This window comes from Brevundimonas diminuta, assembly GCF_039673845.1.
Taxonomy (GTDB): Bacteria; Pseudomonadota; Alphaproteobacteria; order Caulobacterales; family Caulobacteraceae; genus Brevundimonas; species Brevundimonas diminuta_E.
The window spans coordinates 1-57671 of the sequence record NZ_JBDJMK010000008.1 but is presented as its reverse complement, the minus strand read 5'-3'; the positions used below and the strand labels follow the sequence as shown (position 1 = coordinate 57671).

Here is a 57671-nt window from a genome sequence, read left to right as displayed (position 1 = left end):
GAGGCGCCGATAGTTCTCGACAACCATTTTCAAAATCCAGTTCGGGCGTCATGTCTTCCCCCCTGTGAGGCGACAGTCGCAGACGATAGGCTGCGAAAGCTGTCGTCACAGGGAGGCTGTATATAAAAGCGAGTCCTGTCCAGTACCGGCGTTACGATTTTGTGTTTTGGTCGAACCCGGTGAAAAAGATGGATGCAGACACCTTCATTTCCCGTGCCATTTGCCAAAGCATTTCGGCGCTTGCGCGGTGGGTGCCTGCCTCAATACGTGCAACTTGATCGGTGCTGGAGCCAATCTTGGCTGCAAGGACGTCCACGCTGAGGTTCGCATTCTCACGTGCAGATTTTACGTTTGCGCCTATCTGCGCATTAATCGACAATGAATCCAAGGTTCTGTCTCCCAATCTTCTCGGAAGTCGCCAAGTTGTGCGCAATAGGATGCGGCACTATTTTTTATAATCCGAGAGATGGGCGGCTTATAGATCAGGAAATTAGGTTATCATCAATTCAGATTTTTGGATGAATTGTGAATTTTCGTCATTATTATGTTTTGATTGGCTATTTCGGTTAATATTTCTGGCCCTCTATTTGGATGTTGGGCTTGTTTCTGGGGTGGCGAGCTTTCATGTGCTCAAAAGCCGCCAGCACCTTTTCGACAGCGTTCGGCGCGATCCCGTTTAGTGTGGCGGTCTGGAGCGCGAGGATGTTGATCGGCGCCAAATCATGTTTCACGCCCTGGCTCTCGAGCCGACATACGATGCCAAAAGTAAGAATCTTCGTCGACTTCATGACCGCGGAATTGAAGTTGAACGCATAAGGGGTCTGAGGAGCATGTGATGCTCAGAGCCTCTTGGCGCTGAAGGCCTGCCTGGAAGAAAGTCGTTTTTCTGGCGGGCCGCCAATGAACGCTCCCTGGCGCTTAGTGGAAGTCCCGCGATCCTGGCAAGATGCGCACGTCGCGCGGATGTCGATGCGGCGGCTGACGCGGCGGTTGCGGATGGGCGATGATGTCGGCGCGGGCCAGTTGGATGTCGGTTTCGTGGTCTTCGGATAGGCGGGACAACTCAGAGCTGCGGTCGATGACGCGACGGGCGACGACGTGGACTACGCCCTCGGAGCTTTTCTCGACCACGCCATCGACTTGCATCAGGCGGGCGCCCATGACCTCGCGCCGGAACTGGTCCAGCATCCGCGCCCAGAGGACGACGTTGGTGATGCCGGTTTCGTCCTCCAGGGTGACGAAGACGGCGTTGCCCTTGCCCGGCCGCTGACGCACCAGCACCACGCCGGCGACTCGCACGACGGAGCCGCCGCGCTTCGCCTCGGTGGCGGCGCAGGTCAGCACGTGGTCAGCGGCGAAGACAGGACGCAGGATGGCCATGGGGTGGGCCTTCAGCGACAGGCGCGCGGTCTGATAGTCGGCGGCGACGTGCTCGCCCAGCGGCATCAGGGGCAGGTGGGCGTCGGGCTCGGTCCCCAGTTCGCGGGCGCCGCGTTCGCGCGCCTCGGCGGCGGCGAACAGGGGCAGGGGATCGTCGTCGGGCAGGCGTCGCACCGCCCACAGGGCCTCGCGCCGATCCTGTCCCAGGGAGCGGAAGGCGTCGGCGTCGGCCAGCTTGCGCATGGCGGCGGCGGGCAGTTCGGCGCGACGAGCCAGGGTTTCGACATCGACGAAGGGCGCCTCGGCCCGCGCCGTCGACAGGGCCTTGGCCCAATCCTCCTTGAAGCCGTCGATCTGGCGCAGGCCCAGACGCAGGATGGGCGCTTTCTCAGGCCCCTCCAGACTGTTGTCCCAGTCGCTGTGAGAGACATCGATGGGGCGCACCTCGACCCCGCCGACCTCCTGCGCCTCGCGCACGATCTGGGCGGGCGCGTAGAAGCCCATGGGCTGGCTGTTGAGCAGGGCGCAGGCGAAGGCCGCCGGATGGCGGTGCTTGATCCAGGAAGAGACATAGACCAGCCGGGCGAAACTGGCGGCGTGGCTCTCGGGAAAGCCATAGGAGCCGAAGCCCTTGATCTGCTCGAAGCAACGCCGTGCGAAGTCTGGATCATAGCCGCGCGCGATCATCCGCCCGACCATGCGGTCTTCATAGGTGTGCAGGGTGCCGTCGCCGCGGAACGTGCCCATGGCCTTGCGCAGGCCGTTAGCCTCGGCGTCTGAGAAACGGGCGGCGACCATGGCGACCTTCATCGCCTGTTCCTGGAACAGGGGGACGCCCAGGGTCCGGTGCAGCACCTGCTTCAGTTCGTCAGGCGGACCATAGAGGCGACCGGGCGGAGGGTAGAGAACCTCCTCAACGCCGTTGCGGCGGCGCAGATAAGGATGAACCATGTCCCCCTGGATCGGGCCGGGGCGGACGATGGCGACCTGGATCACCAGATCATAGAACTCTCGCGGCTTCAGCCTCGGCAGCATGTTGATCTGGGCGCGGCTCTCGACCTGGAAGACGCCGATGGACTGGCCCCGACACAGCATGTCGTAGACCTCGGACTCCTCCGGCGGGACGGAGGCGAGGTCGTGTTCGACGCCTGAATGGGCCTTCATCAGGTCGAACGCCTTACGGATGCAGGTCAGCATCCCCAGGGCCAGGACGTCGACCTTCATCAGGCCGAGGGCGTCGATGTCGTCCTTGTCCCATTCGATGAAGGTGCGGTCCGGCATGGCGGCGTTGCCGATGGGGACGGTCTCGTCCAGCCGCCCCTGGGTCAGGACGAAGCCGCCGACGTGCTGGGACAGGTGTCGCGGAAAGCCGAGCAGGCGTGTCGCCATGCGCACGGCGCGATCGACCATGGGATTGGCGGCGTCCAGCCCGGCCTGTTCGATCTGGCGGCCGCTGATCTCGGAGCCCCAGCTGCCCCACTGGGTCGAGGCCAGGCGCGCGGTGACGTCCTCGGTCAGGCCCAGGACCTTGCCAACCTCGCGAATGGCGCTGCGGGGGCGATAGCGGATGACGGTGGCGGCGATGCCGGCGCGATGGCGGCCATAGCGATCATAGACGTACTGGATGATCTCCTCGCGCCGCTCATGCTCGAAGTCGACGTCAATGTCGGGCGGCTCGTCGCGGTTGGAGGACAGGAAGCGCTCGAACAACAGGTCGTGACAGGCCGGATCGACGCTGGTGATCCCCAGGACGTAGCAGACGGCCGAGTTGGCGGCCGATCCGCGCCCCTGGCACAGGATGCCCTTGTCCTCGGCCGTGCGGACGATGTCGTGGATGGTCAGGAAATAGGGGGCCAGGCTGCGCTCGGCGATGAAGGCCAACTCCTTCTCAAGCAGGGCCGTGACCTTGGGCGGCGCGCCGTCCGGATAACGGACCAGGGTGCGGCGTTGCACCAGTTTCTCCAGCCAGCCATGAGGCGTTTCGCCCGGCGGTACGGGCTCCTCGGGGTATTCATACTTCAGATCGCTCAGATCGAAGGTCGCGCGTGACAGGAAGGCGGCCGTCTCGGCCACCGCCTCGGGCGCGTCTTTGAACAGGCGGGCCATTTCGTCCACGGGCTTCAGCCAGCGTTCGGCGTTGGCTTCCAGCCGGCGGCCGGCGGTCTCGATGGTCACGCCTTCGCGGATGCAGATCAGGACGTCCTGCAGGTCGCGGTCTTCGGGAGCGGCGTAGAGGACGTCGTTGAGCGCCAGCAGGGGAACCTCCACCCGCTCCGCCATGGCCTTGAGCCGGGCCAGCCGGCGCCGGTCGTCGCCGCGCCTGTGCAGGGCGGCGCCCAGCCAGACCGCGCCCGGCGCCGCCGCGTTCATGCGGGCCAGCACCTCTTCCAGCCCTGTCAGCCGATCGGGCGGGACGAGGATCAGCAGCAGGCCTTCCGGATCGGCCAGCAGGTCGCGCAGGCCGATCTCGCATTCGCCCTTTTTCGCGCGGCGATTGCCCAGGGTCAGCAGACGCGTCAGCCGACCCCAGCCCGCCCGCGTTTCGGGATAGGCGATGATGTCCGGCGTCGCGTCGTTGAAGACCAGCCGCGCGCCTGTCAGCAGGCGGAAGTCCGCCGCGCGCCGCTTTACCTCTTCGGACAGGGCCGGATCGTTCAGCGGATTCTCGATGAAGGCGATCTCGCCGGGGCTGCCGCCGTCGCGCATCCTGTCCGGCGGAGCCAAGCCTTCTGCCCGCAGTTCCTTCAGGGCGCTCCAGGCCCGCACCACGCCAGCCACGGTGTTGCGGTCGGCCAGCCCCAGTCCGGCGTGACCGCGCAGGATCGCCGTCAGCACCAGGTCCTTGGGATGCGAGGCGCCGCGCAGGAAGGAGAAGTTGCTGGCCGTCGCCAGTTCCGCGTAGTCGCCGCAAGGATCGGGCGCGCTCATGCGAACAGGCCGTGGATGAACCAGCGTGGCTCGGGCGTCTCGCCATAGAGGCCCTGGCGAAACAGCCAGAAGCGACGGCCGTCCCGGTCTTCGACCCGGTAGTAGTCGCGGGTGCGCTGGCCCGGGGCGCGCCACCATTCGCCGCTGATCCGCTCGGGCCCTTCGGCGCGGGTCACCTCGTGCAGGACGCGGCGCCAGCGGAACTTCAGAGGATAGCCGTCAGGGACCTCGGCCAGGGTTTCGACCGGTTGGGGCGGGTCGAACATCTGCAGCGGCCGCAAGGGCGGATCGTCGGGATCAAGGTCGGGCCAGGTCTCGTCGCCATGAGGGGCGGCGGCCGGGACCAGCCGCGCCGCGCGTTCGGGAATGTGCGAGGCGAAGGGTTCGAACCGCAGCACCGCCTCAGGTCCCAGACGCGCGGTCAACCGGTCCACCAGACGGCTGAAGGCTTCCTCGCCGGGCGTCTCGCGTTCCAGTCCCTGCTGGGGCGGCGCCAAAGCCTGGGTCCAGGGCACGGACATTCGCATCTGGTCGAAGCCGAAGCCGGGGTCCAGCGGGGCGGCCAGGGCCGCCATCCGCTCGCGGAACAGCCGCAGGATTGCAGCAGCGTCGCGGGTCGGACGGCCGGTGCGGACGACGATCCGGCGCGTCTCCCCGTCCACGCGATAGAAGCCGGCCTCGAAGGCGCGGCCGCCCAGGCCGGTCTGATCCAGCCGATCCATGGTCTCGACCAGCAGGTCGGACAGGACCCGCTCCACGTCCTCGGGCGCCGAGATCGGCTCGAAGAAGACGCGGTCGACGATCACGGGCGCGGGCGGACGATGCGGGGTGATGCGCATGTCCTCGTCGCCCAGAACCCGCGCCAGTCGGGTCGGGAAGTCAGCGCCGAAGCGGGCGGCCAGGGGCGCGCGAGGCCGGTCGTCCAGATCGCCCAGCCGCTTCAGGCCCAGACGGCGCAGAGCCTGCTCTTCCTTGTCCGAAAGCTCCAGGGCGGCGACCGGCAGGCGGCGCGCGGCGGGGCGGTCCTGCCCGGGCTCGAACCGGCCGCCGGGGCCGAAGCGGGCCAGGGCGCGAGCGACCTGGGGCGTGCCGGCCAGGGCGCACCGGATTTTGAATCCGGCGCGTTCGGCCCGTACCTGGACCTTGCGCATCAAGCCTGCCTCTCCGTTGAACAGGTGGGCGCAGCCGGTGACGTCCAGCATCAGACCGTGCGGCGGGTCCAGCGCGATCATGGGGGTGAAACGGCCGAAATCCTCCAGCACCCGCGTCAGCAGGGCGTCGTCAAGGTTGGGACGATGGGCGACGACGCGCAGGGCGGGCGTCCGAGCCCGCGCATCGGCCAGAGCCAGGCCGGGGGTCAGCCCCGCTCGCGCTGCGGCCGGATCGACGGCGGCCAGCCGCAGCGCGCCCTTGATCTTTTCGGCCAGGACGACGGGCGGCGCATCCTCAGGCGGCGCGTCGTCCCGCTGCTCCTGACGCCGCAGCCGGTCGCTGGGCAGCCAGGGGAACCAGACCGCCAGATAGCGGCGCGGGCGAGCGGAAGGTTCGCTGTTCACGATCCCACTCCATGATCCAGGTCCCGGTCGCCCCGCCACCGCGCCGCCGCAGCAGGGTCACGGAAAAAGACGGCCGCCCCGGCGCCTCGCCTTCCAGGGGGTCTGAAGCACAGGACGCCACCGACCAGCGGGTCTCGGCCGCGCTGGGACAGGGCAGGGCGCCTGCTCGCGCCAGGAACAGGGTCGCGCCGCCCGTCTCGGCCGCCAGGGCCAGTCGGCGGCTGGCCGTCAGGCTGAAGGCCTTGGCCTCGCCCCAGGCGCTCAACAACACCGCGCCCACGGCAGGACTGCGCAGGGCCTCTTCGCCGACGGCCAACAGGGTCTGCACGTCGCGCGTCCGCACCAGCAGCAGGTCGCGCGGCGACAGCCCCATCTCATGCAGGCCCGGACCGTGCGGCCGCCCTGCCTCCTGGACCATCATTTCATGCAGGCCCCAGACGATGGGACGTCCTCCCGCCGCCCGCAGCGCCATGCCCAGCCCGAAGGCGCTGACCGCCACCGCGTCGGCGGGCGCGGAGGCATAGAGATCGTGCAGCACGCCTGTGGCAAGCGGAGCGAAGGCGTCGTCGCTTCCCGCGCGCACGTTTGCGTCGACGCGACGACCGCCGACCCGATGCAGGGTTGCCAGCTGTATCTTCAGCGCTGTCAAAGCGTCAGGCTGCGAACAAATGTTCCTCATTTGTTCTATATGCGCTCGGCGCCCCGGGGGGAGTCAAGCGGGGCTTTCAGGAAGGCCTGCTGTCTTCATGCTCGGTCGCATGATCACATCGATAGTTAGGGGGAACCGCCTCTGAAGCGTCTCTCCACCGTCGTCCTAAAGACGATGTTTCCAGTGGAGTTTTTGTGCGCAGTTCAAAGCTTGTCGTGCCTTCGCCGATTGATGCGTCCGTTCCGAGAAAAAGAGGGCGTACGCCGCTCCCAATCGTCACTCATCCAACTGCCTTGTGGGAAGTTCATGATGACCCCCGGGACTTCCATGCCGCTCTGGATCTCCAGATCCGCCGACATGGCGAGAACTCTCATCGCCTGCACCGGGCCATCGTAGTCGCCGGCGGGCTGACGGACAGGACGACCCTCGCGGCCTGGCGCCGCGGGCTGAAGGTCCCGCAGACGCCTGCCAGCCTGAAGGTTCTCGATATCATCGAGCATCGCTATCGGCTGGAGCAGGGCTATCTGCACTCACGGCTGAGCAGATGTCGCGCCTTGAGGGGGCTTCTCCCTCCGGAGGTGCGACATGCGGAATCCCGGCGTCTGGCATGGCATTTGCCCGATGATTTCGATGAAAGACCTGCCACGGAGCAGGAAGAAATCCTGGCTTGGGTGCGGTCGACCATCCTGTCGGGCGGCACGGCTTACCATCGCTATCATTCAACCGTGTCAAAGCATCGGTTCGCGCTTCGATTCGATGGAAACGGTCCTGTGGAACTGGCGGCTCCGGGACACCTGCGGGCCGAGATGGATGCTCTCCTGCGGTTCAAATCAGCTACCCTGACGGACATCGGCTACCACCGCTCTGGTGTCTGGGGGCCCGAAACCGCCTCCCTGCGCGAGGAGCATCTGGCCCTCCTGTTTGGAGCCCTGGCGGCCATGCCGGACGATGAAGTCAGTGGGCTGGGCGTGCCGCGTGACCATCTGACCTTCGGGCTCCTGGTCCTGCCCTCCATCTGGGACTGGTACGTGCAGTGGCGCGAGCGTCGCCGTGGCTTTTTCACAGGCTGGGAGCGTGAGATGCTCCTGCTTGGCGCGGCATTCTCCCGCAATCAGACGGGGTGGGTGCGGCAAAGCCCATGGCTGGCCGAGCGGCTGTATCCTGTTCCTGGCATCGTGACGCAGCAGGACATCGACCGCGTCCGGCGGGACTGGGATGGAGCCTGTGAGCAAGTGCATCGTCATGTCTTGGCCCGTTCCAAGGAAATCGAGCGGGTCGCTAGGATCCATAGGGATCCGTTCGAGCCCATCCTGCCCATCCTTGAAGCGGCCAGCCCCGTCGGCGAGTACCGCAGGATCACGGAAGAGATTCTCAACCGCATGCCGGACGAGAAGCGCTATCCCCGTGCTGCTGCAGAGGCGGTCCGGTCGTTCCTGATGCTGCGGCTAGGGCTGCACCTTGGGGTCAGGCAAAAGAACCTTCGCCAGCTCCTCGTATGCCGCAGAGGGAGTCCGGTCACGCCTGAAAGGGAGCTCGAGAGCAGGCGTTGCGGAGAGTTGCGATGGAGCGAGAGGGAGGGAGGATGGGAGGTTTTCATTCCCTGTGTCGCCTTCAAGAACTCAGGCTCAGCCTACTTCTCTAAGCGCCCGTTCCGGCTTCTGCTGCCGGACCTTGGCGGATTGTATGGCTGGATCGACGCCTATATCGGGCGGCATCGATCTGCATTGCTGAACGGCTCTCGGGACCCCGGCACCTTTTTCGTCAAGACCGTGAAGGTCTCGAGCCGTGATGCATCCTATAACCAGAACACCTTCTATGACGCCTGGCGTCAGGTGATCCAGCGCTACGGGATCTTCAATCCCTATACGGGGAAAGGCGCCATTCAAGGGCTGCTTCCTCACGGGCCGCACAGCGTGCGGGACGTTCTTGCGACCCACGTACTGAAGCAGACGGGTTCCTATGAACAGGCCAGCTACGCGATTCAGGACACGCCAGCGACGGTCGCCGACCACTACGGCCGCTTCCTTCCGCAGGACAAGGCGGCGCTGGCGGCCCAGGTTCTGAATCGGGTCTGGGAAGAGGCTGCCTGACCTCATAGCGACGCATAAATTGAAGGCGTTCATGTGCGCGAACATGAGTGTTCCTATTTTGTTCAAGTCTTGCTAGGCGTTGTCCATGGACGTCGTCGACCCCCGTAAGATCATCCACGTGGACATGGACGCCTTCTTCTCCTCGGTGGAACAGAGGGATGATCCCGCCCTGCGCGGGCGTCCCGTCGCCGTAGGCCACGCCGCTTCGCGCGGCGTGGTCGCCGCAGCCAGCTATGAGGCGCGTCGCTTCGGGGTGCGCTCGGCCATGCCCTCGAGCACGGCCTTGCGGAAGTGCCCGGAGCTGATCTTCGCGCCGCCGCGGTTCGAGGTCTATCGCGCCGTCTCAGCGCAGATCCACACCATTTTCGCCGACTATACGAGCCTGATCGAACCCTTGTCCCTGGACGAGGCCTATCTCGATGTCACCGCCAATATTCGGGGGCTGCCGACGGCGTCTGTGACGGCCGAGGAGATTCGCGCGCGCATTCTTGAGGAGACCGGCCTGACAGCGTCGGCCGGGATCTCCTACAACAAGTTCCTGGCCAAGCTGGCCTCTGACCAGCGCAAGCCCAATGGTCAGTTCGTGGTCCCGCCGGGGAGAGGGGAGGCCTTCGTCGAGGGCTTGCCAGTCAAGTGTTTCCATGGCGTCGGGCCGGTGACCGCGGAGAAGATGAACCGCCTGGGCATCGAAACGGGCGCGGACCTGAAGCGTCAGTCCCTGGCCTTCATGCAGCATCACTTCGGCAAGTCCGGCGCTTGGTATCATGGCGTGGCCCGGGGAGAGGATCATCGCCCGGTCAATCCGGATCGCGAGCGCAAGTCGAGCGGCTCGGAAACCACTTTCGCCAGCGACCTGGTCGATCCGGCGGCGATCGAAGCCGGGCTGGATGAGATGGCGGACGATGTCTGGGCATGGTGCGAAAAGGCCGGGTCGCTTGGCCGGACCGTGACGGTGAAGGTCAAGTGGGCGGACTTCCAGCAATCGACCCGGAGCCGGTCCTTCAATGAGCCAGTCGCCTCGAAGGAACGGCTGCGCGAGATCGCCCGGCTTCTGGTGCGATCCCTCTATCCGCCGACAAAGGGCGTGCGGCTTGTCGGCGTGACCCTGTCCAATCTGGAGAAGGCATCGGCGGGAATGCCTTCAAGGGCTTTTCCGGGCGAACTGGCGCTGTGACATCCATCCTTCAGGCGGACCTGTTCGGGCACGCGCCCCAGCCTGCCTTGCCTTCGGGCTTCGACTATTGGCCGGGGGTCCTGACCGGGGCGGAGCAGGCGGAGGTGGTCAAGCAATTGCAGGGGCTGGATTTCAGGCCTTATGAGCACATGGGCTACCAAGGCTTCCGACAGATCGCCGCTTTCGGACGCCGCTATGATCATGAACGACGTCGACTGGCGATGGCGGAGCGCTGGCCGGATTTCCTTAAGGCGCTCCTGAGGCGGCTGACTAGACAGCTCGACCTTGGCGAAGAGGCTTTCGTCCAGGCTCTGGTCAATGAGTACGCCCCCGGAGCCGGTATCGGCTGGCACCGCGACAGGCCGGTCTACGGGGAGATCCTCGGCGTCTCCTTTCTCGCGCCCTGCGTCATGCGCCTGCGCCGGAAGGACGGGCCGGGATGGCGTCGGTCAGCTGCGCCGCTGGCGTGTGGATCGGCCTATCGGCTGTCAGGCGAGGCGCGGAGAGACTGGGAGCATTCGATCTCGCCGATGACGGCCCTGCGCTATTCCATCACCTTCAGGACACTGGCCTGAGCGGAGAGGCTAGCTCGCCAGGATGTCGGCGGCTTCGGGATAACGCTGCGCCAGACGAGAAGCCCAGTCCGCAGACATCGGGCGAGCCTGCCGGGCTTCCCGGGGCCGAGCCAAGACGAGGGCGGCGGCTTCCCTGTGAGCGGGCCAGTCTATTAGGAGCTGCATGGCGGCCGCGAAGTCCGGGTGGCTGGACGCATGGGCGAAGGCCCGATCCAGGGCCTCGACGTCGTCGAAGTCAGGCAGGCGCGAGACGTAGTCCCGAAGGACCGGCGCCGACAGGTCGCGTTCGAACAGGCTCCAGCGCAGGTCTTGGGCCTCCTGACTGCCGCCTTCCGCCTCGAGGACGTCGATGGAGGCGGCTTCCCAGGTCGGGGTCAGGCGGGGGGAGCCGTCCTTCGGGTTGTGACCAAAGGTCCAGCGGCGGTTGAGGGAGGAGGGGCTCAGGGCGGCCTCGAGCGCGGCACGGGCTTCCGCGACGCGTCCGGCTATCAGGAGACGGCGGGCGATTTCTGCGGCGATGTCGGGCGATCCCGCCTGTTCGGGGGTGACAAGCGACAGCCAGAGGTCGAGGTCTTCCGCCCTGTCCGCCAGGCGGCGCAGCAGGTTGCGGCCTGCCGGGGTCTTTCTGGCTGATGCGTCCAGGCTGTCGAGCAGCCGGCGCGCCGTGCGCGGGCCCAGGGTCTCGCCGGCGGCAGAGATCCAGCGAGCGTAATCCTGCGGATGCCGGCGCAGGGCGTCGACTAGGTCGCGCAAGGCCGAGTCGTCGGCGGTCTCGGCGATGGTGAAGAGATCGGGCGCGGCAGCCTCGAAGACGACCAGTAGTTCGCCCTTGGTGTCTTTCACACGGACGGCCAGTCCGGAATAGAGGTCGAACCAGCGGATGAGGACGGCGAGCGCCTGGTCGGGAGCCTCGTGCGCCAGACGATCGATGATCATCTTGCGGTGGGTGTTCAGGTCGTCGAGAAGGTCGCCGCGCCGGCGCCAGGAGACACGGGTGCGCGCTGCGGCGAGCGCGGTGATACGCTTGTCGATCTCCAGGGCCAAGATCTCGGGGCTGATCTCGGCGGCGAGCTCGAGGCGAAGGCGGCGCTTGAGATTGGCATTTCCCGCGCCCGCCTCGATCAGCAGGTCCGCCAGACGCGGCGCGCCGAGGTGGATCAGGCTGGCTGCTGATAGCCGGGTCGAAATCCGAGTTTGTCGCGCCATGAGGTCCTTGGGACAGGAAGAGTGTTCGCTACCCGGTCGTCTATAGCATGCTCGTCCCGACTCCGGCCCAGGGCTGGCGGGAGGCGCCGTTCGTCTGGCCGTGTAAAAGGCGGCGCAGGGATGAGGGCGCTTTTGGCAGACCAACGCCACGGTAACGGCCAGCGGCACGTCACTCTCCTGGACGGGCTGGACCGTTAGGTATCTGCGCGGCTTCAGAACTCAAGCCGCCGGGGCATCAAACAACCAGAGGGTGCTAACGTCGTTGGTGCTGCTGCGTGCGCTGGCGCGGCGTGAGATCGGCCTGTTCGAGCACGGGTTGGCCGAACTGACGGCCACGCCACATCACCGGACCTGTCTGATGAGGCGGCCGATGGTCTCTGATAATCAGGCAGGGAGCCGCCCAGCTTGTTTCAGGCCTTCCGCGCCGCGGTGCTCCGCCGAGAGCTGGAAGCGCTGGGACAGAAATGCAGCTGAGCTGAGAGACCCCCGCTGGGCCTTCGACGTCATCTAACATGCTCAGGGCTGTCGGCTGCAGTCCGCGTTTCGCCGCTGTTCGGCCTGGGTCTTGATGTGAAGGCCTGCATTCCAAGATCTGGCTCACCAGGAACTTCAGGTTGTCCGCTGCATTCTGACATTCGGAGACGCTTCCGGGGCGATTGCAGAGAGTAGTCCTCTGAAGCCTCTCTGTTACATGCAGGGAGAGATACGGACATGGCCCGACAGACCAAGGGCGCGGGAAAGCGCGTTCATACGGGCGGCGCCGACTATCGCGGCGCTGCAGGCGAGCTTCACCAGACAGCGGCCGGCGCGACGGAGACGCTGACCACGGCCCAGGGCGCTCCGGTGGCCGATAATCAGAACACCCTACGGCACGGGGCGCGAGGTCCGGCCCTGATGGAAGACTTCCACTTCCGTGAGAAGATCTTTCATTTCGACCATGAGCGTATCCCCGAACGGGTGGTTCACGCGCGCGGCTACGGCGCCCACGGCTATTTCGAGCTGACCAAATCCCTGTCGGACGTCACGCGCGCGGACGTATTCCAGCGGGTGGGCGAACGCACCCCGGCTTTCGTACGCTTCTCTACCGTCGCGGGCGCCAAGGGATCATTCGATCTGGCCCGTGACGTGCGCGGCTTCGCGGTCAAGATCTACACCCAGGAAGGCAACTGGGACCTTGTCGGCAACAACATCCCCGTCTTTTTCATTCAGGACGCCATCAAGTTTCCCGATTTGGTCCATTCGGTGAAGCCGGCGCCGGATCGGGCGTTCCCCCAGGCCCAGTCGGCGCACGATAATTTCTGGGACTTCATCTCCCTGACGCCGGAGAGCTTCCACATGATCATGTGGACCATGTCGGACAGGGCAATCCCACGCTCTTTCCGCTTTATGGAGGGCTTTGGCGTTCACACGTTCCGCTTTCTGGATGAGGATGATCGCTCCACCTTCGTGAAGTTCCACTGGAAGCCCAAGCTGGGACTGCAATCGGTAGTCTGGAACGAGGCGGTGAAGATCAACGGCGCCGATCCCGACTTCCACCGCCGCGACCTGTGGGACGCCATCTCCCAGGGAGACTTCCCGGAATGGGAACTGGGCGTCCAGCTATTCGACGAGGACTTCGCCGAAAAGTTCGCCTTCGATGTGCTGGATCCGACCAAGATCATTCCTGAGGAAGAGGTTCCGGTTCAGATCGTTGGCCGTCTGGTGCTGGACCGGGTCGTCGAAAACTTCTTCGCCGAGACCGAGCAGGTCGCATTTATGACCCAGAACGTCCCCCCAGGCATCGATTTCTCCAACGACCCGCTGCTGCAGGGCCGCAACTTCTCGTACCTAGACACGCAACTGAAGCGGCTGGGCAGCCCGAACTTCACGCACATCCCGATAAACGCCCCCAAATGCCCGATGGCCCATTTCCAGCAGGACGGGCACATGGCCATGCGCAACCCTCGAGGCCGCGCCAACTATGAACCGAACAGTTGGGGCGCCGAGGGCGGCCCGCGCGAGGACCCCGTGCGCGGCTTCCGCAGCTTCGCCGGTTCCGACGAGGGGCCCAAAGTCAGACTGCGGCCCGAAAGCTTCGCCGATCACTACAGCCAGGCGCGACAGTTTTACATCAGCCAGACGCCGATCGAGCAGAAGCATATCGGCGACGCCCTGGTGTTCGAGCTGTCAAAGTGCGAGCGCGAGGATATCCGCACCCGGGTGGTGTCGCACCTGATCCACATCGACAGGGATCTGGCGAAGACGGTCGCCGACGGCCTAGGTCTGGACATGCCTAAGCCTGCCAAGCCCGCCGCCGAGGGGGTGGATGGTCTGCCGGCCTCGGACGCCCTGAGCATCCTGAAAAACAGTCCTGACAGCTTCCAGGGCCGCAAGCTGGGCGTTCTGGTGACCGATGGTGCGGACGCGGGTCTCTTCAACGCCCTCGTGGCGGCGGTCGAAAAAGAGAAGGCCGTATACGAGGTGATCGCGCCCAAGATCGGCGGCGTCACCCTGTCGGACGGAACCCATGTGCCGGCGCAGCAGAAGATCGATGGCGGTCCCTCGGTGCTTTACGACGCGGTGGCCGTGGTCGCTCCGGACGACGGGGCGGCTCTGCTTGCCATGGATGCGGCGGCCAAGGATTTCGTCACCGACGCTTTTGCTCACTGCAAATTCATCGGCTACTCGCCCGAGGCGGCGGTCCTGTTCGACAAGACCGGTCTGGCCGAAGATCTGGACGAGGCCTGTGTGGAGCTGAAGTCCAAGGGCGACGCGGCCGGGTTCATCGCTGCGTGCCGCGCCCTGCGCCACTGGTCCCGCGAAGCCGACGTCGACCTTGACGCCAAGGCGTGAGTCCATGTCTGCCAGCCAAGCGCCGCGTTATGCCATCGCCATTCCCGCGCGCAACGAAGAACGGCGCATCGTCAGCTGTCTGGCGGCATGCGCCCAGACGATGGCGCGCCAGCCGGGTTCGGGCGTCATCGTCCTGCTGGTCAACAACAGCGACGACCGCACGGCGGCGCGAGCCCGCGCCTGGGCCGCCGCTTCCGGCGTGGCGACTAAGGTGGTGGAAACCTGCTTTCCATCGGAGTGCGCCCACGCCGGCATGGCCCGGCGCATGGTTCTGGATGTGGCTCAGGATGCGGCGGGCAGTGGAGGCTTTCTCCTGACCACGGACGCCGACAGCCGCCCGGAGCCGGACTGGGTGAGGGCCTGCATCAAGCCGCTGGCGTCGGGCCGGGCGGCGATGGTCTGCGGAACCATCAGCCTGAATCCACGCGAATACGCCCGCTTGCCGCGGGACATCGTCCAGCGAGGAGAGACGGAGGCGCGCTATCGGTCCCTGGCGCGCGAACTGACTAGCCTGCTGGACCCCGATCCGCTGAACCCTTGGCCGTTCCACGGCGAACAGTCAGGCGCCAGCCTGGCCATGACGGCGGCGGCCTATGGACGTGTCGGGGGCGCGCCTCTGACGCCCTGCGGGGAGGACCGGGCCCTGGTGAAGCGGTTCATGGATCACGACCTGCCGGTGCTCTATTCGGACGCCGCGCGGGTCGTCACCTCCTGTCGTCTGAAGGGGCGCGCGTCGGGCGGGATGGCCGACACCATCGCCGCCCGTATCGCCGGCGAAGTCCATCTCTGCGACGAGGCGGTTGAACCCGCCGAGACCGTCTGGTTTCGCGCCGCCCTCAAGGCGCGGTTGCGGGGCGCGCTGTCCGGCCCGGCCAAGCAGGCCGTCCTCATGGGCGAAGCCGGAATGTCGCCCGACCAGATTGAGGCGGCGCCGGTCTTCACAGGTCTCGGCGCGCTCTGGGCCTGCATTGAGGCGGTTGGCCCCCGGCTGGCGCGGCGCCGGATGACGTGGGACGAGATGGCGGCTGAACTGCCGCGGCTGGAAGCGCTGCGGGACCAGGCGCTCGCGGGGAGCGGAGCCGAGGATCTGCGCGCATGAGCCTGGCCCTGGACCTTTCCGATGCGTCGCCGGACCGGCGCGAGGGCGGGCTTGCGGACCTGATGACGATGATCGCCGCTCGCGCCGCTGAAGCCGAGATCGAGCCCGGCGGGGTGGGCCCTGAGATCACCGCCATGGCGCGGGCCGGACTGCTGTCGGCCTGCCTGCCGCGCCCCACGGGCGGCTCCGGTTTGGCTCAGGACGCTGATCAGGCGGAGGTGCTGTTCGATGTCCTTCGGCGGCTGGGCCGGGCCAATCTGTCGGCCGCCCGTCTGTTCGAGGGACATGTCAATGCGATCCGGCTGGTGGGCCTGTACGGTGGCGCAGCAATCCAGACCCAGGTGTACGATGCGGTGCGGGTCGGCGGCCTGCTGGGCGTCTGGGGTGCGGACGGCGCCAGGCCCCTGACCTACGTTCGCGCCGGAGGGCGATGGATTCTGCACGGCGAAAAGCTGTTTGCTTCGGGGCTTGGCCAGGTCCGCTACGCCGTGGCGACGGTGCGAGAAAAGGGCGCCGGCGCGGGACCCGCCGAGCTGGTTCTGGTTGACGTGTCCGATCCGGCTCGCCAGGAGCTCGAGCAGTGGACGGCCAGCGGCATGCGGGCCACCGCATCCGGCCGCTTCCGCTTCGATGGCCTGGAGGTGGACGCCGAACACCGGCTGGGCGCGCCGGGCGACTATCAGCGCGAGCCGCATTTCGAGGGCGGCGTGTGGCGCTACTGCGCCGCCCATCTGGGCGGGGCCGAGGCGCTGGTCGACCTGTGGCGGGGGGCGTTGTCCTCTCGCGGGCGGCTGGACGAGCCCCTGCAGCTGACGCGGCTGGGCCGCGCCGCCGCCCTGTGCCGGGCCATGTACGCCTGCATCCACGCCGCCGCGGTGCGGGTGGAGACGTGCGATCCGGACGACCAACACGCCGTGCCTCTGGCCGTCGCCGATGTCCTGCTGGCGCGCCAGTTCACCGAGGAGGCCTGTGTCGAGGTGCTGGTCCTTGCCGAAAAGAGCCTGGGCACGATGGCGTATGGCATCGGGTCCCCCATCGAGCGGGTGCGACGCGACATGTCCCTGTTCATCCGGCAGGCTGCCCCGGACGCCAAGCTGATCCGCGCCGTCCAATCGCTGGATGCCCGCTGGAGCGACGCATGGTGACGCCTCTGGCCGATGGGGTCCTGTTGCGCTTGGCCCGAGCCGCGCCCTCGGTTGGGCTGGCGGCACTGACGGGATCAGGCGCCGTGCTGGTGCTGAGCCCGCATCCCGATGACGAGACCCTGGGCTGCGGGACGGCGATCGCGGCGGCGGCCGACGCGGGCGTTCGGGTCGTAGTGGTCGTGCTGACCGACGGGGCCGGATCGCACCCGGGCTCAACGGCCTATCCTCCGAAACGGCTGGCGGCGTTGCGGCGCGCCGAGGTGGCCGAGGCGGTGGAGCGGCTGACACGTGGAACGGGCCGGGTGCTGACCCTGGACCATCCAGATCAGGGGCGATTGAGCGCCGCCCGGCGGCGGGTTTACTGCGACCGGCTTGTGCGCCTGATTGATGAGGAGGGCGTCAGCGCCCTTTGGACCACATGGGACGGCGATCCCCACGTGGACCACCGCCGGGCGGCGAGGCTCGCGGCCGAGGCGGCCGCCCGGCGGCCGGCAGTCACGCTTTGGCGTTTTCCGGTCTGGGGCCGGTTCGTTCAGTGCGGGCTGCGCCGCGGGGAACGGCTCTACAGCTTCCAGTCCGGTCCTTATGCGAAGCGCAAACGTGACGCGCTGGCGGCGCACAGATCGCAGATGACCGGACTTATCGCGGACGATCCGGACGGTTTTGTCATGGACGCCGCCACCCAGCGTCATTTCCTGGAGACGAGGGAGATGTTCATCTCAAACGAGGCACATGTCTGAGCGCCGCGACCGGTTCGACGCCCTCTATGCCGGGAACATCGACCCGTGGAATTTCACCACCTCCGCCTATGAGCGCGACAAGTATCAGGCCACCCTGGCCGCCCTGCCGCGCGCCCGCTACCAGAGCGCCTTGGAGGTGGGTTGTTCCATCGGAGAACTGACCCGGCTTTTGTCCGACCGATGCGACCGCTTGCTGGCGGTGGATGTGTCGGAGGTGGCGCTGGCCGAAGCGCGCCGCCGCAACGCGGACCGATCGACCATCGCCTATGTGAGGGGCGAACTTCCGCAGGACTGGCCGGAAGGAGAGTTCGATCTGATCGTCGTGTCGGAAGTTCTCTATTTTCTCACGCGCCGTGAGATCGTGGAGTTGGCGGGCAGGGTAGGTCGCGCTCTCACGCCCGGTGGGGATTGCGTTGTCGTCAACTACGCCGGTCTGATCGAGGATGGTCTTCAGGGGGAAGCGGCCGCGGGCATCTTCGCCGACCAGTGTCGTGCGCTGGGTTGTTCCGCGATGCGGCTCCCCACACCGAAGCAATATCGTCTGGATCTAATCAGAAAGGACGCTTGAACAACGCCCACCAGTTCGGGCGTAGTCCCGCCGCTCGCAATGCTATGGTTCGTGTGGTTGTTTGAGTGAGAGAGGATTTAAGTCTGAGATTGCTGGGCTATGGCCTTCGCGACGTTGTCAATACATCTCAAAATATGTCGACATCACGCGATTTTTATACAGATGTATTTTATCGTTATTTTCAATACACTAGTATTTCGTCGGCTTTATGATCGGCGTAATCTGGCAGATTATGAATAAAGTTATTCTAAAACAATTATTTATGGTAACTTTAAGTAATGAGTGGGAATAATTGAGGCTGTCGCTTTTGGAGCGTGGTCTGGTTTCAAAAGCCCTTCGGAATTTTCCGGAGGGCTTTTTTGTGTGCTGGACGCATGATGCAGACCGTCCGTTCGGGGATCTTTTGGCGCAGGACTGTCGTCCAAGCTTGGCTGGACTGTAGCCCGGATGTGAGGCGAGCATCATAAATTTGGCCTAGACGCCGGTCCGTCGCAGACGGGGGCCGACAGGGATGAAATTCAGTATTTCACAGTGGGCGGGCGTGCCTTTGGCGGTGGCGGCTCTGGTCATCGGGGCTGGAATTTTCGGCTTTGGCGGCGCCGCTGATGCGGATGCCGGGACAGTCGAGACAGCGCAGGTTCAGGGCATGGAGGCCCTGATGCGCCTGCCGCTGAGCCAGAACGGCGGGACGTGGGATTCCGGCCATGTGCAGGGGATCGCCGTCGATGTCGAAGGCGGCTTCATCTATTATTCCTTCACCAACCTGCTGGCCAAATATGACCTTGAGGGTCGGCTGGTGGGGACGCTGGTCGGGTGGACCGGCCATCTGGGCGATCTGACGTTCAATCCGGCCGACGGCAGGCTGTACGGCTCGCTGGAGTATAAGGCGGATGAGGCCTTCTACATCGCAGTGATCGACGTCGCGGGCCTTGATCGGGTCGGGGTCGAGGCCAACCGCAGCGACCTGTTCAAGACGGTCCATCTGGCCGAAGTCTGGCATGACTATGCCGCCGATATGGACGGCGACGGGCGGTTTGACGGCGATACGGCGGACACGCGCGATCATCGCTATGGCGCGTCCGGCATCGACGGCGTGGCGTTCGGCCCACGCTTCGGACGCAGGGACGGACCGGTGCTGCTGACCGTGGCCTATGGCGTCTATGGCGATGTGACGCGGACCGACAACGACCATCAGGTTCTGCTGCAATACGATATCGCCGACTGGGACCGTTACGCCCGCCCGCTGTCAGAGGCCGCGCCGCACCGCGAAGGCCCCGCCGCCCTCGACGGCAAGTATTTCGTTCGCACCGGCAATACGACCTACGGCGTGCAGAACCTCGCCTATGGCGCCGAGACGGGACGCTGGTTCATGGGCGTCTATCAGGGCCGCAAGCCCGAGTTTCCCAACTATCTGCTGTTCGCCGTCGATGCGCAGGCCCAGCCCGCGCGCGGCGATCTGATCGGCGTGCCCGCCGCGTCTGGCGGGGGATGGGAACAGGGTCTGCTGTTGCCGCTGGCGTCGGATGGTCTGGAAGACCCGGCCACGGGTCTGCGCGGCTGGCGCTGGAAGGCGGATGTCGGGTTTCAGCCGCTGGGACGCAGCCTCTTCTATGTGGCGGCGAACTCCGGCGGCAAGGGCGCCCAGACGGCCGACATCACCCTGATGCGCTGGACCGGCGACGCACAGGCGCCGTTCGCTCCTGTCGACGCTGAAGAGCGCCTGCAACTGATCTCCGCTCGCTGAGCCGCGCCTGACGGCTGCGTCGGTTCCATCGGGCTGCTGTCACGGCGGCCTGCGACCCCTCGCTTTTTCCTCTCCTCCCCAGTTGTTCGAGTAGATTTCCATGAAGATCCGTTCCCGCCATCTCGCCAGCGCCAGCCCGCGAGCCCTGTTGCTGTATCCGCTGATGGCTGCGGCCTTTGCAGCCGTCGCGCCGCAGGCCGCAGCAGCGCAGACCGCAGGCGAGGCGGCGGTTCAGTCGCCCGCGGCGTCCGGCGCCCTGCGCGGCCGAGTGTTCGACACCGCCAGCGGCGAATATCTCCGCAACGCCGAGGTGCGGATCGAGGGGACCAGCCTGGTCGCCTATTCGGGCGACGGCGGCGTCTTCCGCCTGAGCGGCGTGCCGAGCGGCGAGGTCGTGGTGGTGGTGCGCTACGCCGGTCTGCAGGAAGCGCGCGTGGTCGCCAGCGTCAGCGCGGGCCAGACGGCGGTCGTCGATGTCGAACTGCAGGCGCCGTCCTATGGCGTGGCCAATGACGTCGCCTCTGTCTCGGATGTCGTGGTGACGGCTGCGCGCGGCGGTGAGGCCAAGGCGCTGATGGAGCGTCGGGTGGCGATGAACGCCAAGAACGTGGTCCCGGCCGACAACTTCGGCGCCCTGACCATGGGCGACGTGGGCGAGTTCATGAAGTCCATGCCGGGCCTGTCGATCGACTACACCGAGGTCGACGCCACGGCGGTGCGGATCGGCGGCCTGCCGCCCAAATATTCGACCTTCACCATGGACGGGGCCCGCATGGCCACGGCCACCTCGAACAACAACTCGGGCCGTCAGAACTCTTTCGAGCAGATGTCGATCACCGGCATCGAGACGATCGAGCTGAACCACACCCTGCTGGCCAGCATGGATGCGGACTCGCCGGGCGGCAGCATCAACCTGCGCAGCAAATACGCCTTCCAACTGCCTGAGCGTCAGCTGCGCTTCCAGCTGGGCGGGGTGGCGACCTCGGACTCGGCCCTGTCGCGCCACTACATGCCCGACGACAAGAAGCACGCCAGCCTCTACCCTTCGGCCCAGTTCTCCTACGCCGACGTCTTCATGGACGGCCGTCTGGGCGTTGCCTTCAGCGCCAGCCACAACGCCAACTATGTGCAGCAGGATCGCATCCAGACCGACTGGTCCTATCTGGCCGACGGTCGGGTGCTGCCCTATCAGGTCATGTGGCGTCCGGGGCCCAAGCTGACCAGCCGCACGGCCGCGAACCTGTCTGTCGACTACAAGATCACCGAAGACCTGATCTTCTCGCTGCGCAGCAACTACTCCTTCTATGACGTGGAGTATTTCAATCAGTACACCTATCTGACCTTCGGCACGGCGACCCAGTCCTATGCTGCGCCGGGGTCGACCGGCACGCACATCGTGGTCAATCCGGACGGTAAGAACACCCGTCTGCACACCGGCTATTCGCACCGCTACGCCGGGACGCCGACCTATCTGATCGCACCCAAGCTGGAATATAAGGGCGAGACCTGGGAAGCGGCGCTGCGCGCCAGCTATTCCTCGGCGGAGTTCAACTTCCGCGACACCAGCAAGGGCTTCTTCCAGCGCACCGACAACCACCTGACGGGGATCGGTTTCGAGATGGAGCGCGACTCCACGGACTCCAACGCCTGGTATCTGCGCCAGACGGCGGGCCGTTCGTGGAGCGACCCGATGAACTTCAACCGCGACATCTCCATCGGCAACAACATCCGCACGGCGGAGTCGGACGCCATCAACGACATGTATTCGTTGAACCTGGACGTGAAGAAGCGGCTGAGCCTGGGCGACGTCCACTTCACCCTGATGGGCGGGCTGGGCGCGCGCAGCAACGACTGGCGCACGGACGAGGGTTCGTTCCAACAGTTCAAATACGTCGGCTCCACCGGCGACCTGACCCAGACGTCGGCCGAGGCGGTCATCCCATGGACCCAGAAGTATCGCTTCGAGATGATCGGCTTCGACGCGGGCAATATGAACGCACAGGGCTGGCGGGCCGACAGCCACTACGGGATGTACGACATCTATCGCGAGCACCCTGAGTATTTCGTGGCGGATGAGGTCGGCAACCTGAAGCGCCGCCTCGACAACAACAAACGCGTCAAGGAAGACATCACCTCGGCCTATTTCGAGGCTCAGGCCGATGCCGGTCGCGCCCGTTTCGATCTGGGCCTGCGCTATGAGAAGACCGAGACGGCCTCGCGCGTGGCGATGATCCGCCCGCTGAAGGAAGTCACCGACGCGGGCTATTCGGTGAACACGATCGAAGGTCTGCTCTATCAGTACAACGATGGGACCTATCAGGACCGTAAGGGCGACTACGACGACTGGTTCTGGAGCGGCGGGGTCAAGTACGACTTCACCGACAAGCTGGTCGGCCAGCTGTCCTTCAGCCAGGCGATCCTGCGTCCCGACTACGGCAATCTGGGCGGGGTGGTGTCGGTCAACGACGACACCATGATCGTGACCGTGCCGAACCCGGCGCTGCGTCCCGAGCATTCGACGAAGTATTACGCCAGCCTGCAATATTATCTGGCGCCGGCGGGCATCATCGGCCTGTCGGCCTATCAACTGGACATGGACGACATGCAGGTCACCGGCATGACGGTGAACCCTGAAGACGTCGGCTTCGATCCGGCCGAATACGCGGGCTACACCTTCCGCAGCGCCCAGAACCTGGACGGGACCAGCACCAATCGCGGCGTGGTGCTGGAATATAACCAGCAGCTGACCTTCCTACCGGGCGCGTGGCGCGGGCTGGGCCTGCACGGCTCTGTCACCTATCTGGACCCGGATGGCGAGCGTCAGGGCACGCCGAAGCAGGCGGCCAACTGGGGCGTCCGCTACAACATCGGCCGTTTCGACTTCCAGCTGAACGGCAACTGGCAGTCGAAATACCGGATCAGCGGCCTGAACAACACATCGACCACGCCGAACAACGGCATCCTGTATCATTCGCCGCGCGAGCTGTGGAACGTCAGCGTCAACTACAAGATCAACGACCGCTTTGATCTGATGCTGGCGGGCCGCAACATCTTCAATGCGCCGGACATCATCTACTCCAACGAGCGCGACCGGGTGCAGCAGTACACGGTCTACGGCTCGATGTGGAACATCGGCGTCAAGGGCGTCTTCTGATCCGCCTGCGCGTCTGAAGACCGGGCGGCCGCATCGTCCTGCGACGGTGCGGCCGCCACGGATTGTATTTCCAGGGGATAATCGATGGCTTTGAGGCTTGACCGGCGGCGGCTGGTGATGGGCGGCGGACTGGGGCTGGCGGCTCTGGCCCTGCCGGGCGGGGCGGCGCTGGCGCAACAACTGCTGGCCGCGTCCGGGTTCACGCATGGGGTGGCCAGCGGCGAACCGGGGCCGGATTCCATGCTGTTGTGGAGCCGCTATGCGCCTTCGGGCGGCGGCGATGAAGTGCGGCTGGACGCCGAGATCGCCCTTGATCCGGACTTCCGTCAGGTGGCGGCCCGCGGGGTGGTGCGCACCGGCGCTTATCGCGACTGGACCGCCAAGATCACCCTGGACGGGCTGACCCCCGGCACGACCTATTGGTATCGCTTCATCGGCCCGGATGGATCGATGTCGCAGACGGGCAGGGCGCGAACCCTGCCGGTGGGCCGGACCGAGCGGTTTCGCATCGGCCTGTTCTCCTGCTCCAATCTGCCGATGGGGTGGTTCAACGCCTATGCCCATGCGGCGGCGCGCGATGACGTCGACCTGTGGCTGCACGTCGGCGACTATGTCTATGAATACGGCATTGGCTCCTACGCCGTGGACGACCGCATCGCCGAGCGCGCCGTTCTGCCGGCCCACGACCATGAGATGGTGGCGCTGGCCGACTACCGCCTTCGCTTCGCCTGCTACCGCGCTGATCCCGACCTGCAGGCCCTGCATGCGGCGGCGCCGATGGTCTGCGTCTGGGACGACCACGAGTCCGCCAACGATAGCTGGGAGGGCGGCGCCCAGAACCATCAGCCCGCAACCGAAGGCGACTGGAGCACGCGCCGCGCCGCCGCCGTTCAGGCCTATCTGGAATGGATGCCGATTTCCGAGGAACCGTGGAAATCCTATCCGGTCGGCGATCTGGCGACCCTCTACCGCACGGAATCACGCCTGACCGGACGCACGCGTCAGGCCGACATCGGCGCCGCCTATCGCGAGGGGACCGAAGCCGCCCTGACCGCCTTCCGGGACGGCGTATGGCAGGACGCCTCCGCCTCCATGCTCGGCTCGACGCAGGAGGCGTGGCTCGCGCGCGAACTGCGGATCAACGCGCGGAACACCAGCTGGCAGGTCGTGGGCATGGGCACCATCATGGGCCGCACCGTCATGCCGCAGGACGCCGTCAGCTGGTTGCGCCCGGACCTGAACGAAGGCGCCGTCCGCTCCTTCACCGACGCTGCGCGCGCGGGCCGGGTCGGTCTGCCCATGTGGATGGATCGCTGGGACGGCTATCCGGCGGCGCGCTCACGCTTTCTGAAGGCGGCGCAGGCGGCGGACGCGGATCTGGTCATGCTGTCCGGCGACAGCCATAACGCCTGGGCCTACTCCCTGTCCGAGGACGGCCGCCCGGCCGGGGTCGAGTTCGCCGGTCAGGCGGTGACCTCCAACGGCATCGAGAAACAGCTGGGCGTCGCGCCTTCGGTCGCGGCCCGTTCCTTCATCGCCGCCAACCCCGAGATGGCGTGGGCTCAGCCCAGCGGGCGCGGCTACATGATGATCGACATCACGCCAGAGCGCGTCAGCGGCGAGTGGGTCTTCATGGACACGATCAAGGCGCGCAGCACCGCCGTGGCGGGTTTCCATCGCATGACTGTGCAGAAGGGGCGCAGGCGGTTCGCGGCATGATCAGCCCGGCTGAAACAGACCGTGGAGATAGTTTCTCTGACGCGTGAATAAGGAAAACTGCGTTGCGCCGATATGACCTGATCTTATGTGGTTCCAGCTGTTTCAGGGGATGATGCGCTGCGAGGCGGCATATCCGGATCGGCTGTTTATCGCCCCTGTCGGTTCTGTAGCAGGGGACACCATGACGAAAACACGAGACACGCATTCCTTCGCACAGGCGGATCAGGACTGGGCGGATCTGCTGTCGCCGGGACGGCGCAATCTGCTGGTCGGCTCAGGCCTGGCCGCGGCGGCTGGACTGGTCGGCGGCGCCGGGACGGCGCAGGCTCAGAATGCAACCGGAAGAGGCGCTGCGGCTGCACCCTTGCGGGCGGCTGCGCCTGCTCATTCGGGGCGCAGCCCGTGGGGCTACGAAACCTATAAAGAGCCTGCCGCACAGCCGGTCAGCCTGCGTCCGGGCGAGCAGACCCTGCCGGCGTTGCCGCGCGCCTATACGGACATCAAGAGCTATCACGCCCACATCTATTTCGACGAAGACACCTATGAGAAGGCGGCCCTGCTAAGGAAGTGGGCGATCGAGCGGTTCCCTGTCGAACTGGGCAACTGGAACCTGGAGCCGCGCGGCCCGCACGTCACGCCGTCCTTCTATTTCGGCTTCAGCAATGAGCTGTTGCCGACCCTGGTGCCGTGGCTGCAACTGAACAGTCTGGGGCTGACGATCCTGCTGCACCCGAACACGAACGATCCGCGCGCCGATCACCTGTACTATGCGCTGTGGGTCAACCGGGCGCAGCCGGTGAACGCCTATGGCATGGCCTCGAACGTCAGCGACGACGAGGTGGAGGTCATCTTCCCAAACGTGACGCCCACGGTCCCGCTGGAAAAGGCCTGATAACAGCCAGGGCGGCCCCGCGTCTCAGGCGGCGGGGTCGTCCGGGGCGGCGACGCCCAGCATCCGCAGGCAGTTGTCGGCCACGGCGGCGGCGAAGGCGGTGCAGTCGGGCGTGCGGGCGGCGATGACGTCGTCCGTCGCCCCGTGGACGCCCGAATATATCAACAGCGCCAGCACCCGCGGCTGGTCCGCCGTCCAGGCGCCCGCGCGCCGTCCGCCCTCTATGATGCCCAGCAGCTGATCCAGGATGGCGTTGCGGTTCCTGTTGGCGCGGTCGTGGTGGTGATGGTGGCTGGGATAGACGATGTCGTGCAGGCGATAGGTCTCGACATAGGTCTGGACGTTGACGTGAACCCAGCGACGCAGGCGCGCCTCCCATGCGTCAGGCGGGCAGGCGTCCACCGCCTGCTGCAACCGGTCCATGAACATGGCCGTATAGCGCGCGCCAAGCGCCTCCAGCATTTCGGCCTTGGACGGGAAGTAGTGGTAGAAGGTGCCCTTGGCGACGCGGGCTTCCTGAACGATCTCGCTGATCGTGGTCGCCTCGACTCCCTTGGCCAGAAACAGCTTTTCAGCCGCCGCCATCAGCTCTTCCAGACGGACTTCCGCCGGCTTGGTGCGCGGCGCCCGGGGGGGCGAGCTGTTCGGCTGTACAGGTGATTGGGCAGGGGGCTGAGCCGTTTTCTGGGTCATCGGGCCTTTCCTGTCCTGTCGGGCGGCGGGGGCGAAGGGGGAGGGAACTCTCTAGGCCAGATCGAGGGCGCGGCTCCAATTTAATCCATTGACCGACGGTCGGTCGATATCTATTTCGAGCCCTACAGGCAGGCCCTGCGTCCTGTCAAACGGAGCGCTCATGGATATTCATCGCCGCCGCGCCGCCGCCTGCGCCGCCTTTCTGGGCACGTTTCTGGCGACGCTGGACATCAGCATCGTCAACGTCGCCCTGCCGACCATTCAGGGGGCGCTGAAGACCGACATCGCGGGGCTGCAATGGGTGGTGAACGCCTATGCCGTCGGTCTGTCGGCCTTCATGCTGTCGGCAGGACCGGCGGCGGACCGCTATGGGCACAGGCGATGCTGGCTGGCGGGGGCGGCGCTGTTCACGGCGGCCTCGGCGTTGTGCGGGCTGGCGCCGACCTTGCCTGTGCTGCTGGCGGGGCGGGCGTTACAGGGCGTATCCGCCGCCTTCCTGATCGCGGGGGCGATGCCGATCCTGACCCATCTGTTTTCCGATCCGAAAGAGCGCGCCCATGTCATCGGCGGATGGTCGGCGTTCACGGCGCTGGCGCTGATCATGGGGCCGTTGCTGGGCGGTCTGTTGCTGAGCCGGTTCGGCTGGCAGAGCATCTTCCTGATCAATCTGCCGCTGGGCGCGGCGGCGGTCGCGCTGGGGATGTGGGGCATGTCCGAGCGCAAATATCCGGATCATGCGGCGATGGACCCGATCGGCCAGATATTGAGCATCCTGTCGCTGGGCGCGCTGGCCTACGGCATGATTGACGCCGGGGAGCGCGGCTTTGCGGCGGCCGCGCCGCTGATCGGACTGGCGACCGCGGGCTTCATCGTTTTTGCGGTGGTCGAGACGCGAGCCCGTCGCCCGCTTGTGCCGGTCGCCCTGTTCCGGCGCCGGTCCTTCGCCATCGTCAACGGCGCCTCGTTCATTCTGGGGTTCGCCTATTACAGCAGCCTGTTCTTCGCCTCGATCTATCTGCAACAGATTCAGGGTTGGTCGCCTGCCGAAACCGGTTGGCGGATGATGCCCCAGTTCGTCGCCACGGGCCTGTTCTCTGTCCTGTTCGGGCGGTTCAGCGCGGTGGTTCCGGTGCGTTGGCTGATGATCGTCGGCTATGGTCTGATCGCCGTGTCGATGACCGGCATGGTCATGCTGGAGGCCGGGACTTCATACGCCCTGGTGGCGCTGTTGTTCAGCTTGCTGGGCATGGGGGCCGGACTGGCGGTGCCGGGCACGGGCATCGTCGTCATGGGGATGGCGCCGCCCGAACTGGCGGGCTCGGTCTCGGCGACGATGAACGCCCTGCGTCAGGCCGGGATGACGATCGGCATCGCCCTGCTGGGCGCGCTGATGAGCAGCCGCGCGACCGACGTCCTGTCGAACGCCGTCGAGGGGCAGGGCGCGCCTGATGCGCAGGCCGTCGCGCATCAGGCCGTCATGCAGCATGTCCTTTCGGACAGCGTTCCAGATCTGGCGCGCTTCTATACCGCTGCGATGGAGAGCGGCTTCCATCGGGCCATGCTGTGCGCCGGACTGGCCAGCGCCCTGGCCATGATCGGTCTGGTCGCGCTTGAGGCCTCAGGGCTGAAAGACCGGAATTGAAGAGGCCGGACGCGGCCGAAGCCTAGTAGGTGAAGGTCAGGTCCACGCCCCACATCCGGGGCTCGGTGATGTTGACGAAGGGCGTGCCCATGGTGGTGGCGGTGATGTTGTTGACGCTGGTCACATACTGGTTGTCGAACAGGTTGTTGACGTAGACGCCGAACTGATACCGCTCGTCGGGCGTGCGCCAGTAGAGGCGCGCATCGGTCCGGTTCTGTGCTTCGGACGGATCGAACCACGGGGTTTTCAGGCACGAGCCCTGACCGGTGGAGGTGGTGTTGCAGCGCCCCTTGCCGCGATAGGCGTGGATCACCTGCATGTCGAAAGAGCCCACGCCGCCGATGGAGCGGCGCCAGGATGCACCGACTGCTCCGGACCACAGTGGCTCGCCGGTCGCCTGTCCGGCCAGATCGCCGTCGTCAGTCATTTTCCGCTTGTAGGTGGCGTCGATATACTGGGCGTTGGCGAACAGGTTCAGCCCTTCCAGCGGGTTGACGTCCAGTTGCATGTCCAGTCCCCAGGCCTTGTCGTCGCTGGTTTCGACCAGATACTGCGGCACGGTCGAACCGGCATGGGTGACAAGGCGGATCGATTGCTTGCCGTCGTAGTCATAGCGGAAGGCCGAGACGTTGAAGCGCGCGCCGGGACCGATGTTGCTCTTCAGGCCGATCTCGAAATTCTGGACGTCTTCATTGTCGAAGCGCGAGGCGACCTCGACGCTGTTGAAGCCGCCCGCCTTATAGCCCTTGGCGTAGGAGAAGAAGACCATGGCGTCGTCGGTCAGATGGTAGTCGGCGACGAAGCGGGGGCTGAGGTCCGACCATGAATCCTTCAGTTCGCACGTTACGCCTTCCTGAACGGTGACGCCGTTGTCGCAGGCGACGCCGGCCAGACCGGACAGGTCGAAGACAAAGTCTGAATGAAGGTAGCCCAGCGCCGGCCCCATGTAGGCGTCCAGCACATAGTTGACGGTCGGATCGTTGAGCACGGCGTCCAGCCCCGGCGCGAACCGGCGGTCGTTCAGCCATTTGAACGTTTTCTCATCGCGGGTGTAACGCAGGCCGAACGTCAGGTTCAGACGGTCGCTGGCGGACCAGATGACGTCGGCGAACAGGGCGGCGGCGCTGAAATCGCCCTCATTGATCATATCCTCCTGCCAGCTGTGTCCCAGCGTACTGGCCGGAACGCCAGCCATGTCCAGGATCATGTCGGCCATGGAGAACAGCGGGGCGCCCGCTGCATTGGTCAGGATGGTGTTGATGCTGTCGGTGGTGGCGTAGGTGTCGCTGCGCTGTTTGGCGTTTTCGGAGTAATAGCTGGCGCCTGCGATCCAGTTCAGGGCGCCCCTTTCTCCGGCGAGGCGGAATTCCTGATACCAGGAACGGTTCTTTTCGCGGTTGTTGGTGTCGAAATACAGCTCGGGGCGGTTGGTGCCGTCTTCGTCCTCGCGGTTCTCGGTCTTGAAGGCGCGGGCCGAGGTCAGTGAGGTGAAGTCGATGTCGCCGAAGGCATGGGTGATGGTCAGCACGGCCTCGTCCAGACGGCGCGTTTCATGGTTGTCGATGACGTCGTTGCGGATGCCGGCTTTGAACGGATCGAGGTAGGTCGCCGGGTCGGGCGGAAAGGCCGGCAGGCCGGGCGACGCAGGCAGGGGGGCGACCCCGATCGCCGGACGGGCGTCCTGGTCGATCTCGTCATGGGTCCAGCTCAGGATCATCTGTGTGCGGGGACCAAGATCCCAGCGCAGGGCGGCGCGGGCCGCCCAGTTGTCCTCGCGGGCGTAGTCCTGCCCCGTGACCTCATCGATCAGCCAGCCGTCGCGCCGGTTGACCACCGCATTGACCCGCAGGGCCATGGCGTCGTTGATCGGCAGATTGACCAGGCCCTCAAGACGGCGCTTGTCGTATTCGCCCAGCCGGACGCCCACGCGCGCCTCAAAGTCGTCGCCGGGCTTGTTGGTCGTGATGGAGACGGCGCCGGCGGCGCTGTTGCGCCCGAACAGGGTGCCCTGAGGCCCTTTCAGCACCTCTATGCGGGCGACGTCGCTGAGCGCCAGCAGGCCCGCGCCCGATCGCGCGGCGTAGACGCCGTCGACATAGACGCCGACCGCAGGATCAGTGCCGACTCCGAAGTCCGAGGTCGATACGCCGCGGATGCTGTAGCTGGCCTGGGTCGGGCTGGTGCTCGACACAGTCAGGCCGGGAACAAAGGCCGAAATGTCGCCCATGTCGTCAGCGGCCAGGGATTCCAGCGCCTTGCCTGTGACGACGCTGACGGTGATCGGCACCTCCTGAAGGGCCTGTTCACGACGTTGAGCGGTGACGATCACATCGTCCAGCGCCGTCGCTTCCTGTGCGCGGGCCAATGCGGGCGTGGCAAGGGCGGCCAAGGCCACGCTGCCGGCGAGCGACGCTTTCAGACAGCAGTCCAGTTTGAACATGACGGCCCTCCCAGACCCCCGTTATGCAAATTTACGAAACAGAATAATATTCCGTTTGGCAAGAGCCTGTGTGGCTGTGCAGCTTACAGGGGCGTGGAGACGTGTTAGACGCCCTACAGGTTGAATGAAGAGGAATGACGTCCGTGGCCCCGCGCGTGCTGCAAGAGACCACCCCCGCGCTGGAGCGCAGAACGGCCCCGATGCAGCAACGGGCGCGCGACCGGATTGATCGTGTGTTGACGGCGACGGAAGCCCTGCTGGCGTCACGCCCCGTGGACGCCATCACGACCAGCTCCATCGCGGCGGAAGCGGGCGTGCCGGTCAGTTCGATCTATCGCTACTTTCCGAATGTATTCTCCATTTACAAAGAGTTGTTCGAAACTCTTGTGGCGCAACTTCATGGTCGCATCGCAGAGATCATGGAGGATCCGCAGTTTATGACCTGGCGTGAGCGCCATCTGGAAGTGATGCTGGCCCTGCGTAAAACGCTGAATGAAGATCCAGCCTATCGACCGCTGTTTCACCTGATGCTGACGACGCGCGAACTGCGGGTAGTCAAGGAACAGGCTAATGCGCAGATCGCGGCCTATCTGGCTGCGCGCTGGGAACAGGGCCTGGACGGCTTTCGAGGGGAGACGCCGCTGGCGGTAGCGCGGATGGCCACGGAAATCTTCACCTCTTTCGAGACTTTGACCAGCGGCGACGCCCGGTCCGAGTGGACGGAGCGCATGTTCGCAGAGGCTTCTATCGCGATGGAGCGATATCTTTCGGCCTATCTTAACGACGATACGCGGGCTTAAAGGCTCCGCTTCACATCAGGCGGCGCAGAAGGGCCAGGTCGCGCCTGCTGAACGGCGGATAGCGGATGCTGGCGTCCAGAGCGAAGTTGCGCTTGAGAACTGCGCGCTGGTGACTGAACGCCTCGAAGCTGTAGCGCCCGTGATAGGCGCCCATGCCGCTGGCGCCGACGCCGCCGAAGGGCAGGTTCGGATTGGTCATGAAGACCACGGTGTCGTTGATCGTCACCGATCCTGAGCGAGTGGCGGCGATGATGCGATCAGCCGTCGCCTGTTTCCGGGTGAAGGCATAGAGAGCCAGCGCCGGCGATCGGGCGTTGATGGCGGCCAGGGGCGCATCCAGAGTCTGATAGGGCAGAACCGGCAGGATTGGCCCAAAGATCTCTTCGCTCAGTACGGCGGCGTCAGCGGGCAGATCGGTCAGGATGGTGGGCGCCACATAGCAGGCGTCGATGTCGGCCTGACCGCCCGTGACGGCGCGGCCGTCGCCCAGCAGGGTCTGCAGGCGCGCGGCGTGGCGCGGGTTGATGATGCGGCCTAAGTCCGCGCTCTGTCGCGGATCGTCGCCGAACATGTCGGCGACCGCGCGTTTCAGCTCTTCCAGCAGGCGGGCTTCGACGGAGGCAGAGACATAGACGTGGTCCGGCGCCACGCAGATCTGTCCGGCATTGAGGAAGCGTCCCCAGACGATCCTTCTCGCGGCGACCTTCAGATCAGCCGTCTCGTCGACGATGCAGGGGTTCTGGCCGCCCAATTCCAGAACGACCGGCGTCAGGCGCCTGGCCGCCGCCGCCATGACGATCCGGCCGACCTTTTCGCCGCCAGTATAGAAGATCAGGTCGAAATGCTGGTCCAGCAGGGCGGTAGAGACGTCGGCGTCGCCTTCGATCACCGCAAAGGCGCGCGGATCAAGATAACGCTCGACCAGTTGTTTCAGCAGGGCCGATGAGCGCGGCGCCAGCTCTGAGGGCTTGATAACGGCGCAGTTGCCTGCCGCGATCGCTCCGACCAGAGGGGCCAGAACCAGCTGGAAGGGATAGTTCCAGGCGCCGATGATCAGCGCGACCCCATAGGGTGCGGCATGGACGAAGCTCCTGCCGGGCTGAGCGGCCAGCGGCGTCGCCACGCGCTGTGGCCGCGTCCAGCGGCGAAGGTGTTTGCGGGCGTAGGCCGCATCCTTTGCGACCAGGTCGATCTCGGCGGTGCAGGATTCTGCGAAAGGTTTGCCCAGGTCGTCTTTCAGGGCGGCGGCGATGTCGGCTTCATTCTCGATCATCATCCGCTGGACGGCGCTCAACTGGTCCCGTCGCCAGGACATGTCACGGGTCAGGCCGCCCTCGAAAGTCGTGCGAAGGGCGTTTACAGCCGTCGGGACGCCGGCAGCGGTTCCGATGTTCCGGTCCTTCACGGTCGATGCGGGCGCGGCGGTCGTCACTGACAGTTTCCTTCCATGGCGTCGATCCAGAAGCGGATCAGGGCGACGCCTTCATCGTGGCGGGTCGAGCGGCCGATCTCGGGCATCATGACCGCCGGATGGGTCGAGGCCATGCGGTAGGGCACGATGGAGTCCTCAGCCTTGCCCGGCACGATGTCGTAACGCAGGTTGCCGGTTCCGGCTCCGGCGGCGACCGGCGGTTTGCACAGCCCGGCTGATCCCGTCAGCGGGGCCGAGGCGTTCAGATAAAGGCCAGAAGTCGCGGCCGCCCCGACCGGGTTGTGGCAATGGCCGCAGTTGACGTCGAGATAGGCGCGGGCGCGCGCTTCGGTCGATGCGCTGGCGTCGGTCCATGAGGGCTGAAGCGGAACCTGCTCCGGCGCGACCAGTCCCTTCAGATAGCCCATGGCGGCCAGATGGATCAGCTGGTTCTCCGAACGGTCCGAATAGGCGAAGTCACGATTGAGCAGCCGCGCCTTGGGACCGATCGGCTGGATGACGCGGGTGGCGACATTAGTCGCATGGCAGGCCGAACACTGGGTCGCATTGGGCACGATGTAGGAAAAGGCTTCTTCCGAACCATCTTCCCGCGCCAGCGTCAGCGGTACCACGGCGCCGATCCGGTGCAGGACTGCTTCTGTCTGGGCGTCGTTCCACAGATAGGTCAGGGCGGTCCAGCCGTCATCGCGACGGATCAGCAGCCGCGTCTCGATCATGCGCACCTGCTTCAGGTTCAGGCCCTCGCCGTCGTGGATCGTCGCCTGATCCGCTTGTTGCAGCACGCGTCCGCCGCGACCCTTCTGATAGAAGAAGGTCTTGGTGATGACAGTTCCGATGGGGAAGGACAGCACGTCGTTCGCGTCATAGTCGGCCGCCGCGCCGGGCGGCATCCAGATCGTCCGCAGCTTCTGCGCATGGTCGGTGAACAGCGGCGTCGTCAGGTCATAGGGCGTGACGCGCGCGCCCAGAACCAGGGCGCCGTCCGATATCTGGACCATGCCCCAGTCCCGGAGGGATTTCGGGTTCTCCGTCGCGAAGAAGGTCGGGTCGGCCATGGGTTCGGCCTGGGGTTTGGTGCAGCCTGCCGCTCCGCTCAGGAGCAGCAGGCCAAGGGCGAACAGACGAAGCGGTTTCATGGGCCGTGTCAGGCTTCCGGCAGGACGACGGGCTTGAGCCGGGGCAGGGTGCAGCGGTGCGGCGTGATGTCCGTGCTGGGGTTGGCGTATTTGTTCGGCCCGTCCATGTTGAGGACGCCGGCGTCCCCGTTGTCGATGCACAGGCGAAGTTCGGCCGGAAGCTGACCGTTCACCAGCTTCTTCGGATTGACGTAGCCGTCCCACAGGATGTCGGGGAACCGGCCGGTCGGGCCGAATTTGGCGATGCGCAGGGCCTGGAATTCCAGGCCGTCGGGCGCATTGCCGCCGCCGCTGAAGCGGTTGTCCTTGATCAGGATGGCTTCGGGATAGGGGTCGAAGTCCTCGCTCATGGCGCTGTCGGAATAGCCTGCCGAGAACAGGGCCGAGATGATGATGTTGGCCGTCTTGTTGTCGGCGATGTCGTTGTCGAAAATCTCGACCTGATCGTTGGAGTTGACGATCACGCCCGTGCCTGCCGGGACGCTGGCGACCGGGGTGCCGGCATGGCCGAAGTTGCGCGTGTTGTTGGCGACGGCGCGGTTGTTGTAGACGCGGGTCCGGTACCCCGCCTGCTGCAACTGGGGCATGTTGAAGACCAGAATGCCGCCGGTGTTGTTGGTGGCGACGTTTTCATAGACGTCGGCGTCGATGCAGTTCTCGATCTCGATGCCGGCGACGTTGAACTCGGCCCGGTTGCGGCGGACCACGACATTCTGGGACTGGCCGACATAGATCCCGGCGTCCGAGGCGCCGATGGCGACGCTGTCTTCGATCAGGACGTTCTTGGTCTGAACCGGGTAGATGCCATAGGCGCCGTTCTCGGTCTTGGGTCCTTGAGTCCATTCGGTGCGGATTTTCCGCACGATGATGTTCTCGCCCTTGTTGATCTTGATGCCGTCGCCCTTGGTGTCTTCGATCGCCAGGTTTTCGATGGTGAAGTTGCTGGCGGTGACGAGCAGGCCCTGAGCGCCGGCGGCCTGATTGCGGAAATTCAGGATGGTCTTGTCCATGCCCTGGCCGCGAATGGTCACGCCGTCGACCACCAGGCTCAGTTCCGTGTCGATGGCGAAGACGCCAGCCGGAATCTCGATCACCGAGCCGGGCTTGGCGTCCATCAACAGCTCCATCAGCTCATTCTGATAGGTGGTGTTCGCCTTCGACAGGTCCGTACCCTTGTCGGCGGGTGTCTTTGACCCGCAGGCGCTCAGCGATAGCGCGATTGCGACCCATAGCCATGTGTGCGTTTTCATGATGTCCCCCTCCAGAACGCTCGTGAAAGTCAGCCTGACGGCACGTTTTCATAACGGTGGTGTTTGGGCAAGATGAAAATGAAACAGTTTCTGTTTTTGGGTTGGGGCATCCCTGATGCACAGACAAGGCGGATGCTCGCATCCCTGTGACTATCATTCTGCATCCTGTCGTCGCACAACGGCGCAGAGGGGAGGGACGCTGTGATCCTTGGCGTCACTCTGGCTTGGCTAAACGCAACGGTAGGGCCTGAATGATGTCGTCCATGAGCAATGCAAGGCGTCTCAGGAACATCATAGGCGGATCTACCGGCAATCTGGTCGAGTGGTTCGACTGGTATGCCTATGCGGCCTTTGCCCTCTATTTCGCGCCGGTCTTCTTTCCCAGTGATGACAGCACCGCCCAGCTTTTGGGCGCGGCGGCCGTTTTCGCGGTCGGTTTCCTGATGCGGCCCATCGGCGCCTGGATCATGGGCGTCTATGCCGACCGTCGGGGGCGGAAGGCGGGGCTGACTCTTTCCGTCACCTTGATGTGCGCCGGATCGTTGCTGATCGGCTGTACGCCCGGTTTTGACCAGATCGGCATCGCCGCGCCGGCGCTGCTGCTGATCGCGCGATTGTTGCAGGGGATCAGTGTGGGCGGAGAGTATGGCTCGTCGGCGACCTATCTGTCTGAAATGGCGACGGCGAAGAACCGCGGCTTCTGGTCCAGCTTCCAGTATGTGACGTTGATATCCGGTCAGCTTCTGGCGCTGTTGCTGCTGATTGTCCTGCAATCAGTGATGTCGGAACAGGCGCTGGGCGCCTGGGGGTGGCGTATTCCCTTCTTCGTCGGTGCGGGCCTGGCCGTGGTGGTGTTCTGGTTGCGCCGTGGACTGGACGAAACGAACGCCTTCAAGGCCGAGGACACGCGCGCTGCGCCCAAGTCCAGCGCCACGCTGCTGATCCTCAAGCATCCAAAGGAGGCGCTGCTGGTCATGGGGCTGACGGCGGGCGGCACGCTCGCCTTCTATACTTACACCACCTATCTGCAGAAATTTCTGGTCAACACTTCGGGCTTTTCTAAGGACGCGGCCACCCAGATCAGCGCGGCGGCGCTGTTGGTTTTCATGCTGTTGCAGCCGGTCGTAGGCGCCTTGTCGGACCGGGTCGGGCGTCGCCCTGTGATGATCGCGTTCGGCGTTCTGGGCGTGCTGTTCACCGTCCCCATCATGACCGCACTGGCCACGGTAGACAGCGCGCCTGCCGCCTTTGCGCTGGCCTTGGCCGCGCTTATCATCGTGTCCGGCTATACGGCCATCAATGCGGTGGTGAAGGCCGAGTTGTTCCCTGCGCATGTTCGCGCTTTAGGTGTTGCTCTCCCTTACGCTATCGCCAATGCCGTGTTCGGGGGCACGGCGGAATACGCGGCCCTGTGGTTCAAGTCCCAGAACAACGAGAGCGCTTACTTCTGGTATGTGACAGTCATGATCGGCCTCTCGCTGATCGTGGTCGTCTTCATGCGGGATACCAAGCATAAGAGCATGATCGGCCACGAGTGAAAGACGAAACGCTCTTGCGAAACGGGATTCAATTCTGTTAACGGCGAGGCAGTCCAACTGATCAAGGGAAGGAGGGCGTGATGATGAATAAGACCATGCGCCTTCGCGGCGTCCCATGCCCCGGCGGTCGTAGCGACCGCTGACCTTCCTGCCGGCTCTGGCTCAGAGCCGTTCCGATCATTGCCGAACCAAGGGCTGCGCGTTGTCGCAGCGAACTTTCATGACAGATCAAGATGAGGCGGATGCGCCCCTGCGCGCCGCCGTGCTGGGCCGGGTGCTGGCCTTTACCTTCCGCCTGTGGCGCAGGACTCCTGCGCTGGCCGTCGCCTGTGGCGGCGCCATGTTGCTGGCGACCCTGACAGAGGTTTTCACGCCGCTCTTTGCCGGGCGGATCATCGACGCGGTCGGACGTGGCGATGCGCAGGCCGCCTGGATGGCGTTCGGCGTCATCACCCTGCTGGGCGCGGCGATGGTGGTGTTGCGGCATCTGGGCTGGTGGGCCGTCATTCCCCTGACACTGAACATGATGCGCGATGTGACCCAGGAAGGGTTCGCTCGCGTGCAGAGGCTGTCGACCGACTGGCACGCCAACGCCTTTTCCGGCTCTACGGTCCGGCGCATCACGCGCGGCATGTGGGCGCTGGATACGTTGAACGATGTCCTGTTGCTGGCTCTGCTGCCGTCGATGACCGTGCTGGCGGGGACGGTGATCCTGCTGACGCTGCACTGGCCCGTGCTGGGGCTGGTGATGGGCGTGGGAGCGACGGCCTATATCGCCCTGACGGTGGTTCTGGCCACGCGTGTTCTGGCGCCCATCGCGCGGCTGTCGAACCAGTGGGACACAAAGGTCGGCGGCGTTCTGGCCGACGCCATCGGCGCCAACGCCGTGGTCAAGGCCTTTGGCGGAGAAGCGCGCGAGGAGGCCTTCCTCGCCCGCGCGCTGACCAAGTGGGGCAAGCGGACGCGGCGCACATGGTCCGCCTTTACCTGGATGGGGACGGGGCAGGTGGCCTTGCTGTGGCTGATCCGTCTGGCAGTGACGGGCGTGGCCCTGTGGCTGTGGATGCGGGGACAGGCCAGCGCGGGCGACATCGCCTATGTGATCACCAGCTATCTGGTGCTGAACGGCTATCTGCGCGAGATCGGGATGCACATCCATCAGCTCCAGCGCTCGGTCAACGAGATGGAGGAACTGGTCCAGTTGCATGACGAGCCGCTGGGCGTGGCCGATCGCGCCGATGCGCAGCCGATCCGCATCACCGACGGCGCCATCCGGTTCGAGGACGTGACCTTCCGCTATGCGGGGCAGGACGCCGCGCTGTTCGACGGGCTGGATGTGACTGTGCCAGCGGGCCAGCGCGTGGGTCTGGTCGGGCGGTCCGGCTCGGGCAAGACCAGCTTCATCAAGCTTATCCAGCGGCTGTATGACGTGAACGGCGGCCGCGTCCTGATCGACGGTCAGGACATCAGCCTGACGACGCAGGCCTCATTGCGTCGACAGATCGCCATCGTCCCGCAGGAGCCGATCCTGTTCCACCGCTCGATCGCCGAGAACATCGGCTATGGCCGCCCCGGCGCCACGCAGGCGCAGATCGAAGAGGCGGCCCGTCTGGCCAATGCACATGACTTCATCGTGCGTCTGCCCAAGGGCTATCACACCCTGGTCGGCGAGCGCGGGGTCAAGCTGTCCGGCGGCGAGCGCCAGCGGGTGGCGATCGCCCGCGCCTTTGTCGCGGATGCGCCGATCCTGATCCTGGACGAGGCAACCTCCAGCCTCGACTCCGAGAGCGAGGCCGCCATTCAGGAGGCGATGGAGCGACTGCTGGTCGGGCGCACGGCCCTGGTCATCGCGCACAGGTTGTCGACGGTGCGGGCGCTGGACCGGATTCTGGTGTTTGCGGGCGGACGGATCGTCGAGGACGGCTCCCACGACCAACTGCTACGGGCGCCCGAAGGCCGCTATCGACGGCTGTTCGAGCGACAGTCGGGCGCCAGCCCCGAAATCCGCGAGGATTAATACAGGGCGGTGAAACTGGCCGCCCTGTATGGGGCGCCGCCGGTCAGTTGATGACCAGGGCGTAGCCTTGCTGCTGGTGGTGGATGACGGTCATCAGGGCGGCGACGTCGACCTGGACGGCGGGATTGAGGTCGGCGGGGGTCAGGCCGTTGGCGACCATCGACTGGCCGCACAGGCGTAGCTGCACGCCTGCGGCGGCCAGGTTGCGGATCAGTTCGCTGTTCGGATTGACGTCGCCCTTGCCGCGGGCGGCCCAGGCGGCGTCGGTCAGGGTCGACAGGGTGGAGCCGCCGTGCATCACCACCACGATCTTGCGATGCTGCTGGTCGACGCCGCCCGCGTCCAGAATGTTGACCAGACGGGCCACGCGCTCCAGCACCTTCAGCGGCTTGTCGTCCGGTCCGCCCTGCGTCAGATCCATGATGACGCGGTATTCGCGATCGGCGATGGGCTGTTCGCCCGCGCTCGGCAGGGCGGTGAAGCCGCCATAGCCGCCCGATACGGCCTGGGCCGCCGCCGGAGACGCCGCAGCGGCGGCGAGAAACAGGGCGGCGAAGGTGGCGGCGATGGCGGTCTTCATGGCGTATCCGGGTCTGAAAGCGGCGAAAAGGTCGGTGCAGGCGGGGCCTGCGGGGGCGCGTCCGATAGGCGTTCAGTCCGTCAGTATACGCTTTTGAGTCAAGTCGCGGACGCGGGCCAGGACGGCGGCGGGTGATAAATCGCCGTTCCCGGATGTCTATTCGTTGAACGTAAGCATCAGGTTCATCTTGGGGTTGCGTATCCGTCGCGGGGCTGACGCCGACGCCCACTAGGCATCCTGCACTCAAGCTAGGGGATGCAGTGATGAAGTCCGTTGTAAACAAGCCGGTGCTGATGGCCGGGGCCGCGATGTTGAGCCTGTTGGCCGCCGGCGCCGCGCAGGCAAAGACTGAGGCTCTGGCCGTAGATCAGACGCCCGAAGCGGCCTCGGCCGTCGACGACATCGTCGTGACCGCCCAGCTGCGCGCGCAGGATCCGATCGAGGTGCCGTTCGCCCTGACGGCCTACAGCGGCGCTTTCCTTGAAAGCCTGGGCGTGCAGGAGTTCGACCAGCTGTCGGCCTTCGTGCCGGGCTTTCTGGTGCAGAACCAGTCGCCGAACAATCCGGGCTTTGTGATGCGCGGGATCACCTCGGACTCGGGCGCCGCCACGGCCGAGCCGCGGGTGTCCGTCTATCAGGACGGGGTGTCGATCTCGAAGTCGCGCGGCTCCTATGTCGAGCTGTTCGACATGGAGCGGATCGAGGTGGCCAAGGGGCCGCAGTCGACCCTGTATGGTCGCGGCGCCCTGATCGGCGCGGTCAATCTGGTGCAGAACCGCGCCCGCCTCGGCCGGTTCGACGCCGCCGCCCGTATCGAGGCGGGGGACATGGATTACCGTTCGGTCGAGGGCTTTGTGAACGCTCCGCTGGGCGAGACGGGCGCCCTGCGTCTGGCCACGCGGATGAAGACGCGCGACGGCACGGTCGAGAACCTGCTGGGCGGCGAAAACTACAACTCCATCGAGACGAAGGCCGTGCGTCTGTCGGGCGCCTGGGCGCCGACGGAGAACCTGTCGTTTGACCTGATCGCCAACTATCAGGTGGATGACGCCTCGGCGACCTCGTTCAAGTCCATCGCCTATAACCCGGCCGATCCGAACACCGGCGCGGTGCTGGGCGGACGTGATCCGTGGGAGGGCGCGGCCCTGACGCCGGGCGCCGACTTCGACGGCGGGGTCGGGCTGGGGCTGGACCGGGAAGTGTGGGGCGTGACGGGGCTGGCCAAATGGCGGCTGTCGCCGTCGCTGACGCTGAACTCGACCACGGCCTACCGCACCTTCGACTCGACCGAGGTGTTCGATCCGGACGGCCTGTCGCTGCCGCTGCTGACGGCGGCCGAGCACGCCCACGGCAAGCAGTGGAGCCAGGAACTGCGCCTGAACTACGACAACGGCGGGCGCGTCAGCGGCTTCGTCGGCGCCGGGTGGTTCCGCGAGGAAGGCTTCCAGCGGATGCCGACCCAGTTCGATGAGCGTCTGGCTCTGGTGCAACTGGCCGGGCTGCTGGACGGAAACCCGACGGGCGTGGGCCACAACACCCTGCCGATGGCGGCCTATCCGACGCTGGCGCGGCTGGCGCTGGCGCAGATGCTGACGCCGCTGGGCGGGGGCGCCCTGGCCGGGCCGATCGCCGATAATCTGAAGTCGGCCCATATCGAGACCTCGACCAACTTCGGCGAGCTGACGTCGTGGGACGTGTTCGGCGATGTGACCGTGCAGGTCACGGATCGACTGGAGATCGCGGGCGGCCTGCGCTGGACCACGGATGACAAGACGACGGGTTATTCCGCCGCCGTGCTGAACGGACGCTCGACGCTGGGCGGTCTGTTGGCCGTGGCGCAGGGCGCCGTGCCGCCTGCGCAGGTTCCGACCCTGTTGGGCGCGCTGGCCAATCCGCTTTACGGCCAGCTGCCCGCGACGATGGTTCCCCTGTTCGGCATCACCAGCCAGCCGACGGCGGGCAACGGGAACCGCATCGATGCGGATCACAAGGACGACGGCTTCACCTGGCGCCTGAACGCCCGTTACGCCCTGTCGGACGACGCCAGCCTGTACGCCAACTATGCGCGCGGCCGTCGCCCGGAGGTGCTGGAAGTGCGCGGCCCCTCGGCCCCGCTGGGCGCGCCCCAGTTCGAGGTGGTCCCGGCTGAAACCGTCGACAGCTTCGAGGTCGGCTATAAGACGGCGCTGATGGATCGGCGCCTGCGTCTGGACGCGGCGGTCTTCTACTACGCCTATGACAACTTCCAGACGACGCAGCAGGAAGGCGTCCGCTTCGTCACCATCAATGCGGGCGAGGCCAGCGCCTATGGCTTTGAAGGTCAGGCGGCCTTCGCCGTGGCGCCGACGTTCGATCTGTTCGCCACCTATGGCTACAACCACTCGCGCTTCGACAGCGGGGCGCGCAAGGGCAACAGCTTCCGCCTGTCGCCGGATCATATGGCCTCGATCGGGGCGACGTGGCGCCTGCCGGTCGAAAGCGGGACGTTCGAGGTCCAGCCGACCTATACGTGGCAGTCCAAGGTCTTCTTCGACGACGACAACGACCGTCCGGACCTTCAGACCGGCAACTTCGTGCCCGACCTGATCCAGGACGAATATCAGGACGGCTATGGCCTGCTGAACCTGCGGGTGCGCTACGCCCCGTCGAACGGGAATTGGGGCCTCGAGGCCTTCGGCGACAACATCCTGGACGAGAAATACATCAAGGACGCGGGCAATACCGGCGATGCGCTGGGCCTGCCGTCCTTCATCGCCGGACGCGGGGCCAGCTATGGCGTCGCCTTCACCCTGCGCTACTGAGGGCCGCGAAGATGAGCATGAACCGTCGCGGCCTTCTGGGCCTGTTCGGAGCGGGAGCGGCGGCCGGTTGCGCCACGCTTCCGTCGGGCGAAGACGTCGCCGTCGCCTTTGCGCACGGCGTCGCCTCGGGTGATCCGGCGACGGATCGGGTCATTCTGTGGACGCGGGTGACGCCCGAGGTCGGACAGGCCGGGCCGGTGACGGTCGTCTGGCGCGTGCTGGAAGGCGAGGGCGGCCGCGTCGCCGCCACGGGCCGCATCACGACCGGGCCGGAGCGCGACTATACGGTCAAGGTCGATGCGGCGGGCCTGCGTCCCGGACGCGACTATCGCTATGACTTCGCCGTGGGCGAGGCGCGCTCGCCCATCGGTCGGACGCGTACGCTGGCGGCCAATGGCGTGGAGCCGGTCAATCTGGCGGTGGTGTCGTGCCAGTTGCACCCCGGCGGCCTGTTCAACGCCTATGAGGCCATCGCCGCCCTGCCGTCCGTGGACGCCGTGGTCCATCTGGGCGACTACATCTACGAATACGGAGCGGAAGACGACGCCTATGGCATGGCGACAGGGGCCAAGCTGGGCCGCGTGCCGCAGCCGCCGCATGAGATCGTCACCCTGGCCGACTATCGGCTGCGTCACGCCCAGTACAAGACCGACGTCGATCTGCAGGCCGCCCACGCCCGTGCGCCCTTCATCTGCGTCTGGGACGACCATGAGACGGCCAATGATTCCTGGATGCACGGCGCCGAGAACCATCAGCCCGAGACGGAAGGCGACTTCGCCGTGCGCAAGGCGGCGGCGCTGAAGGCCTATTATGAGTGGATGCCGATCCGCGAGGCGGCGCCGGGCGCCCTGCAGGAGGCGATCCACCGCAGCTTCCACTTCGGCGATCTGGCCAGTCTGATGATGGTCGAGACGCGGCTGACCGGCCGCACCGAGCAACTGGACTATGCGAAGGATCTGACGGCCAAGGAGGGGCCGGCCGGCGAGCCTGTGCTGGATCTGGACGCCTTCCGGGCCAGGCTGAACGATCCGTCGCGCGATCTGATGGGGCCGCAACAGCGTGACTGGCTGAAGCGTGAACTGGCGGCCTCCAAGGCCAAGGGGCGTCCGTGGCAGGTGCTGGGCAATCAGGTGGTGGTGGCGCGCGTCGCCGGGCCTGACGTATCGCGCACCTTGACCGAGGCGCAGATTCAGGGAATGATGAGCCAGATTCCAGAGGCTTATCGCGAACAGTTCGAGCAGGCTCTGTTCCTGTTCAGCATGGGGCTGCCGTTCAATCTGGATGCGTGGGACGGCTATCCGGCCGGGCGCGAGCGGCTGTATGGCGCCTTCGCCGAGGCGGGGGTTCAGCCCATCGTCCTGTCCGGCGACAGCCATGCCTTCTGGGTCAATGAGCTGAAGGACGCGGGCGGCGCGCGCCGGGCGATCGAGTTCGGGACCAGCGCCGTGTCCAGCCCCTCGATCGGCGACGCCATCGGCGGCTTCCCGCTGGGGGCCGCGCTGATGCAGGCCAATGAAGAGGTCGTCTTCTGCGACCAGTCGGCCAAGGGCTTCATCGTCCTGACCCTGACGGCGGAACGGGCCGAGGCGGCGCTGATGCAGGTGTCGACCATCTTCGCCAAACCGTTCGAGGTCACGGCGCTGAAACGTTACACGGTGGCGCGCAACGGCGCCCTGGGCGAGGCGACGGACACTGTCCGCGGCTAAGGCCTTCAAACGGATGGAAGATCGGGGACGGGCGGCGCAGGCGGCCCGTCCCTTTTTTCATGCCGGGCGCGGGCGAAGCGATCACAAACACCGAATTGCGAGTGATAACGTCTCGCAATTTCTAAATGGAGTGGTATGAATCGCTTCGTCTACTAGATTTAGTGGCTGAGGGAGCCTTTGTCATGTCCATCACCGTCTACAGCAAGCCCGCCTGCGTTCAGTGCGACGCCACGACACGGGCGCTGGATCGGCAGGGCCTGGCCTATCAGGTGGTCGATCTGACGCAGGATCAGGCGGCCTATGATCAGGTCACGGCGATGGGTTATCGGCAGGCGCCGGTGGTGGTGGCGGGCGACGACCACTGGGCCGGTTTCCGCCCCGACAAGATCGGCGCCCTGGCGGCCTGAACCGGTCCCTCAAGCAGCGCGCTCAGTGCGGGGAGCGTTAGGGAACCCACCTCCCTCAAGCAGCGAGCCGCCGTGCGGCGAGCGATAGGGAATAACCATGCCTCTGGTCGTCTATTATTCCAGCGTGTCGGAGAATACGCGGCGCTTCGTGGACAAGCTGGCGCTGGATAATCTGCGCATCCCGCTGCGGGCGTCGGAGGGACCGCTGGAGGTGCGTCGGCCCTATGTGCTGATCGTGCCGACCTATTGCGGCGACGACGGGCGGGGCGGGGTGCCCAAGCCGGTGATCCGGTTTCTGAACGACCCGCTGAACCGTCAGGGCATCCGGGGCGTCATCGCCGCGGGCAACACCAACTTCGGACATCACTTCTGCAAGTCCGGCTCGATCGTCTCGGCCAAGTGCGGCGTTCCCTATCTGGATCGCTTCGAGCTGATGGGGACGGCCGAGGACGTAGACCGCATCAGATCAGGATTGGAACGCTTTTGGTCACGACCACAGTAGAACGCCCGGCGGCGACCACCGCTGGCGCCCCCGATGCGACGGCGGGCATGGATTATCACGCGCTGAACGCCATGCTGAACCTGTATGGCGCCAATGGCGAGATCCAGTTCGACAAGGACAGGCTGGCGGCGCGCCAGTATTTCCTGCAGCACGTCAATCAGAACACCGTCTTCTTCCATTCGCTGAAGGAGCGCCTCGATTATCTGGTCGAGCATGGATATTATGAGAAGTCGGTGCTGGATCAGTACGGCTTCGCCTTCATCGAGGGCCTGTTCAACCGCGCCTATGGCAAGAAGTTCCGCTTCCCGACCTTCCTCGGCGCGTTCAAATACTACACCTCCTACACGCTGAAGACCTTCGACGGTAAGCGGTATCTGGAGCGGTATGAGGACCGGGTCTGCATGGTCGCTCTGGCGCTGGGGCGCGGGGACGAGGCGCTGGCGACGGCGCTGGTGGATGAGATCATCGCAGGGCGGTTCCAGCCCGCGACGCCGACCTTCCTCAATGCGGGCAAGCAGCAGCGGGGCGAACTGGTGTCCTGTTTCCTGCTGCGGATCGAGGACAATATGGAGTCGATCGGCCGGGCGATAAACTCGGCCCTGCAACTGTCCAAGCGCGGCGGCGGCGTGGCCTTCGCCCTGACCAACATTCGCGAGGCGGGCGCCCCGATCAAGCAGATCGAGGGGCAGTCGTCGGGCGTCATCCCGATCATGAAGCTGCTGGAAGACGCCTTTTCCTACGCCAACCAGCTGGGCGCGCGGCAGGGGGCGGGGGCGGTCTATCTGAACGCGCACCACCCGGACATCCTGCGCTTCCTCGACACCAAGCGCGAGAATGCGGACGAGAAGATCCGCATCAAGACCCTGTCGCTGGGCGTGGTGATCCCGGACATCACCTTCGAACTGGCCCGCAACAACGAGGATATGTATCTGTTCTCGCCCTATGACGTGGAGCGCGTCTATGGCGTGCCCTTCTCGGAGATTTCAGTCTCTGAGAAGTATCGCGAGATGGCCGACGACGGCCGCATCCGCAAGCGCAAGATCAAGGCGCGGGACTTCTTCCAGATCCTGGCCGAAATCCAGTTCGAGTCCGGTTATCCCTACATCCTGTTCGAGGACACGGCGAACCGCGCCAATCCGATCGACGGCCGGATCATCATGAGCAATCTGTGCTCGGAAATCCTGCAGGTCAGCGAGGCCAGCACCTATAAGTCCGACCTGAATTACGACCATGTGGGCAAGGATATTTCCTGCAATCTGGGGTCGCTGAACATCGCGGCGGCGATGGACTCGCCCGATCTGGGCGCGACGGTCGAGACGGCGATCCGCGCCCTGACCGCCGTGGCCGACATGAGCGATATCGACGCCGTGCCCTCCATCGCGCGCGGCAACCGCGAGAGTCGGGCCATCGGTCTGGGTCAGATGAACCTGCACGGCTATCTGGCGCGCGAACGCATCTTCTACGGCTCGGAAGAAGGCGTCGATTTCACCAATATCTATTTCTATGCCGTGACCTATCACGCCCTGCGCGCCTCGAACCGGCTGGCCCAGGAGAACGGCGCATCCTTCGCCGGGTTCGAGCAGTCGAAATACGCATCGGGCGAGTATTTCGACAAATACACCGAACAGCCATGGGCGCCCGCCACCGAACGCGTGCGTCAGCTGTTCGCCGATGCGGGCGTGGCGATCCCGACGCAGGACGACTGGCGCGCGCTGAAGGCCGATGTGCAGCAGCACGGCCTCTATAACCGAAACCTGCAGGCCGTGCCGCCGACGGGGTCGATCAGCTACATCAACCACTCGACGTCCTCGATCCACCCGATCGTGTCGAAGATCGAGATCAGGAAAGAGGGCAAGATCGGCCGCGTCTATTATCCGGCCGCCTTCCTGACCAACGACAATCAGGAATACTATCAGGACGCCTATGAGATCGGGCCCGAGAAGATCATCGACACCTATGCGGCGGCGACCCAGCACGTCGATCAGGGCCTGTCGCTGACGCTGTTCTTCCGCGACACGGCCACGACCCGCGACATCAACCGCGCCCAGATCTACGCGTGGAAGAAGGGCATCAAGACCATCTACTACATCCGCCTGCGCCAGATGGCCCTGAGCGGGACCGAGGTCGAGGGCTGCGTGAGTTGTTCTCTGTGAGTGGTTCGCGCGCCTGAAGGGCGCGCGGACGACGGTCATCCCCTGAACGTTCGGCGCGACGGCTCGCGGTCTGAGGGGATGATCTTTTAGGTTTTTAGGGAGGTGGCAGCCTCCCGTGATGTTCGGGAAGTGCTGAAATGAACGCCCCCTTCAAACCCGTCTCGCGCGTGCAGGCGATCAACTGGAACCGTTTGCAGGACGAGAAGGACCTTGAGGTCTGGAACCGGCTGACCGGCAATTTCTGGCTGCCGGAAAAGGTGCCGCTGTCGAACGACATTCCGTCGTGGGCGGGGCTGACGCCGGACGAGCAGAAGCTGACGATCCGGGTCTTCACCGGTTTGACCCTGCTGGACACCATCCAGAACACGGTGGGGGCGCCCGCCCTGATGCCCGACGCCCTGACGCCGCACGAAGAGGCGGTGTTGAGCAACATCAGCTTCATGGAGGCGGTCCACGCGCGGTCCTATTCCTCGATCTTCTCGACCCTGTGTTCGACGCGCGACGTCGACGACGCCTATCGCTGGAGCGAGGAGAACGAACACCTGCAACGCAAGGCGGAGCTGATCCTGAAACACTATGTCGCCGACGATCCGCTGAAGCGGAAGGTGGCCAGCGTCTTCCTGGAAAGCTTCCTGTTCTATTCGGGCTTCTATCTGCCGATGTACTGGTCCAGCCGGGCGCGGCTGACGAACACCGCCGACCTGATCCGCCTGATCATCCGCGACGAGGCGGTCCACGGCTATTACATCGGCTACAAGTTCCAGAAGCAGCTGGAGACGCGCACCGAGGCCGAGAAGCAGTCGATCAAGGACTTCGCCTTCGAGCTTCTGTTCGAACTGTATGACAATGAGGCCAAATACACCGAGGCCCTGTATGACGGTCTGGGTCTGACCGAGGACGTCAAGAAGTTCCTGCACTACAACGCCAACAAGTCGCTGATGAACCTGGGCTATGAAGCGCTGTTCCCGGCGACGGTCACGGACGTGAACCCGGCCATCCTGTCGGCCCTGTCGCCCAATGCGGACGAGAACCACGACTTCTTCTCTGGCTCCGGCTCGTCCTATGTCATCGGCAAGGCGGTCGCGACCGAGGACGAAGACTGGGAATTCTGAGCGGGCAGGGGGTCAATCGTCCTCTGCGGTTTCGGCGCTGACTTCTGTGCCGATCTGGGCGCCCATGTCGGCGATGTAGCGGGCCGGGGGCTTGCCCATGGCGGTCTTGAACATGGTGATGAAGGCGCTGGCGGACTCATAACCCAGATCATGGGCGACGCTCTGCACCGAGGCGCCGGACGACAGCCTCTGCAGCGCCAGCACGATCTGAAGCTGCTGACGCCAGCGGCTGAAGTTCATGCCGGTTTCGCGGCTGACCAGACGGGTCAGGGTGCGCTCGCTCATGGCGACGCGGCGCGCCCAGTCGGCCACCGTGGTCCGGTCGCCGGGGTTTTCGATCAGAGCCTCGGCGATGCGGCGCAGGGCGGGGGCGTCGGGGATCGGCAGGTGCAGGGCGGCGATCTCGGTGTGGCGCAGTTCTTCCAGAATGACCTGGGCGATGCGGTGCAGATGCCCGCCCGGCGCATAGTCGGGCGTGGGCTGGCGGGCGAGATGACGGATCATCTCGATCACCATCGGACTGAGCGACAGGGTGCAGCAACGGTCGGGCAGGCCGGGCACGTCCGGCTCGACGAAGACCATGCAGACGCGGCCGTTGGCGGTGACGCGGTTGCTGTGCGGCGTGCCGCCCGGCGCCCAGACGCCGCCGCCCAGAGGCGCGATCCACAGGCCGTCCCCGGTCCGGCACATCACCCCGCCCTGAAGCGCCACGACCAGCTGGCCCTTGCGGTGAATATGCAGCGGCAGCTCCGCCTCATTGGCCGATCCGCCCAGGCTGACGGCGATGGCCTCCTGGGGAAAGACATCCGGGTCGAAGTCCTGAAAGCAGGCGTGCAGGGTGGTCATGTCCGGGGATCGCTCGTTGTGACCGATTATAAAAACTCTTTGCCTGAATAGCGGAAGTCAGTCGACTGAGCCAGCGCTAGGGTGAATGGGCCTTCCTCCCCCAAGGCCTTTTTCAGCGTCTCTCCCCAAGGCGGTTTCATGACCTCTCGCTCACACCTGCATCCCTTGTGGATCGTCGCTGGCGTCATGCTGGTGGCGACCACGCTTCGCGCGACCTTCACCGGCGCAGGCCCCCTGCTGGACGATATCGGACAGGCGTTCGGGCAGGGCGCCGGGCAGACCGGCTTTCTGATCACCCTGCCGCTGCTGGCCTTCTTCGTCGTGTCGCCGTTCGCGGCGCGGCTGGCCCGCGCGATCGGGCTGGAGCGGGCGCTGTTTCTGGCGCTGATCGCCATGGTGGCCGGCATCGCCGTCCGCTCGGCCGGGCCGTTGTGGGCCCTTTATGGCGGCTCGGTCGTGCTGGGGGCGGGCATCGCCATCGGCAACACCCTGTTGCCCAGCCTGCTGAAGCGTGACTTTCCCGATCAGATCACCCGGCTGACCACCCTTTACGCCATCAGCATGGGGGTGGCGTCGGCGGCCGCCTCGGCCCTGATGGCGCCGCTGGCGCAGGCCACGGACTGGCGTCTGGCCCTGCTGTCGCTGATCGTCCTGCCCGCTGCGGCGGCTCTGGTGTGGATCCCGCAGCTGCGTCGCCACTCGGCGCCGACGGCGGCCACGGCGGAGCTGGAGACTTCGGCCTCGGTGTGGCGGTCCGGGCTGGCGTGGCAGGTCACCCTGTTCTTCGGCCTGAACTCCTTTGTCTATTACGCCGTGGCGGCGTGGCTGCCGTCGATCCTGACGGCCAGCGGAACCTCGGCCGAGGCGGCGGGGGCCGTGCATGGGGTGATGCAACTGGCGACGGCCGCGCCGGGACTGGTGCTGGTTCCGCTGGTCCGCCGTCTGAAGGATCAGCGCGGCCTGGCCGCGGCCTTTTCCCTGTTGAGCCTGATCGCGCTGGCGGGGCTGTATCTAGCGCCGGGGCTGGCGGTGGTGTGGGCGGCGCTGGTCGGCATCGGTTCCGGCGGGGGCTTCATTCTGGCCCTGTCCTTCATCGGCCTGCGCACCGGGTCGGCCCACCAGACGGCGCAACTGTCGGGCATGACGCAGTCGGTCGGCTATCTGCTGTCGGCCTGTGGTCCGGTGGCCATCGGCGCCCTGCATGATGTGGCGGGCGGGTGGCCGCCTGCGCTGGCCATGTGCGGCGTCCTGTGCGTGGTGATGGCGGTCATGGGGCTGGGCGCCGGGCGCAACCGCCAGATTACTCAGGCCTGACGCGGCATCGACGGCGGGGCCACAACAGGGCCTCGCCGTCTCCACAAATCCTCCATCCCTTGTCGACGGATGTTGCACTGACCTGTCGGAAACAGGCTCACGAGTTGGACGGAGATTTTACGTGAGCCTTAATGTGCAGGAACTTCTGGAGCAGGAAGCACGATACTGCTCCTTCGGCGATACGGTTCACTATGTTGATCCGCCGAAAATCTTCACCGGCTGCGACGGCAGCTATATGTTCGACAATGACGGCACCGCCTTCCTGGACCTCCAGATGTGGTATTCGGCCGTCAACTTCGGCTATAAAAACAAGCGTCTGGAAGAGACTCTGATCCGTCAGATCCAGGAGCTGCCGCAGGTCGCCAGCCAGTATCTGCACCCGACCAAGATCGAACTGGCCAAGTTCATCGCCGAGGACGCGCAGAAGAAATGGGGCCATCAGGGCCGCGTCCATTTCAACGTCGGCGGCGCCCAGGCGGTCGATGACTCGCTGAAGGTCGTGCGCAACGCCAGCAACGGCAAGACGCTGATGTTCGCGTTCGAGGGCGGCTATCACGGCCGCACGCTGGGCGCGTCCAGCATCACCTCCAGCTATCGCTATCGCCGCCGCTTCGGCCACTTCGGCGACCGGGCCCAGTTCATTCCCTTCCCCTATCCGTTCCGCCGCCCGCGCGGCATGACGGCCGAGGAATACGCCGACGTCATCGTCCGTGACTTCGCCCGCAAGTTCGAGAACGAGTACCACGCCGTCTGGGACCCCAAGACGAACCAGTGCGAATATGCGGCCTTCTACGTCGAGCCGATCCAGGGGACGGGCGGCTATGTGGTGCCGCCGGCCAACTTCTTCACCGGGCTGAAGTCGGTGCTGGACCAGCACGGCATCCTGATGGTGGTCGATGAGATCCAGATGGGCTTCTGGCGCACGGGCACCCTGTGGTCGGTCGAGAACTTCGGCGTGACGCCGGATGTGCTGATCTTCGGCAAGGCGCTGACCAACGGTCTGAACCCGCTGTCCGGCATCTGGGCGCGCGAGGAACTGATCAACCCCACGACCTTCCCGCCGGGCTCGACCCACTCGACGTTTGCGGCCAATCCGCTGGGCACCTCGGTCGGTCTGGAAGTGCTGAAGATGACGCACGAGATCGACTTCGGCCGTCAAGTGAAGGAGGCGGGCGCCTATTTCCTGGACGGGCTGCGCGACCTGCAGACGCGCCACAAGGAGATCGGCGACGTCGACGGTCTGGGTCTGGCGCTGCGGGCCGAGATCTGCACCGAGGACGGCTTCACCCCGAACCGCGAACTGCTGGACAAGATGGTGGACATCGGTCTGGCCGGCGATCTGGAATATCAGGGCGAGAAGCGCGGCCTGGTTCTGGACGTGGGCGGCTACTACAAGAACGTCATCACCTTCGCGCCGTCGCTGATGATCTCGCGTTCCGAGATTGATGAGGCCATGGTGCTGCTGGAACAACTGCTGAACCGCGCCAAGGCGGCGTGAGGGGCGCGCCGATGCGCTGGCGCAATGTGCTGGAGCCGCAGACCCTGATCGACCGGTGGACGGCCTGTCCGCCGGAAGGGTTTTCGGTCGTCAGCGATGCGCCGGCGCCGGCGTTCGTGGCGCCGTTCGACCTGCTGACCACGGCGGACGCCGATTTCGTCGAGCGGCTGTCGCAATGGCCGGGGTTCCGCACATGGCGGCGGTTCCTTCGCCTGCGCACCACCTTCATCGGCACGACGGTGACGGAATATGCGCCCGTGCCGGATACCGGTGGGGCCGATGCGCAGGCGGCGGCGACGCTGGCCGCCTCCCTGCGCGAGCGTCTGGGGCGCGGCGCCGCCCTGACGATACTGAAGGACCTGCCGCAGGATTCGCCCCTGCTGTCGGCGCAGGACAACGCCTTCGCCGATGAACTGGCGCGGGCGTGCGAGGCGCGGGACTTCATCCCCCTGACCGGGCAGGCGCTGGCCTATGTGCCGATCGATTTCAGCGATGTCGGCGACTATATCGCCCGCCTGAACCGCAAGGACGCCAAATACGTCCGCAAGAAACTGCGCGCGCGCGCAGGTCTGACGGTGACTGTCGTGCGCACCGGCGACGCCTGTTTCGACGAGGCGACGGTCCGCCGCTATTACGCGATGTATGAACAGGTCTACGCCCAGAGCGAGATCCACTTCGACCGGCTGACCTATGACTTCTTCGCCGGCGTCCTGACCGATCCGGCGCAGAAGGGCGTGGTGTTCGAATACCGCAATCAGGATGGCGAGTTCATCGGCTGGAACCTGTGCTTTGAGCATCAGGGGATGCTGATCGATAAATATATCGGCTTCATCTATCCGCAGGCGCGCGAGGCGAACCTGTATTTCGTCAGCTGGTTCGTGAATCTGGAATACGCGATGGAGCGGGGTCTGACGCACTATGTCGCCGGCTGGACGGACCCTGAGGTCAAGGCCCTGCTGGGCGCCAGCTTCACCTTCACGCGGCATCTGGTCTTCATCCGCAACCCCCTGCTGAGGGCGCTGGGCCGTCGCGTGGCCGGGTCGTTCGAGAGCGACAAAACGTGGAGTGAGAAGGCGGGGAGCGAGAAGCCGGGGAGCGAAAAGCCATGACGCGCCCGCCTCTGGTGCTGGATCTGGACGGGTCGGTGCTGACCCTGCCGGGCGAAATCCGCCCGACCTTGCCGCAGGAGTGGCGCGAGACGCTGCGTTTCGGCTGTGGGACGGGGGCGTTCCGGCGGGCAGGCGCCGCCCTGTCGTCGCGGGCGCCCTCGTATAAGGCGCATGGGCCGGTGCTGATGGGCAGCGGCGATTTTCACCATCTGAGCTGGCCCCTGATCGAGCGCTGTCTGGATCAGGCCGAGGCGCCGGTGCGGGTGGTGGTGCTGGATAACCATCCCGACAGCATGGTCTTTCCGTGGGGCGTTCACTGTGGGTCGTGGATCGGCCGCATGGCGATGGATCCGCGCGTGGCCGAGGTTCACGTGGTGGGCGTCACGTCCGAAGATCTGGGCGCCGCCCATGCGTGGGAGCATGACCTGCGCGCGGTGAAGGCGGGCAAGGCGACCTATTGGAGCGTGGGGGTCGATGTGGACTGGGCGCGCCGTCGCGGCTTCGGGGAGCGGTTCCGTTCCTTCGGCGATACGGGCGCGCTGACGGCGGCCCTGTGCGGCTATCTGAAGGATGATCCGGCGCCGACCTATCTGAGTATCGACAAGGATGTCTTCGCCCCTGACGTGGTCCGCACCAACTGGGATCAGGGTCAGATGACGGCGGCGCAGGGGCTGGATATCGTGGCGGCGCTGAACGGCCATCTGGTCGGCGCCGACATCACCGGCGAAGTGTCGCTGCACCGCTATCGCTCATGGTGGAAGCGCTGGCTGAGCCGGATGGACGGCCAGACGGTCGAGCCGTCGGCTGAGGTCGTGGCCCGATGGCAGCAGGACAATCATCCTTTCAACCTGCAGCTGGTCGCGGCTCTGCAGGCGGCGTGGCGCGTCTAGGCGCGTCGCACAGCATTTTTCGGGGAGGCGCACGTCATGCTAGATGGATTGATGCTGAAGCTGGTGAAGCGGGTCTTCACCCCCCTGATCCAGCGCGGCGATCTGGAGATCGTCATGCCGGACGGCGCCGTGCTGAGGCTGGGCGACGGCGGGACGCCGAGCGTGCGGGTGCGCTTCACGGATCGCCGGGCGATCCTGAACCTGCTGCGCGACCCGGACCTGAACATGGGCGAGATGTTCATGCAGCAGCGGCTGAGGGTCGAGCGCGGCACGGTGTATGACTTTCTGGAGCTGGTGCTGCGCGACGATCGCGATGTGCCGGTCGGCGCCACGGTGCGGGCGCTGGACGCCGTGCGGTCGGCGCTGCGGCCCATCCTGCAGAGCAACAAGCGGAAGAAATCGCGTCGCAACGTGGCCCATCACTATGATCTGGACGACCGGCTCTATCGGCTGTTTCTGGACGAGGACCGTCAGTATTCCTGCGCCTATTTCGAGCGGGGCGACGAGACGCTGGAAGAGGCCCAGCTGGCCAAGAAGCGCCACATCGCGGCCAAGCTGCTGATCGAACCGGGCCACCGGGTGCTGGACATCGGCTGCGGCTGGGGCGGCATGGCCCTGTATCTGGCCGAGGTGGCGGGCGCCGGTCAGGCGGTGGGCGTGACCCTGTCGACCGAGCAACTGACGGCGGCGACGGCGCGGGCGGAAAACTCGCCGCGGGGCGCCAATATCGAGTTCCGGCTTCAGGACTATCGCGACGTGCCGGGGCCGTTCGACCGCATCGTCTCGGTGGGGATGTTCGAGCACGTCGGCATCGTCAACTTCGACGCCTTCTTCAGCCAGTGCCGCGACCTGCTGACCGAAGACGGCGTCATGCTGCTGCACTTCATCGGCAACAGCGATGTGCCGGACTTCAACAACCCGTGGCTGGAGCGGTACATCTTCCCCGGCGGCCATCTGGCGTCCATGTCCGAGTTCACGCCCGCGATCGAGCGTTCGGGGCTGATCGTTACCGATATCGAGGTGGTGCGCCTGCACTACGCCCAGACGCTGAGGCTGTGGCGCGAGCGGTTCATGGCGCGGCGCGAAGAGGCCAGGGCGCTGTATGACGAGCGGTTCTGCCTGATGTGGGAGTTCTACCTGGCCATGTCCGAGACGGCCTTCCGCTATCAGGAGATCGCCGTGTTTCAGGTCCAGCTGGCGCGTCGGCAGGAGGCGGTTCCCCTGACGCGCAACTACATCGTCGAGCGCGAGGCCGAACTGAAGCGCAAGGAACAGGCGCGCGCCTAGAGCCGCCCCTCGACCGCGCGGCGGATGATGTCGCAGACTCGCGCGAAGTCGGCATCGCCCAGCCACGGACTGTTGCTGACGGCCAGCAGCCGCCCGGCCCAGTCGCGGGCGTTGGGAAGGGCGTCTGGCGCGCAAGGTGGGACGACCGAGGCATAGCGCCGATAGTCCGGCAGGGCGCGCAGGAAGGGCGGGCTGAGGCCCAGCCCCTGTGCCCAGCCGTGGGCCAGAACGGCGTCGCGCGTCGCCTGATCGGGCAGGCGCAGCATCAGGATCGGCCAGACGCCGCGCGCGCCAGGGGCGCTGTCCTCGACGACTTCGACGCCATGCAGTTGTTTCAGAATTTCCAGCCGCGACAGGGCCTGCGCTTCGGTGCCGGCCAGAAAGGCGGGAAGACGTTTCAGCGCCTCGGCGCCGACCTGTTTGCGCCAGCGGCCGGTGCGGTGAAGGGGGATGGCGGCGGGAAAGTCGTCGCCCGCGGCCGCGCTCCAGTCGCCGCGCGACAGCGCCTGACGCAGGGGCGCGCCATAGCTCCATCGCAGGGCGCCGGGCCGATAGAGCAGGGCGTATCCGACCAGTTCGGCGATGCGCCGCGCCTCCATCGTCAGACTGTCGGGGATCAGGCGGCGGCGAGTCTCCAGCAGGGCCTGACGCAGGCCCTCTTCGCGCGCGATCAGGGCGCCGCCTTCATAGATGCTGAGCCCCTTGCCGACGGCCAGACTGTAGAAGCCGATGTCGCCCTGAAGGCCGACCGGCGCATCGCCGAGGCGTGCGCCCAGCGCCTGAGCCGCGTCCTCGATCACCCAAGCGCCGACGCGGCGGGCGGCGGCGACAGCGGGGCCGATATCGCTGACCCGCCCGCCCAGATGGGTGGGGACGACGGCAAGCGTGCGGGGGCCGCACAGGGCTCCCAGCGCCTGTGGCGCCATGTCCAGAGCATCGGGGCTGAGGTCGGCCAGCCTCAGCTTCAGATCACAGGCGGCGACGGCCTGGGCGATCAGGGGGCAGGTGTAGGCGGGGACCACCACCTCGTCCCGGTCGGGGGCGAGGGCGGACAGCGTCCGCAGGGCGATGATGAAGGCGGCCGTGCCCGAACATTCGATCTGGACCGGCGGCGTGCCCAGAAAGGCCGCCAGATCATTCTCCAGACACGGGGCGCGGCCGGGGAACAGGTCGCGGATCTGCAGCGGCAGGCCCGCCGTCGGCGGAGCGAAGTCAGCCATGCGGCTCAGGCTCCGCCTCGCGGCTGAGACGGCCTTCGCCCACGGCCAGACATACGATGCCGCCGAGGATCAGCAGCATCCCCAGAAGCTGGGGCCAGCCGATGACTTCGCGGAACAGCACCGCCGACAGGGCCAGCACCGATACGATCTCGAGGTGGGAGGCGGCGAAGGCCGGGCCGACCGGCGCGCGCTGCAACAGCGTCATCCAGGTGAAGAAGGCGCCGACATAGCCCGCCATGGCGCCATAGATCCACGGCTGGCCGAACACCCGCGCCAGCCATGACGGCGAGAACTCCAGCGGCAGGGCGCTGTTCCCCGCCTGTTTGAAACAGATCTGGGCCAGGGTGTCGAACGCCATCAGCGTCAGGAAGCCGATGATGTAGAAGGCTTTTTGAGAGGATTTCATCCTTGCAGCCCCACCACGGCCACGCCAAGCGAGATCAGCGTCACGCCGATGATCCGCAAGGGGGTCAGCTTCTCACGGAACAGCACCCGCCCCAGCAACAGGATAGCGACGATGTTGATCGACCCCAGCAGCACTCCGTCGGACAGCGGCACCAGCGACAGGAAGGCCAGCCAGACCAGAAACTCGGCGATATAGCTGCCGACGCCGATCCAGATCCACGGCTTCGTCGCCATATAGCGCCAGCGCGCCAGCCCTTCGCCCGCGCGCGGGTCGGAGGCGGCGGCCTTGAACGCCAGTTGCCCGGTGCAGTCGACGATGATGTTGGCGGTCCACAGGCCGACGACCAACATATTCACGCGGCGGCCTCCGTCGCCGTCTGGTGCTGACGGGCGATGCGGTCGGCGAAATCGGTGACGCAGGCGATGACGCGGCGGCGCTCCCGGTCGATGGTGACCATGTGATAGCTGTCGTCCAGCACGACCAGTTCGACCGGCGCCTTGTGGACGCGATCCTTGATGTCCTGGGCGTTGGACAGGGCGGCGACGTCGTCGTGGCGGGCGTGAATCGCCAGACAGGGAACCTCGATCAGCGGCAGGCGGCGGCGGACGTGGCGCGCCAGGGCCTGAAGCTCGCCGATGGACCACCACGGATTGCCCGGCAGACCGGCCTGCGAACTGTCGCCGGACTGCATCTGGGCCACGATGCGGGCGCGGATCGCCTCGTCCTTGATGCCGTAGGGCGGCATTTCGAAGAAGACGCGTTTCGCCCCGATCCCCAGCGCCCGGCACAGCGGCAGCAGGAAGGAGAAGCGGGTGTAGAAGGGCATGCTCCAGCCGTCGTGGCGGAAGGTAGTGGACAGGGCGATGACGCCCGCCAGCTTTGGCGTCTTTTCCTCGGCCAGACCCAGCGCCAGCAGGGCGCCCATCGACAGGCCGACGGCGATGATCCGGTCGGTGCAGGCGGCCAGATGGCGCGCGCCCTCGCGGGTGCTGTTCATCCAGTCGCGCCAGCCGGTCGCCAGCAGATCGTCCACGTCGCCGCAATGCCCGGCCAGTTGCAGGGCGTAGACGGTGAAGCCCTGCTTCTGCAGGCCGCGCGCGATCAGGCGCATCTCATTGGGCGTGCCGGTCAGCCCGTGGATCAGCAGGACGCCCACGCGCCCATTGTCGCCCTGACCGGGCAGAAGATAGGCGTGGTCCTTCATCGGCGAGGCGATCGGCAGGGTCATACGGCATCCTGAAACGAAGGACGGCTCAGGATTTCCGGCAACAGGGCCAGGGCGTCGGTGAAGTCGTCGATGGGGGCGTAGGGTATGGCGTTGGCGCGGCAATGGTCGATCAGGCGGCTTTTCGCCAGCACGAAGTCCGCCTTGCCCGAGACGCAGAAGTCCGAGGTGCTGTCGCCGATATAGAGGATGCGGTCGGCCGAACGTCGGGCCTCG

General features: G+C 65.6%; 45 protein-coding genes and 1 pseudogene (1 of these 46 running past the window's edge). 27 read left to right on the top strand and 19 right to left on the bottom strand.

Annotated features, from left to right (window positions below; genetic code table 11):
- The 6 genes from ABE454_RS09990 to ABE454_RS09965 form a co-directional block, all read right to left on the bottom strand.
- Positions 1-52: the 5' portion of a hypothetical protein gene (locus tag ABE454_RS09990; RefSeq protein ID WP_346531328.1), read on the bottom strand. The gene continues 197 nt to the left of window position 1, outside the view; only the first 52 of its 249 coding nucleotides appear in the window; its start codon is at positions 50-52; its stop codon lies off the left edge, out of view.
- A gap of 99 nt (positions 53-151) precedes the next feature.
- Positions 152-388: a helix-turn-helix domain-containing protein gene (locus ABE454_RS09985; RefSeq protein ID WP_346531327.1), complete on the bottom strand. Its 237-nt coding sequence runs from the start codon at positions 386-388 to the stop codon at positions 152-154.
- A 178-nt stretch (positions 389-566) separates the two neighbouring features.
- A complete protein-coding gene (locus ABE454_RS09980) occupies positions 567-788 on the bottom strand; it encodes a hypothetical protein (RefSeq protein WP_346531325.1) in 222 nt (73 codons plus the stop codon).
- Between the two features lie 130 nt (positions 789-918).
- Complete coding sequence (locus tag ABE454_RS09975) at positions 919-4308, bottom strand: error-prone DNA polymerase (RefSeq protein ID WP_346531323.1); 3390 nt, start codon at positions 4306-4308, stop codon at positions 919-921.
- A complete protein-coding gene (locus ABE454_RS09970; protein WP_346531321.1) occupies positions 4305-5864 on the bottom strand; it encodes a Y-family DNA polymerase in 1560 nt (519 codons plus the stop codon). The genes ABE454_RS09975 and ABE454_RS09970 overlap by 4 nt, the downstream gene beginning before the upstream one ends.
- Positions 5755-6447: an ImuA family protein gene (locus ABE454_RS09965; RefSeq protein WP_346531319.1), complete on the bottom strand. Its 693-nt coding sequence runs from the start codon at positions 6445-6447 to the stop codon at positions 5755-5757. The genes ABE454_RS09970 and ABE454_RS09965 overlap by 110 nt, the downstream gene beginning before the upstream one ends.
- 281 nt (positions 6448-6728) lie before the next feature.
- On the opposite strand from ABE454_RS09965, the gene ABE454_RS09960 reads away from it, so the two are divergent.
- From ABE454_RS09960 to ABE454_RS09950, 3 genes are all read left to right on the top strand, one after another.
- Complete coding sequence (locus ABE454_RS09960) at positions 6729-8603, top strand: hypothetical protein (protein ID WP_346531318.1); 1875 nt, start codon at positions 6729-6731, stop codon at positions 8601-8603.
- Positions 8604-8688: 85 nt separating this feature from the next.
- Positions 8689-9777 carry a DNA polymerase IV gene (gene dinB, locus ABE454_RS09955; protein WP_346531317.1) on the top strand — a complete coding sequence of 363 codons (1089 nt, stop codon included), beginning with the start codon at positions 8689-8691 and terminating at the stop codon, positions 9775-9777.
- Entirely contained in the window at positions 9774-10352 is a 579-nt protein-coding gene (locus tag ABE454_RS09950) for an alpha-ketoglutarate-dependent dioxygenase AlkB (RefSeq protein ID WP_346531315.1), read from the top strand. Before dinB ends, ABE454_RS09950 begins: the two co-directional genes overlap by 4 nt.
- Positions 10353-10361: 9 nt before the next feature.
- On the opposite strand, the gene ABE454_RS09945 is transcribed toward ABE454_RS09950, so the two are convergent.
- Positions 10362-11558, bottom strand: a complete 1197-nt coding sequence (locus ABE454_RS09945) for a DUF6880 family protein (protein ID WP_346531313.1) — start codon at positions 11556-11558, stop codon at positions 10362-10364.
- A 711-nt stretch (positions 11559-12269) separates the two neighbouring features.
- Between ABE454_RS09945 and ABE454_RS09940 the strand changes: the two genes are divergently transcribed.
- From ABE454_RS09940 to ABE454_RS09900, 9 genes are all read left to right on the top strand, one after another.
- Positions 12270-14390 (top strand): catalase, encoded by a 2121-nt coding sequence (locus ABE454_RS09940; RefSeq protein ID WP_346531311.1) that lies wholly within the window; start codon positions 12270-12272, stop codon positions 14388-14390.
- 4 nt (positions 14391-14394) lie between these two features.
- Positions 14395-15489 carry a glycosyltransferase gene (locus tag ABE454_RS09935; protein WP_346531310.1) on the top strand — a complete coding sequence of 365 codons (1095 nt, stop codon included), beginning with the start codon at positions 14395-14397 and terminating at the stop codon, positions 15487-15489.
- Positions 15486-16634, top strand: coding sequence for a hypothetical protein (locus ABE454_RS09930; RefSeq protein ID WP_346531308.1), 1149 nt, complete (start codon positions 15486-15488; stop codon positions 16632-16634). Before ABE454_RS09935 ends, ABE454_RS09930 begins: the two co-directional genes overlap by 4 nt.
- Positions 16628-17374: a PIG-L deacetylase family protein gene (locus tag ABE454_RS09925; RefSeq protein ID WP_346531305.1), complete on the top strand. Its 747-nt coding sequence runs from the start codon at positions 16628-16630 to the stop codon at positions 17372-17374. The genes ABE454_RS09930 and ABE454_RS09925 overlap by 7 nt, the downstream gene beginning before the upstream one ends.
- Positions 17367-17942 (top strand): class I SAM-dependent DNA methyltransferase, encoded by a 576-nt coding sequence (locus ABE454_RS09920; protein ID WP_346531303.1) that lies wholly within the window; start codon positions 17367-17369, stop codon positions 17940-17942. Before ABE454_RS09925 ends, ABE454_RS09920 begins: the two co-directional genes overlap by 8 nt.
- 511 nt (positions 17943-18453) lie before the next feature.
- Positions 18454-19686, top strand: coding sequence for a hypothetical protein (locus ABE454_RS09915; RefSeq protein WP_346531301.1), 1233 nt, complete (start codon positions 18454-18456; stop codon positions 19684-19686).
- Positions 19687-19786: 100 nt separating this feature from the next.
- Entirely contained in the window at positions 19787-22840 is a 3054-nt protein-coding gene (locus ABE454_RS09910; protein WP_346531300.1) for a TonB-dependent receptor, read from the top strand.
- An 84-nt stretch (positions 22841-22924) separates the two neighbouring features.
- A complete protein-coding gene (locus ABE454_RS09905; protein WP_346531298.1) occupies positions 22925-24559 on the top strand; it encodes an alkaline phosphatase D family protein in 1635 nt (544 codons plus the stop codon).
- A 181-nt stretch (positions 24560-24740) separates the two neighbouring features.
- Positions 24741-25451: a DOPA 4,5-dioxygenase family protein gene (locus tag ABE454_RS09900; protein WP_346531297.1), complete on the top strand. Its 711-nt coding sequence runs from the start codon at positions 24741-24743 to the stop codon at positions 25449-25451.
- A gap of 24 nt (positions 25452-25475) precedes the next feature.
- Here the strand turns inward: ABE454_RS09900 and ABE454_RS09895 are convergent, their stop codons facing one another.
- Positions 25476-26144: a TetR/AcrR family transcriptional regulator gene (locus tag ABE454_RS09895; RefSeq protein ID WP_346531296.1), complete on the bottom strand. Its 669-nt coding sequence runs from the start codon at positions 26142-26144 to the stop codon at positions 25476-25478.
- A 160-nt stretch (positions 26145-26304) separates the two neighbouring features.
- On the opposite strand from ABE454_RS09895, the gene ABE454_RS09890 reads away from it, so the two are divergent.
- On the top strand, positions 26305-27786 hold the full coding sequence (locus ABE454_RS09890) for an MFS transporter (protein ID WP_346531294.1): 1482 nt from the start codon (positions 26305-26307) through the stop codon (positions 27784-27786).
- A gap of 22 nt (positions 27787-27808) precedes the next feature.
- On the opposite strand, the gene ABE454_RS09885 is transcribed toward ABE454_RS09890, so the two are convergent.
- Positions 27809-30226 (bottom strand): TonB-dependent receptor, encoded by a 2418-nt coding sequence (locus ABE454_RS09885; protein WP_346531293.1) that lies wholly within the window; start codon positions 30224-30226, stop codon positions 27809-27811.
- Positions 30227-30360: 134 nt separating this feature from the next.
- Between ABE454_RS09885 and ABE454_RS09880 the strand changes: the two genes are divergently transcribed.
- A complete protein-coding gene (locus ABE454_RS09880) occupies positions 30361-31026 on the top strand; it encodes a TetR/AcrR family transcriptional regulator (protein WP_346531291.1) in 666 nt (221 codons plus the stop codon).
- A 10-nt stretch (positions 31027-31036) separates the two neighbouring features.
- On the opposite strand, the gene ABE454_RS09875 is transcribed toward ABE454_RS09880, so the two are convergent.
- Genes ABE454_RS09875 through ABE454_RS09865 form a run of 3 tightly spaced genes read right to left on the bottom strand, consistent with a single transcriptional unit; the run spans position 31037 to position 34844 of the window.
- Positions 31037-32458: an aldehyde dehydrogenase family protein gene (locus ABE454_RS09875; protein WP_346531289.1), complete on the bottom strand. Its 1422-nt coding sequence runs from the start codon at positions 32456-32458 to the stop codon at positions 31037-31039.
- A complete protein-coding gene (locus tag ABE454_RS09870) occupies positions 32455-33594 on the bottom strand; it encodes an SO2930 family diheme c-type cytochrome (protein WP_346531287.1) in 1140 nt (379 codons plus the stop codon). Before ABE454_RS09870 ends, ABE454_RS09875 begins: the two co-directional genes overlap by 4 nt.
- A gap of 8 nt (positions 33595-33602) precedes the next feature.
- A complete protein-coding gene (locus ABE454_RS09865; RefSeq protein WP_346531285.1) occupies positions 33603-34844 on the bottom strand; it encodes a parallel beta-helix domain-containing protein in 1242 nt (413 codons plus the stop codon).
- Positions 34845-35107: 263 nt separating this feature from the next.
- On the opposite strand from ABE454_RS09865, the gene ABE454_RS09860 reads away from it, so the two are divergent.
- Together ABE454_RS09860 and ABE454_RS09855 are read left to right on the top strand one after the other, a co-directional pair.
- Complete coding sequence (locus tag ABE454_RS09860) at positions 35108-36382, top strand: MFS transporter (RefSeq protein WP_430826088.1); 1275 nt, start codon at positions 35108-35110, stop codon at positions 36380-36382.
- Between the two features lie 220 nt (positions 36383-36602).
- A complete protein-coding gene (locus ABE454_RS09855; RefSeq protein ID WP_346531283.1) occupies positions 36603-38399 on the top strand; it encodes an ABC transporter ATP-binding protein in 1797 nt (598 codons plus the stop codon).
- Between the two features lie 43 nt (positions 38400-38442).
- Here the strand turns inward: ABE454_RS09855 and ABE454_RS09850 are convergent, their stop codons facing one another.
- Positions 38443-38979: a DsrE family protein gene (locus tag ABE454_RS09850; RefSeq protein WP_346531281.1), complete on the bottom strand. Its 537-nt coding sequence runs from the start codon at positions 38977-38979 to the stop codon at positions 38443-38445.
- Between the two features lie 263 nt (positions 38980-39242).
- Here ABE454_RS09850 and ABE454_RS09845 point away from each other — a divergent pair, with 263 nt between their 5' ends.
- The 6 genes from ABE454_RS09845 to nrdF all read left to right on the top strand — a co-directional run bounded on the left by ABE454_RS09845 (position 39243) and on the right by nrdF (position 47660).
- Positions 39243-41780, top strand: a complete 2538-nt coding sequence (locus tag ABE454_RS09845) for a TonB-dependent receptor (RefSeq protein WP_346531279.1) — start codon at positions 39243-39245, stop codon at positions 41778-41780.
- 11 nt (positions 41781-41791) lie between these two features.
- A complete protein-coding gene (locus ABE454_RS09840) occupies positions 41792-43486 on the top strand; it encodes an alkaline phosphatase D family protein (protein WP_346531277.1) in 1695 nt (564 codons plus the stop codon).
- A gap of 182 nt (positions 43487-43668) precedes the next feature.
- Positions 43669-43893: a glutaredoxin-like protein NrdH gene (gene nrdH, locus ABE454_RS09835; protein ID WP_346531275.1), complete on the top strand. Its 225-nt coding sequence runs from the start codon at positions 43669-43671 to the stop codon at positions 43891-43893.
- A gap of 97 nt (positions 43894-43990) precedes the next feature.
- Positions 43991-44395 (top strand): class Ib ribonucleoside-diphosphate reductase assembly flavoprotein NrdI, encoded by a 405-nt coding sequence (nrdI, locus tag ABE454_RS09830; RefSeq protein WP_346531272.1) that lies wholly within the window; start codon positions 43991-43993, stop codon positions 44393-44395.
- On the top strand, positions 44377-46548 hold the full coding sequence (nrdE, locus tag ABE454_RS09825) for a class 1b ribonucleoside-diphosphate reductase subunit alpha (protein WP_430826084.1): 2172 nt from the start codon (positions 44377-44379) through the stop codon (positions 46546-46548). Before nrdI ends, nrdE begins: the two co-directional genes overlap by 19 nt.
- Before the next feature lie 137 nt (positions 46549-46685).
- Positions 46686-47660: a class 1b ribonucleoside-diphosphate reductase subunit beta gene (gene nrdF, locus ABE454_RS09820; RefSeq protein WP_346531269.1), complete on the top strand. Its 975-nt coding sequence runs from the start codon at positions 46686-46688 to the stop codon at positions 47658-47660.
- 12 nt (positions 47661-47672) lie between these two features.
- Here nrdF and ABE454_RS09815 read toward each other — a convergent pair whose 3' ends face one another.
- On the bottom strand, positions 47673-48506 hold the full coding sequence (locus ABE454_RS09815) for an AraC family transcriptional regulator (protein WP_346531266.1): 834 nt from the start codon (positions 48504-48506) through the stop codon (positions 47673-47675).
- A 138-nt stretch (positions 48507-48644) separates the two neighbouring features.
- On the opposite strand from ABE454_RS09815, the gene ABE454_RS09810 reads away from it, so the two are divergent.
- The 5 genes from ABE454_RS09810 (at position 48645) to ABE454_RS09790 (ending at position 54604) form a co-directional block, all read left to right on the top strand.
- Entirely contained in the window at positions 48645-49820 is a 1176-nt protein-coding gene (locus tag ABE454_RS09810) for an MFS transporter (RefSeq protein WP_346531263.1), read from the top strand.
- A gap of 121 nt (positions 49821-49941) precedes the next feature.
- Positions 49942-51318 carry an aspartate aminotransferase family protein gene (locus tag ABE454_RS09805; protein WP_346531260.1) on the top strand — a complete coding sequence of 459 codons (1377 nt, stop codon included), beginning with the start codon at positions 49942-49944 and terminating at the stop codon, positions 51316-51318.
- Positions 51319-51329: 11 nt separating this feature from the next.
- The gene (locus tag ABE454_RS09800) at positions 51330-52427 is read left to right on the top strand and encodes a GNAT family N-acetyltransferase (RefSeq protein WP_346531257.1); all 1098 of its coding nucleotides are present in this window, start codon (positions 51330-51332) and stop codon (positions 52425-52427) included.
- Entirely contained in the window at positions 52424-53317 is an 894-nt protein-coding gene (locus tag ABE454_RS09795) for an arginase family protein (protein ID WP_346531256.1), read from the top strand. Before ABE454_RS09800 ends, ABE454_RS09795 begins: the two co-directional genes overlap by 4 nt.
- 36 nt (positions 53318-53353) lie before the next feature.
- Positions 53354-54604: a cyclopropane-fatty-acyl-phospholipid synthase family protein gene (locus ABE454_RS09790; protein ID WP_346531253.1), complete on the top strand. Its 1251-nt coding sequence runs from the start codon at positions 53354-53356 to the stop codon at positions 54602-54604.
- Here the strand turns inward: ABE454_RS09790 and ABE454_RS09785 are convergent.
- The 5 genes and pseudogenes from ABE454_RS09785 to ABE454_RS09765 all read right to left on the bottom strand — a co-directional run.
- On the bottom strand, positions 54601-55824 hold the full coding sequence (locus tag ABE454_RS09785) for a DegT/DnrJ/EryC1/StrS family aminotransferase (protein ID WP_346531250.1): 1224 nt from the start codon (positions 55822-55824) through the stop codon (positions 54601-54603). The genes ABE454_RS09790 and ABE454_RS09785 overlap by 4 nt on opposite strands.
- Positions 55817-56230 (bottom strand): EamA family transporter, encoded by a 414-nt coding sequence (locus ABE454_RS09780; RefSeq protein WP_346531247.1) that lies wholly within the window; start codon positions 56228-56230, stop codon positions 55817-55819. Before ABE454_RS09780 ends, ABE454_RS09785 begins: the two co-directional genes overlap by 8 nt.
- Complete coding sequence (locus ABE454_RS09775; protein WP_430826079.1) at positions 56227-56586, bottom strand: EamA family transporter; 360 nt, start codon at positions 56584-56586, stop codon at positions 56227-56229. Before ABE454_RS09775 ends, ABE454_RS09780 begins: the two co-directional genes overlap by 4 nt.
- Complete coding sequence (locus ABE454_RS09770; RefSeq protein WP_346531244.1) at positions 56583-57458, bottom strand: alpha/beta hydrolase; 876 nt, start codon at positions 57456-57458, stop codon at positions 56583-56585. The genes ABE454_RS09775 and ABE454_RS09770 overlap by 4 nt, the downstream gene beginning before the upstream one ends.
- Positions 57455-57671: pseudogene (locus ABE454_RS09765) on the bottom strand (hypothetical protein); the annotation flags it as partial. The gene ABE454_RS09770 and the pseudogene ABE454_RS09765, both read right to left, overlap by 4 nt.

Bases quoted from the DNA above. Each gene is read 5' to 3' on its own strand.
- ABE454_RS09770 (WP_346531244.1), bottom strand. From the start codon at position 57,458: ATGACCCTGCCGATCGCCTCGCCGATGAAGGACCACGCCTATCTTCTG.
- ABE454_RS09880 (WP_346531291.1), top strand. From the start codon at position 30,361: ATGACGTCCGTGGCCCCGCGCGTGCTGCAAGAGACCACCCCCGCGCTG.
- ABE454_RS09910 (WP_346531300.1), top strand. From the start codon at position 19,787: ATGAAGATCCGTTCCCGCCATCTCGCCAGCGCCAGCCCGCGAGCCCTG.
- ABE454_RS09840 (WP_346531277.1), top strand. From the start codon at position 41,792: ATGAGCATGAACCGTCGCGGCCTTCTGGGCCTGTTCGGAGCGGGAGCG.
- nrdH (WP_346531275.1), top strand. From the start codon at position 43,669: ATGTCCATCACCGTCTACAGCAAGCCCGCCTGCGTTCAGTGCGACGCC.
- ABE454_RS09935 (WP_346531310.1), top strand. From the start codon at position 14,395: ATGTCTGCCAGCCAAGCGCCGCGTTATGCCATCGCCATTCCCGCGCGC.
- ABE454_RS09885 (WP_346531293.1), bottom strand. From the start codon at position 30,226: ATGTTCAAACTGGACTGCTGTCTGAAAGCGTCGCTCGCCGGCAGCGTG.
- ABE454_RS09900 (WP_346531297.1), top strand. From the start codon at position 24,741: ATGACGAAAACACGAGACACGCATTCCTTCGCACAGGCGGATCAGGAC.
- ABE454_RS09925 (WP_346531305.1), top strand. From the start codon at position 16,628: ATGGTGACGCCTCTGGCCGATGGGGTCCTGTTGCGCTTGGCCCGAGCC.
- ABE454_RS09945 (WP_346531313.1), bottom strand. From the start codon at position 11,558: ATGGCGCGACAAACTCGGATTTCGACCCGGCTATCAGCAGCCAGCCTG.
- ABE454_RS09915 (WP_346531301.1), top strand. From the start codon at position 18,454: ATGAAATTCAGTATTTCACAGTGGGCGGGCGTGCCTTTGGCGGTGGCG.
- ABE454_RS09785 (WP_346531250.1), bottom strand. From the start codon at position 55,824: ATGGCTGACTTCGCTCCGCCGACGGCGGGCCTGCCGCTGCAGATCCGC.
- ABE454_RS09930 (WP_346531308.1), top strand. From the start codon at position 15,486: ATGAGCCTGGCCCTGGACCTTTCCGATGCGTCGCCGGACCGGCGCGAG.
- ABE454_RS09815 (WP_346531266.1), bottom strand. From the start codon at position 48,506: ATGACCACCCTGCACGCCTGCTTTCAGGACTTCGACCCGGATGTCTTT.
- ABE454_RS09780 (WP_346531247.1), bottom strand. From the start codon at position 56,230: ATGAAATCCTCTCAAAAAGCCTTCTACATCATCGGCTTCCTGACGCTG.
- ABE454_RS09810 (WP_346531263.1), top strand. From the start codon at position 48,645: ATGACCTCTCGCTCACACCTGCATCCCTTGTGGATCGTCGCTGGCGTC.
- ABE454_RS09850 (WP_346531281.1), bottom strand. From the start codon at position 38,979: ATGAAGACCGCCATCGCCGCCACCTTCGCCGCCCTGTTTCTCGCCGCC.
- ABE454_RS09905 (WP_346531298.1), top strand. From the start codon at position 22,925: ATGGCTTTGAGGCTTGACCGGCGGCGGCTGGTGATGGGCGGCGGACTG.
- ABE454_RS09890 (WP_346531294.1), top strand. From the start codon at position 26,305: ATGGATATTCATCGCCGCCGCGCCGCCGCCTGCGCCGCCTTTCTGGGC.
- dinB (WP_346531317.1), top strand. From the start codon at position 8,689: ATGGACGTCGTCGACCCCCGTAAGATCATCCACGTGGACATGGACGCC.
- ABE454_RS09845 (WP_346531279.1), top strand. From the start codon at position 39,243: ATGAAGTCCGTTGTAAACAAGCCGGTGCTGATGGCCGGGGCCGCGATG.
- ABE454_RS09795 (WP_346531256.1), top strand. From the start codon at position 52,424: ATGACGCGCCCGCCTCTGGTGCTGGATCTGGACGGGTCGGTGCTGACC.
- ABE454_RS09865 (WP_346531285.1), bottom strand. From the start codon at position 34,844: ATGAAAACGCACACATGGCTATGGGTCGCAATCGCGCTATCGCTGAGC.
- ABE454_RS09975 (WP_346531323.1), bottom strand. From the start codon at position 4,308: ATGAGCGCGCCCGATCCTTGCGGCGACTACGCGGAACTGGCGACGGCC.
- nrdF (WP_346531269.1), top strand. From the start codon at position 46,686: ATGAACGCCCCCTTCAAACCCGTCTCGCGCGTGCAGGCGATCAACTGG.
- ABE454_RS09895 (WP_346531296.1), bottom strand. From the start codon at position 26,144: ATGACCCAGAAAACGGCTCAGCCCCCTGCCCAATCACCTGTACAGCCG.
- ABE454_RS09920 (WP_346531303.1), top strand. From the start codon at position 17,367: ATGTCTGAGCGCCGCGACCGGTTCGACGCCCTCTATGCCGGGAACATC.
- ABE454_RS09790 (WP_346531253.1), top strand. From the start codon at position 53,354: ATGCTAGATGGATTGATGCTGAAGCTGGTGAAGCGGGTCTTCACCCCC.
- ABE454_RS09940 (WP_346531311.1), top strand. From the start codon at position 12,270: ATGGCCCGACAGACCAAGGGCGCGGGAAAGCGCGTTCATACGGGCGGC.
- ABE454_RS09855 (WP_346531283.1), top strand. From the start codon at position 36,603: ATGACAGATCAAGATGAGGCGGATGCGCCCCTGCGCGCCGCCGTGCTG.
- ABE454_RS09860 (WP_430826088.1), top strand. From the start codon at position 35,108: ATGAGCAATGCAAGGCGTCTCAGGAACATCATAGGCGGATCTACCGGC.
- ABE454_RS09980 (WP_346531325.1), bottom strand. From the start codon at position 788: ATGAAGTCGACGAAGATTCTTACTTTTGGCATCGTATGTCGGCTCGAG.
- ABE454_RS09870 (WP_346531287.1), bottom strand. From the start codon at position 33,594: ATGAAACCGCTTCGTCTGTTCGCCCTTGGCCTGCTGCTCCTGAGCGGA.
- ABE454_RS09800 (WP_346531257.1), top strand. From the start codon at position 51,330: ATGCGCTGGCGCAATGTGCTGGAGCCGCAGACCCTGATCGACCGGTGG.
- nrdI (WP_346531272.1), top strand. From the start codon at position 43,991: ATGCCTCTGGTCGTCTATTATTCCAGCGTGTCGGAGAATACGCGGCGC.